The 57,671-nt window shown below is 33.7% G+C and carries 53 protein-coding genes, 3 tRNA genes and 1 pseudogene (2 of these 57 cut by a window edge); 16 read left to right on the top strand and 41 right to left on the bottom strand.

The features are described from left to right. The 6 genes from CLV00_RS07065 to xrtF form a co-directional block, all read right to left on the bottom strand. A protein-coding gene (locus CLV00_RS07065) for a TonB-dependent siderophore receptor (RefSeq protein WP_199074768.1) crosses the window boundary here: on the bottom strand, positions 1–842 show its start. It extends 1,171 nt beyond the left edge of the window; only the first 842 of its 2,013 coding nucleotides appear in the window; the start codon lies at positions 840–842; its stop codon lies beyond the left edge, outside the window. A gap of 71 nt (positions 843–913) precedes the next feature. After that, positions 914–1,315, bottom strand: a complete 402-nt coding sequence (locus CLV00_RS07060; protein WP_233206867.1) for a hypothetical protein — start codon at positions 1,313–1,315, stop codon at positions 914–916. 51 nt (positions 1,316–1,366) lie between these two features. After that, positions 1,367–2,722, bottom strand: a complete 1,356-nt coding sequence (locus tag CLV00_RS07055; RefSeq protein WP_099714459.1) for an MBL fold metallo-hydrolase RNA specificity domain-containing protein — start codon at positions 2,720–2,722, stop codon at positions 1,367–1,369. 37 nt (positions 2,723–2,759) lie between these two features. Next, entirely contained in the window at positions 2,760–3,590 is an 831-nt protein-coding gene (locus tag CLV00_RS07050; protein WP_099714458.1) for an ATP cone domain-containing protein, read from the bottom strand. Positions 3,591–3,647: 57 nt separating this feature from the next. After that, complete coding sequence (locus tag CLV00_RS07045; RefSeq protein WP_099714457.1) at positions 3,648–4,091, bottom strand: exosortase F system-associated protein; 444 nt, start codon at positions 4,089–4,091, stop codon at positions 3,648–3,650. Beyond that, positions 4,069–4,617, bottom strand: coding sequence for an exosortase family protein XrtF (gene xrtF, locus CLV00_RS07040; protein ID WP_099714456.1), 549 nt, complete (start codon positions 4,615–4,617; stop codon positions 4,069–4,071). Before xrtF ends, CLV00_RS07045 begins: the two co-directional genes overlap by 23 nt. Positions 4,618–4,692: 75 nt before the next feature. On the opposite strand from xrtF, the gene CLV00_RS07035 reads away from it, so the two are divergent. From CLV00_RS07035 to rpe, 6 genes are all read left to right on the top strand, one after another. Next, on the top strand, positions 4,693–5,148 hold the full coding sequence (locus CLV00_RS07035; RefSeq protein WP_099714455.1) for a GAF domain-containing protein: 456 nt from the start codon (positions 4,693–4,695) through the stop codon (positions 5,146–5,148). 33 nt (positions 5,149–5,181) lie between these two features. Further along, complete coding sequence (locus CLV00_RS07030; RefSeq protein WP_099714454.1) at positions 5,182–6,123, top strand: energy transducer TonB; 942 nt, start codon at positions 5,182–5,184, stop codon at positions 6,121–6,123. A gap of 151 nt (positions 6,124–6,274) precedes the next feature. Beyond that, complete coding sequence (gene rpsO, locus CLV00_RS07025; RefSeq protein ID WP_035670202.1) at positions 6,275–6,541, top strand: 30S ribosomal protein S15; 267 nt, start codon at positions 6,275–6,277, stop codon at positions 6,539–6,541. Between the two features lie 150 nt (positions 6,542–6,691). Continuing rightward, on the top strand, positions 6,692–8,827 hold the full coding sequence (locus tag CLV00_RS07020) for a polyribonucleotide nucleotidyltransferase (protein WP_099714453.1): 2,136 nt from the start codon (positions 6,692–6,694) through the stop codon (positions 8,825–8,827). 166 nt (positions 8,828–8,993) lie between these two features. Further along, on the top strand, positions 8,994–9,857 hold the full coding sequence (locus CLV00_RS07015; RefSeq protein ID WP_007137700.1) for an RNA polymerase sigma factor RpoD/SigA: 864 nt from the start codon (positions 8,994–8,996) through the stop codon (positions 9,855–9,857). Positions 9,858–10,287: 430 nt separating this feature from the next. Further along, positions 10,288–10,950 carry a ribulose-phosphate 3-epimerase gene (rpe, locus tag CLV00_RS07010; RefSeq protein ID WP_099714452.1) on the top strand — a complete coding sequence of 221 codons (663 nt, stop codon included), beginning with the start codon at positions 10,288–10,290 and terminating at the stop codon, positions 10,948–10,950. 32 nt (positions 10,951–10,982) lie between these two features. On the opposite strand, the gene CLV00_RS07005 is transcribed toward rpe, so the two are convergent. From CLV00_RS07005 to mraZ, 16 genes are all read right to left on the bottom strand, one after another. Next, the gene (locus tag CLV00_RS07005) at positions 10,983–11,792 is read right to left on the bottom strand and encodes a zinc-dependent peptidase (RefSeq protein WP_099714451.1); all 810 of its coding nucleotides are present in this window, start codon (positions 11,790–11,792) and stop codon (positions 10,983–10,985) included. Positions 11,793–11,876: 84 nt separating this feature from the next. Next, positions 11,877–11,950: transfer RNA gene (locus CLV00_RS07000), tRNA-Arg, on the bottom strand. A 71-nt stretch (positions 11,951–12,021) separates the two neighbouring features. Then, positions 12,022–12,471 (bottom strand): GatB/YqeY domain-containing protein, encoded by a 450-nt coding sequence (locus tag CLV00_RS06995; protein ID WP_099714450.1) that lies wholly within the window; start codon positions 12,469–12,471, stop codon positions 12,022–12,024. A gap of 351 nt (positions 12,472–12,822) precedes the next feature. Beyond that, positions 12,823–14,757, bottom strand: coding sequence for a cell division protein FtsZ (ftsZ, locus tag CLV00_RS06990; protein ID WP_099714449.1), 1,935 nt, complete (start codon positions 14,755–14,757; stop codon positions 12,823–12,825). A gap of 54 nt (positions 14,758–14,811) precedes the next feature. Further along, positions 14,812–16,197 (bottom strand): cell division protein FtsA, encoded by a 1,386-nt coding sequence (ftsA, locus tag CLV00_RS06985; RefSeq protein ID WP_099714448.1) that lies wholly within the window; start codon positions 16,195–16,197, stop codon positions 14,812–14,814. A 7-nt stretch (positions 16,198–16,204) separates the two neighbouring features. Next, positions 16,205–16,927 carry a cell division protein FtsQ/DivIB gene (locus CLV00_RS06980; protein ID WP_099714447.1) on the bottom strand — a complete coding sequence of 241 codons (723 nt, stop codon included), beginning with the start codon at positions 16,925–16,927 and terminating at the stop codon, positions 16,205–16,207. Next, the gene (gene murC, locus CLV00_RS06975; protein WP_099714446.1) at positions 16,914–18,263 is read right to left on the bottom strand and encodes a UDP-N-acetylmuramate--L-alanine ligase; all 1,350 of its coding nucleotides are present in this window, start codon (positions 18,261–18,263) and stop codon (positions 16,914–16,916) included. The genes CLV00_RS06980 and murC overlap by 14 nt, the downstream gene beginning before the upstream one ends. Positions 18,264–18,300: 37 nt before the next feature. Then, the gene (gene murG / locus CLV00_RS06970) at positions 18,301–19,389 is read right to left on the bottom strand and encodes an undecaprenyldiphospho-muramoylpentapeptide beta-N-acetylglucosaminyltransferase (RefSeq protein ID WP_099714445.1); all 1,089 of its coding nucleotides are present in this window, start codon (positions 19,387–19,389) and stop codon (positions 18,301–18,303) included. 30 nt (positions 19,390–19,419) lie between these two features. Continuing rightward, a complete protein-coding gene (locus CLV00_RS06965; RefSeq protein WP_099714444.1) occupies positions 19,420–20,706 on the bottom strand; it encodes an FtsW/RodA/SpoVE family cell cycle protein in 1,287 nt (428 codons plus the stop codon). 72 nt (positions 20,707–20,778) lie between these two features. Then, the gene (murD, locus tag CLV00_RS06960; RefSeq protein ID WP_099714443.1) at positions 20,779–22,110 is read right to left on the bottom strand and encodes a UDP-N-acetylmuramoyl-L-alanine--D-glutamate ligase; all 1,332 of its coding nucleotides are present in this window, start codon (positions 22,108–22,110) and stop codon (positions 20,779–20,781) included. Position 22,111: 1 nt separating this feature from the next. Continuing rightward, positions 22,112–23,341, bottom strand: a complete 1,230-nt coding sequence (gene mraY, locus CLV00_RS06955; protein WP_099714442.1) for a phospho-N-acetylmuramoyl-pentapeptide-transferase — start codon at positions 23,339–23,341, stop codon at positions 22,112–22,114. A 93-nt stretch (positions 23,342–23,434) separates the two neighbouring features. Then, on the bottom strand, positions 23,435–24,898 hold the full coding sequence (locus CLV00_RS06950; RefSeq protein ID WP_099714441.1) for a UDP-N-acetylmuramoyl-L-alanyl-D-glutamate--2,6-diaminopimelate ligase: 1,464 nt from the start codon (positions 24,896–24,898) through the stop codon (positions 23,435–23,437). Continuing rightward, on the bottom strand, positions 24,895–26,901 hold the full coding sequence (locus CLV00_RS06945; protein WP_099714440.1) for a penicillin-binding protein: 2,007 nt from the start codon (positions 26,899–26,901) through the stop codon (positions 24,895–24,897). Before CLV00_RS06945 ends, CLV00_RS06950 begins: the two co-directional genes overlap by 4 nt. Beyond that, positions 26,892–27,239 (bottom strand): FtsL-like putative cell division protein, encoded by a 348-nt coding sequence (locus tag CLV00_RS06940; RefSeq protein WP_099714439.1) that lies wholly within the window; start codon positions 27,237–27,239, stop codon positions 26,892–26,894. The genes CLV00_RS06945 and CLV00_RS06940 overlap by 10 nt, the downstream gene beginning before the upstream one ends. Before the next feature lie 12 nt (positions 27,240–27,251). Beyond that, positions 27,252–28,160 (bottom strand): 16S rRNA (cytosine(1402)-N(4))-methyltransferase RsmH, encoded by a 909-nt coding sequence (gene rsmH, locus CLV00_RS06935; RefSeq protein ID WP_199074766.1) that lies wholly within the window; start codon positions 28,158–28,160, stop codon positions 27,252–27,254. After that, positions 28,135–28,608, bottom strand: coding sequence for a division/cell wall cluster transcriptional repressor MraZ (gene mraZ, locus CLV00_RS06930; protein ID WP_099714438.1), 474 nt, complete (start codon positions 28,606–28,608; stop codon positions 28,135–28,137). Before mraZ ends, rsmH begins: the two co-directional genes overlap by 26 nt. Positions 28,609–28,989: 381 nt before the next feature. Between mraZ and CLV00_RS06925 the strand changes: the two genes are divergently transcribed. Both CLV00_RS06925 and yihA read left to right on the top strand, forming a co-directional pair. Then, positions 28,990–29,763 carry an alpha/beta fold hydrolase gene (locus CLV00_RS06925; RefSeq protein ID WP_099714437.1) on the top strand — a complete coding sequence of 258 codons (774 nt, stop codon included), beginning with the start codon at positions 28,990–28,992 and terminating at the stop codon, positions 29,761–29,763. Positions 29,764–29,796: 33 nt separating this feature from the next. Beyond that, complete coding sequence (yihA, locus tag CLV00_RS06920; protein WP_099714436.1) at positions 29,797–30,417, top strand: ribosome biogenesis GTP-binding protein YihA/YsxC; 621 nt, start codon at positions 29,797–29,799, stop codon at positions 30,415–30,417. Positions 30,418–30,495: 78 nt separating this feature from the next. Here yihA and gldC read toward each other — a convergent pair whose 3' ends face one another. Next, a complete protein-coding gene (gene gldC, locus CLV00_RS06915; protein ID WP_091165314.1) occupies positions 30,496–30,831 on the bottom strand; it encodes a gliding motility protein GldC in 336 nt (111 codons plus the stop codon). Beyond that, entirely contained in the window at positions 30,831–31,787 is a 957-nt protein-coding gene (gene gldB, locus CLV00_RS06910; RefSeq protein WP_099714435.1) for a gliding motility lipoprotein GldB, read from the bottom strand. Before gldB ends, gldC begins: the two co-directional genes overlap by 1 nt. 100 nt (positions 31,788–31,887) lie before the next feature. On the opposite strand from gldB, the gene nadE reads away from it, so the two are divergent. Then, complete coding sequence (gene nadE, locus CLV00_RS06905) at positions 31,888–32,688, top strand: NAD(+) synthase (protein WP_099714434.1); 801 nt, start codon at positions 31,888–31,890, stop codon at positions 32,686–32,688. 94 nt (positions 32,689–32,782) lie between these two features. Further along, the gene (locus CLV00_RS06900) at positions 32,783–33,412 is read left to right on the top strand and encodes a response regulator transcription factor (RefSeq protein ID WP_099714433.1); all 630 of its coding nucleotides are present in this window, start codon (positions 32,783–32,785) and stop codon (positions 33,410–33,412) included. A 118-nt stretch (positions 33,413–33,530) separates the two neighbouring features. Here the strand turns inward: CLV00_RS06900 and dnaG are convergent, their stop codons facing one another. The 6 genes from dnaG to rlmN all read right to left on the bottom strand — a co-directional run bounded on the left by dnaG (position 33,531) and on the right by rlmN (position 40,823). Further along, positions 33,531–35,507, bottom strand: coding sequence for a DNA primase (dnaG, locus tag CLV00_RS06895; protein WP_099714432.1), 1,977 nt, complete (start codon positions 35,505–35,507; stop codon positions 33,531–33,533). A 132-nt stretch (positions 35,508–35,639) separates the two neighbouring features. Then, positions 35,640–37,232: a hypothetical protein gene (locus CLV00_RS06890; protein ID WP_099714431.1), complete on the bottom strand. Its 1,593-nt coding sequence runs from the start codon at positions 37,230–37,232 to the stop codon at positions 35,640–35,642. Positions 37,233–37,279: 47 nt separating this feature from the next. Next, positions 37,280–38,026: a hypothetical protein gene (locus CLV00_RS06885; RefSeq protein WP_099714430.1), complete on the bottom strand. Its 747-nt coding sequence runs from the start codon at positions 38,024–38,026 to the stop codon at positions 37,280–37,282. Next, entirely contained in the window at positions 38,013–38,573 is a 561-nt protein-coding gene (locus CLV00_RS06880; RefSeq protein WP_099714429.1) for an RNA polymerase sigma factor, read from the bottom strand. Before CLV00_RS06880 ends, CLV00_RS06885 begins: the two co-directional genes overlap by 14 nt. Before the next feature lie 149 nt (positions 38,574–38,722). Further along, positions 38,723–39,700 carry a polyprenyl synthetase family protein gene (locus tag CLV00_RS06875; protein ID WP_099714428.1) on the bottom strand — a complete coding sequence of 326 codons (978 nt, stop codon included), beginning with the start codon at positions 39,698–39,700 and terminating at the stop codon, positions 38,723–38,725. A 79-nt stretch (positions 39,701–39,779) separates the two neighbouring features. After that, positions 39,780–40,823: a 23S rRNA (adenine(2503)-C(2))-methyltransferase RlmN gene (rlmN, locus tag CLV00_RS06870; protein ID WP_099714427.1), complete on the bottom strand. Its 1,044-nt coding sequence runs from the start codon at positions 40,821–40,823 to the stop codon at positions 39,780–39,782. Between the two features lie 81 nt (positions 40,824–40,904). On the opposite strand from rlmN, the gene CLV00_RS06865 reads away from it, so the two are divergent. Next, a complete protein-coding gene (locus CLV00_RS06865; protein WP_099716267.1) occupies positions 40,905–41,546 on the top strand; it encodes an O-methyltransferase in 642 nt (213 codons plus the stop codon). Between the two features lie 146 nt (positions 41,547–41,692). Here CLV00_RS06865 and CLV00_RS06860 read toward each other — a convergent pair whose 3' ends face one another. The 8 genes from CLV00_RS06860 to CLV00_RS06825 all read right to left on the bottom strand — a co-directional run bounded on the left by CLV00_RS06860 (position 41,693) and on the right by CLV00_RS06825 (position 48,117). Next, on the bottom strand, positions 41,693–42,256 hold the full coding sequence (locus CLV00_RS06860) for a phosphatase PAP2 family protein (RefSeq protein ID WP_099714426.1): 564 nt from the start codon (positions 42,254–42,256) through the stop codon (positions 41,693–41,695). After that, on the bottom strand, positions 42,256–42,657 hold the full coding sequence (locus CLV00_RS06855; RefSeq protein WP_099714425.1) for a twin-arginine translocase TatA/TatE family subunit: 402 nt from the start codon (positions 42,655–42,657) through the stop codon (positions 42,256–42,258). The genes CLV00_RS06860 and CLV00_RS06855 overlap by 1 nt, the downstream gene beginning before the upstream one ends. A gap of 110 nt (positions 42,658–42,767) precedes the next feature. Then, positions 42,768–45,011, bottom strand: a complete 2,244-nt coding sequence (locus tag CLV00_RS06850) for a M1 family metallopeptidase (RefSeq protein ID WP_099714424.1) — start codon at positions 45,009–45,011, stop codon at positions 42,768–42,770. 59 nt (positions 45,012–45,070) lie between these two features. Further along, on the bottom strand, positions 45,071–45,577 hold the full coding sequence (locus CLV00_RS06845; protein ID WP_099714423.1) for a DUF6702 family protein: 507 nt from the start codon (positions 45,575–45,577) through the stop codon (positions 45,071–45,073). A 79-nt stretch (positions 45,578–45,656) separates the two neighbouring features. After that, a complete protein-coding gene (locus CLV00_RS06840) occupies positions 45,657–46,412 on the bottom strand; it encodes a hypothetical protein (protein WP_099714422.1) in 756 nt (251 codons plus the stop codon). Positions 46,413–46,447: 35 nt separating this feature from the next. Continuing rightward, on the bottom strand, positions 46,448–46,672 hold the full coding sequence (locus CLV00_RS16390) for a hypothetical protein (protein WP_099714421.1): 225 nt from the start codon (positions 46,670–46,672) through the stop codon (positions 46,448–46,450). After that, positions 46,644–47,372, bottom strand: coding sequence for a hypothetical protein (locus CLV00_RS06830; protein WP_233206866.1), 729 nt, complete (start codon positions 47,370–47,372; stop codon positions 46,644–46,646). Before CLV00_RS06830 ends, CLV00_RS16390 begins: the two co-directional genes overlap by 29 nt. Next, positions 47,362–48,117 carry a hypothetical protein gene (locus tag CLV00_RS06825; protein WP_099714420.1) on the bottom strand — a complete coding sequence of 252 codons (756 nt, stop codon included), beginning with the start codon at positions 48,115–48,117 and terminating at the stop codon, positions 47,362–47,364. The genes CLV00_RS06830 and CLV00_RS06825 overlap by 11 nt, the downstream gene beginning before the upstream one ends. Before the next feature lie 148 nt (positions 48,118–48,265). Between CLV00_RS06825 and pepE the strand changes: the two genes are divergently transcribed. Further along, positions 48,266–48,973 carry a dipeptidase PepE gene (gene pepE / locus CLV00_RS06820; protein WP_099714419.1) on the top strand — a complete coding sequence of 236 codons (708 nt, stop codon included), beginning with the start codon at positions 48,266–48,268 and terminating at the stop codon, positions 48,971–48,973. 52 nt (positions 48,974–49,025) lie between these two features. On the opposite strand, the gene CLV00_RS06815 is transcribed toward pepE, so the two are convergent. Continuing rightward, positions 49,026–49,098 (bottom strand) — tRNA-Gly (locus CLV00_RS06815). A 47-nt stretch (positions 49,099–49,145) separates the two neighbouring features. Then, positions 49,146–49,218 (bottom strand) — tRNA-Gly (locus CLV00_RS06810). A gap of 430 nt (positions 49,219–49,648) precedes the next feature. Here CLV00_RS06810 and CLV00_RS06805 point away from each other — a divergent pair. Then, entirely contained in the window at positions 49,649–51,235 is a 1,587-nt protein-coding gene (locus CLV00_RS06805; RefSeq protein ID WP_099714418.1) for a murein L,D-transpeptidase, read from the top strand. Here CLV00_RS06805 and CLV00_RS06800 read toward each other — a convergent pair. Further along, the gene (locus tag CLV00_RS06800) at positions 51,224–51,946 is read right to left on the bottom strand and encodes a murein L,D-transpeptidase catalytic domain family protein (protein ID WP_099714417.1); all 723 of its coding nucleotides are present in this window, start codon (positions 51,944–51,946) and stop codon (positions 51,224–51,226) included. The genes CLV00_RS06805 and CLV00_RS06800 overlap by 12 nt on opposite strands. Before the next feature lie 188 nt (positions 51,947–52,134). On the opposite strand from CLV00_RS06800, the gene CLV00_RS06795 reads away from it, so the two are divergent. From CLV00_RS06795 to gpmI, 3 genes and pseudogenes are all read left to right on the top strand, one after another. Beyond that, positions 52,135–54,528 (top strand): DUF5916 domain-containing protein, encoded by a 2,394-nt coding sequence (locus CLV00_RS06795; protein WP_099714416.1) that lies wholly within the window; start codon positions 52,135–52,137, stop codon positions 54,526–54,528. Positions 54,529–54,666: 138 nt separating this feature from the next. Beyond that, positions 54,667–57,084 (top strand): DUF5916 domain-containing protein, encoded by a 2,418-nt coding sequence (locus CLV00_RS06790; RefSeq protein ID WP_099714415.1) that lies wholly within the window; start codon positions 54,667–54,669, stop codon positions 57,082–57,084. Positions 57,085–57,225: 141 nt separating this feature from the next. Further along, positions 57,226–57,671 (top strand): annotated as a pseudogene (gene gpmI, locus CLV00_RS06785) (2,3-bisphosphoglycerate-independent phosphoglycerate mutase); it runs 1,071 nt beyond the window's last position.

Genomic DNA, 57,671 nt, shown 5'->3' with positions numbered 1-57,671 from the left:
ACATACCCTAATTTAGTGGAAACATCAAACCGTTCTGTATTGATTTCGGAGCCCCAATAATTCGTTGTCCCCTTATCTCTATCAGGGTCAAAATTTAATTCTCCTGTTTGTTTTTGATCATTCATATAACGGAAGTTGATGAAACTTACCCATCCTTTTTCGGCATTGGTATATTGCCAACGGTTCAAAACATTGATTTGTTTTGCTAATGGATTGTCCAGAAAACCATCGTCATTCATATCGTTTTTTGAAACCCTCGTGTTTCCGTGAACAAACAAGCTACTACTCCATTTCTCGGAAATTTTCTTGTTGAAATGCGTGTTTAATTCGAATCGAGAATCTGTTGAACCATACGCATTAAGAAAAAATGGAATATCGCTAATGGGCTTTATCAATTCGGTATTAATTTGTCCCGAAATACTTTCGAAGCCGTTAACTACACTTCCAGCTCCTTTAGTGATTTGAATACTTTCGACCCAAGTTCCCGGAGTGAATGATAATCCGTAGGCTTGAGAAGCACCACGCACCGAAGGAATATTTTCCTCAGTAATCATCAAATAAGGACTCGTTAATCCCAGCATTTTTATTTGTTTCGTTCCCGTCAAAGCATCCGAAAAATTAACGTCGATTGAAGGATTGGTTTCAAAACTTTCTGCTAAATTACAACAAGCAGCTTTGAGTAGCTCTTTGCTTGTCAGTACTGTAGTATTAGCCGTTAAGCTATATGATTTTTTTAAACTTTTACTGTTGCCTTTTACTTTTATCTCCTGCAAAGTATCTTGAGCAAAAGAATTAAAAGCGCAAAAGAAGAACAATAAAAGTATTGAAATTTGTTTTTGCATGATTGATTTTTAATGTTTGAAAAATGTAAAATCACAAAGGTGTGATTCAAGTTTTTATAGAAACATTAAAACTACGCGTAGAAAATATATTGGTGGTATAATTTAAAAAAAGGAGGCGCATTTGCATCGCAGTAATACGAAAGAAATGGACTGTTTTTAAAATTTGAAACAAATGAAAACACAGAAGGATTCCATTCATTCATTTGAAATATAAAATCGGGATGAAAAGAGACTGTTTTTTGAATTAAATCATCTGTTTTCTTTTGAAATTTAACCTCTTTGTCTTTGCAACAATGTGATTCTTTTTCAACAACCCCACAACAATCTTTTTCTAATTTTTGGTCCTGAACAGGTGTTTTAAGAGTTACCGAAGTAATCTCACTTCCACAATAACGAACATTAAATGCTAATCCCATATTGGAAACCAATACGAAAAAAGCCAGAAGTATACTTATATGTTTGTTAAATTTCACCTTGCAAAATTAGTGATTTTATCACATCAAAAAATTAAATTCCTAAAGAATTTACAACTCAAATTCTTGTCCCATTAAAGGAATTTTACAGTCAAAACCATATTTTTCATGAATTTTTATACGAAGCTCATCCATAGGCTCATTTTCTCCATGCACAAGAAAAACTCGTGTAGGTTTATTTTCCAATTCTGACAACCAGTTAAGCAAATCTTTTTGATCTCCATGTGCAGACAAACCTTGTATTTCCAAAATATTAGCTTTTACAGGATAATAGCGACCATGAATTTTAATTTCTTTTGCTCCTTCCAGTAATTTTCTTCCGCGGGTTCCTTCGGCTTGATATCCCACAATAATTACGGTAGTTTCCGGAAGGCCAATATAATGTTCGAGATACCCCAATACTCTTCCTCCAGTTACCATTCCGCTGGCAGCAATAACCACTTTAGGCTGTTCATCAAAAATAACCTGCATGGTTTCTTGATAATCAGAAACCAATGAAAACATTTTACTCATTTCGGCACATTCTTCCAGCGATAACTTGTGCCATTTTTTATTATTCGAAAAAATATTCAGTGCATTAATCCCCATTGGAGTGTCAATAATATAAGGAATATTAGGGATTTTATCCTCCTCTCTGAGTTGCCACAATAAGTACATGATGGTTTGGGCACGCTCTACGGCAAAACTCGGAATAATGATGGTTCCGCCTTTCTCAACGGTATTATTTATATAAGTTTCCAATTCTAATTTAGTATCTGTTTGAGGATGTAATCGATTGCCATAGGTACTTTCGAGAAAAACATAATCGGCTTTTTTAGGTTTGGTTGGCGGATACATCAATACATCATTATCGCGGCCAATGTCTCCGGAAAAAACCAACGTTTTATTTTCAAGTGTCAACGCAATGCTGCAAGCTCCTAAAATATGGCCTGCATTTGTGTAAACAGCTTCAATTTGGGCATCCAAAGGAACTGGTTCATTGGTTTTAATTACTCTAAAAAACGGAAAAACTTTTTCAGCCTGTTCTACCGTATAAAGTGGTTCGGCAATTTCATGTTTGGAATATTTCCCTTCATTAGCATTTTTAGCTTCTTCTTCCTGAATTTTCGCACTATCCAGCAGGATGAGTTTAGTAATGTCTTTTGTGGGACTCGTGCAATAAATTTTACCTTCAAAACCTTGATTTACCAATCTTGGCAACCAACCGCAATGATCTAAATGGCCGTGAGTGAGCAAAACAAAATCTATCGTGGCTGGTAAAATAGGTAAAGGTTCCCAATTGAGTTCCCGTAAAGGCTTGATGCCCTGAAACAATCCACAGTCTATCAAAATCCGAATCCCATTACTTTCAATTAATGTTTTTGAACCGGTTACTGTACCTGCTCCACCAATAAATTTAACTTTCATATGATTTGAATTTAAAATTAAACAATCCTGTATTATTTTAAATATAACTGCATAATTCCGTTGCTTCTTTTAATACGTTTTTTATCCGGTTTGGACTCAATCCTATTTTTTCTAAACAATCGGAATGGTTTATTATTTCTTTGACTAAAATCACGTCTAATATCAATAACTTATCTTTTTCGGCTATTGATAAAGTAGTTAAGCAAGTTACCGGATAAAGATAATGTGTGTCATTTTTTGTTTTTAGATTATTGTCTTCAGGATAATTCCAACTTAATAAACTCAATCCGGAGCATTTTGCAAAATCGATAGCATCAGTCGTAAACCTATTATTTGTGACAATCCAACAATTTGAAATGACATCTTTTTTTTCAAAAATGGCATGCTGTCTTTCCTTCAAATCATTGAAACGAGATAAAATATACATGGGAACTTTCACATCCGAAGCGGCTTCCCTCCCCAGATGATATTTACATTCAATCATTGAAATTTGCTCATTCTTCTTTACTAAAACATCAATTTCATGCAGCACACATTTACCTTGCAAGCTTATATTTGTTACCGTTTGATACTGTTCCGAAGCAAAAAGACGGGCTATATATTTTTCGAAAAAGAAACCTGCTGGACCTAACAGTCGTATTGCTTCTCTTAAATTATAACGTGCCGCATGGGAATTAGCCGTTTTTTTCAATAATGAAAAAGCCATTTTGTAGATTTGTTTCGTAGAAATACCCTCATACATTTGTTTTTTTATAGCATAAAGTATGTTATCGACCGCAATAGCACTTGCTCCCGATTTTAAAAGTGACTTTTTAAGTTTATCAGAATTAAATTCGACAATATCCCCAGAATGTTTGATAATTTTCATACCCTTATTGATTTGATAAACAAACACTTAAATCAACATAAAGATAAAGAAAAAAGACTACTTATTTTGTTTTTGATAATAAAATCCCGGAACAAATAATAAGACAAAAATAGGCTGAATCAAAAACCTGCGAACGTAAAATAAGACCCAATTACTATTTTCATTCGCAAAGTAGACTATGTAGAAAAAAGCAACAATTAAAATCATGAAGAAAAAATAATACAGGACGAAGGCAAATTTAACCATCGCGACATCCTTGAAAATGACATAAATAATACCCAATGAAATAACGGTATTTAATGTGTAACGGAACAATAGTCCTAAAAATAATTGGGTTGAATCAAAACTTGGTAGCCTTAACTTGGCAAAATCTTTTTTGAAAAAATCCAGAAAAGGATCATAAAACAACTGATTTTCAAAAGTACGAACAAGCACTAATAATACAACCAAAAGAAGGAATTGTACGAATCTCAGTTTGTTATTTAATATCTTTTGAAGCATATCTTGAAAATTTACGAACCCAAATTAACCACAAAATAAAAACTACACCATAAATATACAAAGGAAAAAGGACTCCGTGTAAAAACGGCTCTTGTTTTGGAAAATAAAAAATCAATGCACTTAAAGCAGCTATTCTCAAAATATTCAACACATAAATAAGAAGGCTTCCGCCAAAGATGAAAAGCAGCGTTGCTTGTAGTTTCCCCGAAAAAGCTAATACAAATGAAATAAACAAAATAATTACACTAATTGCATTACAGCCTTCTATAATACGGGCAACATATTTTTGATTATAAAACAGCTTCATATAAGGATGCGCAGCACTTTCTTCAATTGAAGATCCATTATTGAACAATTGCAACACTTCCTCCGTATTTTCACTCACCATTCTGGTAATAGAATCTATTTTATTTTCCTCAAAACCATTAAGATAGCGCTGATACAAAAAAGTCAGTGCTATATAACTCAAAAAAAAGGTTGCCAAAAAAAGCAAAAACGGTTTGTAGAGAATAAAATATTTTTTCAAAATCTATTTTTTAACAAATTTATGTAATTTTTGAAACTGGCTTTAAATACTTTTGCATAAATAAAAATTAAAAACATGACATTTCAAGAATTACAACCAAAAGTAACCGAAATCACTTTAAATACAACGTTATCAAGAGACGAAAAACTATTGTCTATTTGTGAGCTTCTGAGTAACTCCGTTGATTATTATAATTGGGTTGGATTTTATTTTGCTAATCACGAATCCAAAACATTACACTTAGGTCCTTATGTTGGAGCAGAAACAGATCATACTGTAATCCCTTTTGGAAAAGGAATTTGCGGACAAGTAGCAGTTTCTAATAAAAATTTTGTAGTTCCTGACGTTGCAGCGCAAGACAATTATATCGCTTGTAGTTTTACCGTAAAATCAGAAATTGTAGTACCACTTTTTGTAAACGGAGAAAACATAGGACAAATTGATATTGACAGCCATGTCTTGGATCCTTTTACTAAAGACGATGAGTTATTTTTGGAATTTGTAAATACAGAAGTAGCTAAATTGTACTAAAATAATTACATTTGACAGCAAATAAAACATCTTATGTCAACTAATCTATTTGCTGCAATATTATTTTTGGTGTCCACTTTCTCATTTTCACAAACTCCAAAAGACGGAAAAATATTTTTAGATTCAACATGGAATGAGACTACTGAAGCAAATCATAAATATTATAGAATAATCAAAGATTATTATTCTGATAAAGAAAGCTATAAAATTTATGATTATTTTAAATCAGGAGTCTTACAAATGGCCGGAGCCTCAAAATTCAAAGATCGTTTACAAAAAGAAGGTCCGTTTGTTTATTATTATGAAAATGGTAACAAAGAATCCATGGAAAGTTATATAAACGGTTCGCAAACTGGAAAACAATATAATTGGTATCAAAATGGACAAAAAAAATCAGAGACTGAATATTTCATAGATAACAACAGTAGAACTCCTAGTTATAAAATAATTCAATTTTGGGACATCAATGGCAACCAAAAAATAATTGACGGTATTGGTGAATATGAAATAAAAACTGACAATTTCTATGAAACTGGAAAAATTGTTAATGGTTTAAAACATGGAACATGGGAAGGTATTGTTGATTCCGAAAAGTATAGCTATACCGAAAATTATATAGAGGGAAATCTTATATCTGGAACAAGCACAGATTCTAACAATATTAAATATAATTATACTTCAATAACTACTATGCCTGAACCCAAAAAGGGGATAAAGCATTTTTACAATTTCATTAGCAATAATTTCATCAAACCTAGCGAAGCTAAATTATATAAAGTATCGGGTACTGTATATTTAACATTCATTATTGAAAAAGACGGTAGAGCGAGTGATATTAAAGTCGTCAGAAAATTAGGTTTCGGAATTGATGATGAAGCTATTCGAGTAGTAAAAAGTTATAACCAATGGAGCGCTAGTAAAACAAGGGGAATGAACAGAAGTGTATTGTATTCTTTACCAATATCAATAAAATAATTTTCAAAAGAGTTAAATACTATTTTGAAAATTGGATGATGCAAAACACTAATATCATCTAAAACTTGTCGGTTTGAAAATAAAGATTATCTTTGCACCCGTCTTACAATAGATGTACGACATACATAAAAATCATTAAACAAATATTGGAATGTATTTAACTAAAGAGATTAAAGAAGAGATCTTCGCTAAACACGGAGAAAAAACAAACACTGGAAAATCAGAAGCGCAAATTGCTTTGTTCACTTTCAGAATTAGCCACTTAACTGAGCACTTGAAAAAAAATCGTCACGATTATAACACAGAGCGTTCATTAGTATTGCTTGTAGGTAAAAGAAGAGCTTTGTTGGATTACTTGAAGAAAACAGAAATCAACAGATACCGTGAAATTATCAAAGTATTGAATATCAGAAAATAATCAATATAAAAGAGGTGCGAAAGTGCCTCTTTTTGTTTTTATATACAATAATAAAAAAAGTTTGGTTTTTCATTGGGTTTTAGGCATTAACTACGCAAAACAACAACTACAACACAACTAGAACCCATGTTTAACTAATAAATTAAATTTATGATTCCACAATTATTTGTAGAAAGTATCGATTTAGGTGATGGCAGAAACATCACAATCGAGACAGGTCGTTTAGCCAAACAAGCGGATGGATCTGTAGTAGTAAGAATAGGTAAAACTGTTATTTTAGGAACAGTAGTATCTTCAAGAAAAGCAAGTCCAGGTATCGACTTTTTACCACTTACGGTAGATTATCGTGAAAAATTTGCTGCAGCAGGACGTTTCCCTGGTGGTTTCTTCAAAAGAGAAGCTCGTCCAAGTGATAACGAAGTGTTAACAATGCGTTTAGTAGACCGTGTATTGCGTCCGCTTTTCCCAGATGATTATCACGCAGAAGTTCAAGTGATGATTCAATTAATGTCTTATGATGAAGATGTGATGCCTGATGCATTAGCAGGTTTAGCCGCTTCAGCAGCATTAGCTTTATCTGACATTCCTTTCGAAACTTTAATTTCTGAAGCTAGAGTTGGAAGAATTGATGGTAAATTCATCATCAATCCAAGTCGTGCACAATTAGCATTATCTGACATAGATATGATGATTGGAGCTTCTATGGATTCTATCGCAATGGTAGAAGGTGAGATGAAAGAAATTTCAGAAGCAGAAATGCTAGAAGCAATTAAATTTGCACACGAACACATTAAAAATCAAATTGCTGCTCAACTACGTTTGCAAGCTGCTTTTGGAAAAAAAGAAGTTCGTACTTACGAAGGTGAGAAAGAAGATGAGGCTATTTACGCTAAAGTAAAAGCAGCATCTTATGATAAAATTTACGCTATTGCAAGTAAAGGTTCTTCTAAACAAGAACGTACAGCTGCATTTGCAGAAGTAAAAGAAGAAGTAAAAACATTATTTACAGAAGAAGAATTGGCAGAAAATGGCGATTTAGTTTCTAAATATTTTTACAAAACTAACAAAGAAGCGGTTCGTAATGTAACCCTAGATTTAGGAACACGTTTAGATGGAAGAAAAACTACAGAAATCAGACCAATCTGGTGTGAAGTAGATTATTTACCATCTGTACACGGATCTGCATTGTTTACACGTGGAGAAACACAAGCTTTGGCAACTGCAACTTTAGGAACATCTAGAGAAGCAAACCAAATTGACTCTCCGTCTGAACAAGGGGAAGAAAAATTCTACTTACATTATAACTTCCCTCCTTTCTCAACTGGTGAAGCTCGTCCTTTAAGAGGAACTTCAAGAAGAGAAGTAGGTCACGGAAACTTGGCTCAAAGAGCATTAAAAAACATGATTCCTGCTGATTGTCCTTACACAATTCGTGTAGTATCTGAAGTTTTAGAATCTAACGGTTCATCTTCAATGGCAACAGTTTGTGCAGGAACATTATCATTAATGGATGCTGGTATTCAAATGATTCGTCCCGTTTCTGGAATTGCAATGGGATTAATTACTGATGGAGAACGTTTTGCTGTATTGTCTGATATTCTTGGTGATGAAGATCACTTAGGAGATATGGACTTTAAAGTGACCGGAACTTCTGTAGGAATTACAGCTTGTCAAATGGACATCAAAATCGACGGTTTGAAATACGAGATTATGGAAGCTGCATTAGCTCAAGCTCGTGACGGTCGTTTACATATCCTTGGAAAATTAATCGAAACTTTAGCTGAGCCAAAAGCGGATGTTAAAGCATATGCTCCAAAAATCATTACAAGAACAATTCCTGGTAACTTTATTGGTGCTTTGATTGGACCTGGTGGAAAAGTAATTCAAGAATTACAAAAAGCTACTGGAACAACTATCGTAATCAACGAAGTAGATGAGCAAGGAGTTATCGAAATCTTAGGAACTGACCCTGCAGGAATTGAAGCAGTATTGGCTAAAATTAAGTCAATCACTTTCAAACCACAAATGGGAGAAGCTTACGAAGTAAAAGTTATCAAAATGCTAGATTTTGGTGCAGTTGTAGAGTACCTTGACGCTCCAGGAAACGAAGTATTACTTCACGTTTCTGAATTGGCTTGGGAAAGAACAGAGAATGTTGCCGATGTAGTAAACATGGGTGATGTATTCATGATTAAATATTTAGGTTTAGATCCTAAAACTCGTAAAGAGAAAGTATCTAGAAAAGCCTTAATGCCAAGACCTCCACGTGAGGAGAAAAAAGAGTAATCAATTCTTAGTTTACTAAAGGTTTATTTATAAAAAATCCCGTTTCATGAATTTGAAACGGGATTTTTGTTTTTAAATTAAATTATTTTTGAAACTATTGTAACTTTTTTGAAACTCCATACGTATAATCATTTGTACACTTAAAAATTGAGGAGACAAAAAAAACATGAGACAACTAAAAATCACCAAGCAGGTAACCAATCGTGAAACTGCTTCATTAGACAAGTATTTACAAGAAATTGGAAAAGTTGACCTTATTACCGCTGACGAAGAGGTAGAATTAGCACAAAAGATTAAAGCCGGTGACCAGAAAGCATTAGAGAAATTGACAAAAGCCAATTTACGTTTCGTGGTTTCGGTAGCAAAACAATATCAAAATCAAGGGTTAACTCTTCCCGATTTGATTAACGAAGGAAATTTAGGATTGATAAAAGCAGCACAACGTTTTGATGAAACTCGTGGTTTCAAATTCATATCGTATGCCGTTTGGTGGATTCGTCAATCTATTTTACAAGCATTGGCTGAACAATCTCGTATCGTCCGTTTGCCTTTGAACAAAATTGGTTCTATCAATAAAATCAACAAAATGTACGCTTTATTAGAGCAATCTAACGAGCGTCCACCATCTGCTGAGGAAATTGCAAAAGAGCTTGACATGACCGTAAATGACGTAAAAGAGAGCATGAAAAACTCTGGTCGTCACTTATCAATGGATGCACCTCTTGTAGAAGGAGAAGACTCTAACCTTTATGACGTTTTACGTTCAGGTGAATCTCCAAATCCAGACAGAGAATTAATCCACGAATCATTGCGTACCGAAATAGAGCGTTCCTTAGAAACATTGACTCCAAGAGAGGCCGATGTAGTTCGTTTATACTTTGGTCTTGGTGACCAACACCCAATGACATTAGAGGAAATAGGAGAAACTTTCGACCTAACTCGTGAGCGTGTACGTCAAATCAAGGAAAAAGCAATCCGTAGATTAAAACACACTTCAAGAAGTAAAATACTAAAAACCTATTTAGGATAAAACAGTCAAAAGTCATAAAGTCAAAAATCATAAAGTTCAACAACAGTATGATTTTTGACTTTCGGCTTTAGACTAATAAGTAACGACGGTCTGATTAACTGTTCGTTTTTTGATTGATGATTGAAACTCCGGCTGATTACCGGAGTTTTATTTTTTACAATTGCGAGGTACAAAGCAAACCAATTACATCATTATTTTTTTGGGCGTAACCCTCCGTAAAACTTCGGGTCAGGCTTTCGGCTTTATCTCTCCGTTACACTTCGAGGATACTGCCTCAAATGAAATTCACTGAACACATATAAAAAATAAATCCCTAGTGAAGTAATCCCTTACGCGGTTTACGGACAACTCGCGAGTTCTCCCTTCATTAAAAAAATTTTCTGCAATTGCTCTAAAAAAACTACTTTTGCACAAACAATACAACTACACAATGAAGAATACACTTATTGCACCATCAGTGCTTGCTGCCGATTTTGGAAACCTGCAACGCGACATCGAAATGATTAATAACAGTGAAGCTGATTGGTTTCATATTGATATTATGGATGGCGTTTTTGTTCCCAACATTTCTTATGGAATGCCAGTTCTGGAAGCCATTAACCGACATGCAAAAAAAACAATTGACGTTCACTTGATGATTATTGATCCTGACCGTTACATTAAAACTTTTGCTGAGTTAGGAGCAAATGTTCTAAGTGTACACTATGAAGCTTGTACGCACCTTCACAGAACACTGCAAGCCATCAAAGCTGAAGGGATGAAAGCCGGAGTTGCCATCAATCCACACACAAATATTGATTTACTGGAAGACGTAATCAATGATATTGATTTAGTTTGTATCATGAGTGTGAATCCAGGTTTTGGAGGACAATCTTTTATAGAAAACACGTATGCTAAAATTGAAAAGCTAAAAGCTTTAATCACCAAAAAAGGAGCAACTACAATCATTGAAGTTGACGGTGGTGTAACCAATAAAAATGCAAAACAATTAGTAGAGGCCGGAGCTGATGTTTTGGTAGCCGGAAGTTTTGTTTTCAAAGCAGAAAATCCAACGCAAACGATACACGATTTAAAGAAGCTAACAAACTTCTAGAAAATAAAAAATGGCGCTTAAAGCGCCATTTTTTATTTTAAATATTCTTCTTTAAAATTAATCATTCTTGAAATATGAGCATATAATTCCGGATGTTCCTTTTTGAAAATATGGGGAGTTTCATAAAAATGTTCTAAGATAACCGATAAAAATTCGAATTGATTTTCATAAGCATACAGCCTAAAATAATCTGTTCGAGTTAACTCGTTATTTAAAACTGGATTACTGTAATATTTTACGACTTCATTGAATTCATCAAAAAAGATAATCGCACTTGGATCATTACTTCTTAGGCAATGAAAATGCAACACATGAGAGAACTCGTGCAAACCCAGATTAATATTATCATTTGAGGTTAAATGGCCCAATAAAAAATCTTCCCACGAAAAAACGACCGCTTTCATTCTAGGATTAAATTCTCCTTTATGATACGTTTCGTTCACGGTAGAAAAATAACTGGAAGGATAGATTATAATTTTATTGAATAAACTGACAAGATAATTCCTCATTCCAAAAGTTAACATCACATACGTCCCCGCAATCAGCATTTGCATTTGTTCCGTAATAACAATTTCCTTTCCTATAAATTCATATTTAGCAACAAACTCGTTTATTCGGTGCTCAAAATACATTTTCCTTTTAGAAGAAAGCCTATTATAGAATGGAAAATCATTTACTAAAATCTGGCGTTGGCTTGGTTTTAATTTTTTGGAGAAAGGATACCAATGAATATAAAGCGGCTTATTAAACAGTAAAATATAAGCTGGTTCCACTACTCTAAAAATTAAAAGCAGGAGAAATAATGTTCCAAAAAGTACCGAAATGAAAATTTGTAATGACATATTTTATAACCGCTTTAAAATAAAAAATGCTTCAAAATAATTTCAAGGAAACTTGATTTTTTGAAGCATTTCTATTTGTATTTGTGGCCGCGACAGGGTTCGAACCTGCAACCCTCAGAGTCGAAATCTGATATTCTATCCAGTTGAACTACGCAGCCATTTGATTTTAGATTGGTGATTAACGATTTTAGATTTATGATGTAAAATCGTTAATTAACAAACATAAAATTTATGTCAATAGTTTTTTAACTATTGTAGAAATTGTCTTTCCTTCGGCTGTTCCACCTAATTGTGCTGCTGCTAATCCCATCACTTTTCCCATTGAAGCAATTCCTGACGCACCAGTTTCTGCAATAATTTTAGCTATTACAGCTTCTACTTCAGCTTCGCTTAATTGTGCCGGCAGGAATTTTTCGATTACTGCAATTTGAGCCAATTCTGGTTCAGCTAAATCCAAACGGTTTTGCTCCGTAAAAATTCTAGCGCTTTCTTTACGTGTTTTTACTAATCTTTGAAGCAATTTAACTTCATCATCTTCCGTTATTTCTTCCTTAGATCCCGTCGCTGTTTGCGCTAACAGGATTTCAGATTTAATTGCTCTTAAAGCTTCTAATGCAACTGTATCTTTGGCTCTCATGGCGGTTTTCATTTCGTCCATGATTTGTACTGATAAACTCATATTCTTTATTGTTAATTTAGTTAATCGATTGTTTGTTCAATCGATTGTTGAAATGCTAATTATGAAAACGACTGCTTAATGCCCCAGTCCCGACGCTTCGGGAGTAGTGGAAAGCCTTTTAGGAGAAAATGTATTTTTTCATGGACTTAAAAAGCGACTTTAGAAGCTCTTTTAAGGGCGTAGAAAAAAACATTTTTGACAAAAAGCTTGAAACGACAGCTGGATTAAGGCCCGACAAAATTAAAGAAATTTACTGTAATTAGCAATAGATTGCTTTGTTGCTCGAAACGACAAAAAAATAACCCGAAAATTAAATGAATTTTCGGGCTACCTCATTTTGGTTTGAGTTAGTTAATCTACGTTGTCATGTAAATACGAGTTGTTAGAACGCAACTGTAGATCGTTGTTGCTGTCTGTTCCCACAGAAATTCTCGAATTTGTATTATTGGCTTGATTGTTTGAAATATCTATTCCCAATCTTTTGTAAGCCGGTTCTTTTTCGTATTCATCAATTTTGGAAACATTGTTATGAAACTTATAATTGAATTCTTTTAATTTTTTTCTTCTTTCATCGGCTCTCATTCTCAATGATTCCTCGATTGTCATTTCCATTGGAGAAACAGCATCAAAGTCAACAGGTGTATTTACTGATGTATCTACTTGTTTCATTGTGATGTTTAATTCAGCAGGAACAACAACTTCCGGAGTTTTAGCAACTGGTTTCGCCATGAAATCGTGCTCTGGCTCCATATACTCTTCAAGAGAATATTTGATAATTCCATTATCAGTCAATTCTGTTACGGGAACAAATTGAACCGCTTCGTTTACTTTGATATCACGAGTTTCATTTGTCAATTCAAACATTACTTTGCTTTCTTCAACTTGCGCTACCGGTTCTGCTTTGAAAAGTGGTAAATCAAATGAGAAAGTAGTTTGTTCTTGTCTTTCGATAACTTTTGGCTGTACTGCTTTTACTTCTGCTACTGGAGATGAAATTGTAAAATCAATATCAGTAATAGGAGAAACAATTTCGAAAGTCACGTCTAAATTTTTAATAAATTCAGACATTACCATCAATTCTTCTTTATTGATAGCTGGCGCCGCTACAACTGGCTCAGGAGCAACAACAGTATCTTCCAACAAATCAAAAACTATTCTTTCGTTTGAGTTAGAAGCTGGAGATTCTGTATTTAAATCAAAAGCTGCAACCGTTTTATTACTTAGATTATGAACACTTCTTTGTTCATCCTCTAATGTGTGTATAATTTTTTTTGGCTCCGTATTTACAATTTCGTTTTGTTGTTCAATATCAAAACCTGTAGCAATAATGGTAACAGCAATAGCATCACCTAGTGATTCGTCTTCACCAACCCCCATGATAATATTTGCATTGTGACCCGCTTCAGCTTGAATATGATCATTGATTTCTCCAATTTCGTCAATTGTAATTTCATTAGTTCCAGAAACGATAAGCAACAATACGTTTTTGGCACCTGTAATTTTATTATCATTTAACAACGGAGAATCTAAAGCAGCAATAATAGCTTCCTTAGCTCTATTCTCACCAGAAGAAACAGAAGATCCCATAATAGCAGTTCCGCTATTATACAATACTGTTTTAGCATCTCTTAAATCGATATTTTGAGTATAGTGATGCGTAATTACTTCAGCAATACCTCTTGAGGCTGTTGCCAAAACTTCATCCGCTTTTGAAAATCCAGCTTTGAAACCAAGATTCCCATATACTTCTCTTAATTTGTTATTATTGATAACAATTAAAGAGTCGACTTGCTTGCGTAATTTTTCTATACCAATTAAGGCTTGTTCCTGACGCACTTTTCCTTCAAATAAGAACGGTAATGTCACAATTCCTACAGTAAGAATATCTCTTTCTTTAGCCAATTGTGCAATAACCGGTGCAGCTCCAGTTCCTGTACCACCACCCATTCCGGCAGTGATGAATACCATTTTAGTATTTCTATCCAACATTTTTTCAATCTCGGAAATACTTTCAATAGCAGATTGCTGTCCTACATCTGGGTTTGCTCCAGCTCCAAGTCCTTCCGTTAAATGTACTCCTAACTGAATTTTATTAGGCACAGAACTACTTTGTAAGGCTTGAGAGTCCGTATTACATACGATGAAATCTACGCCTTTAATTCCTTGTTTAAACATGTGGTTTATGGCGTTACTTCCGCCTCCACCTACACCAATAACTTTTATTACATTTGATTGGTTCTTTGGTAAATCAAATGAAATACTTCCAAATTCTGAGTTGCTCATCATTTTATTTGGTTTTTGATATTTATTATTAATTATTGTGTTTTTCTGGGCACTGCCCTATTCTGCATTATCTAAGAAATCCTTAATCTTATCAACATAACGGTCAAAGAAATTTCTTTGAATCCTGTTTACGGTAGAATTATGTTTCTCATTTGAGTTTTGATCCTCTTCTTCTTCCTCTTTCTCAAGAACTTCATTCACTACCGGATTTTGAACAACTGCTTGTCGGTATACCGGAGCTTTAGGTTGTTCAATGGCGTCCATTCTTATTGCACTTTGTGTTTTATTCTCAATGCTTTTCATTACTAATCCGACTGCTGTTGCATACAAAGGACTTGAAATCTCCTCATCTGAATTTCCAGCCAAATGTTCGTTTGGATATCCAATTCTAGTATCCATTCCAGTAATGTATTCCACTAACTGTTTGATGTGTTTCAATTGCGCACCACCACCAGTAAGCACAATTCCTGCAATTAATTTTTTGCGAGGATCTTCGTGTCCGTAAGCTTTCACTTCAGTGAATACCTGATCTACAATTTCCACAACACGAGCATGGATTATTTTAGATAGATTTTTCAACGAAATCTCTTTTGGTTCTCTACCTCTTAATCCTGGAATAGAAACAATCTCGTTGTCTTTATTTTCTCCTGGCCAAGCTGATCCAAATTTCACTTTCAATAATTCAGCCTGCTTTTCAATGATCGAACATCCTTCTTTGATATCATCTGTAATCACATTTCCTCCAAAAGGAATTACCGCTGTGTGACGAATAATACCATCTTTGAAAATAGCCAAGTCTGTTGTTCCACCACCAATATCAATCAACGCAACTCCAGCTTCTTTTTCTTCCTGACTCAAAACGGCATCAGCTGAAGCCAATGGTTCCAAGGTCAATCCTGACAATTCGATTCCAGAACTTTGAATACATCTGCCTACATTACGAATCGATGATGCTTGTCCTACTACAACATGAAAACTAGACTCTAATCTTCCACCATACATCCCGATAGGCTCTTTGATTTCGGATTGTCCGTCAATTTTAAATTCCTGTGGCAAAACATGTATAATTTCTTCGCCAGGTAACATTGCCAATTTATTTACTTGGTCAATCAAAAGCTGAATGTCATTCCCGCCAATTACTTCTTCGGGATTGCTTCTGCTGATGTAATCAGTATGCTGAATACTGCGGATGTGTTGTCCCGCTATTCCTACCACTACATCTTTTATTTTATAGCCTGAATTATTTTCGGCTTCTTGAATCGCTTGTTGTATTGATTGTATGGTTTGAGTGATGTTATTTACCACACCTCTGGCCACACCTAAACTTTTAGATTTTCCAACACCTAAAATTTCTAATTTCCCATACTCATTCTTCTTGCCTATCATGGCAACTATTTTAGTTGTCCCAATATCTAGACCTACTGCAATATTCTCTTTTTCCATTATCTATTTATTTAGTGCAAACTACTTGTTCCGTAAATCGGAGGTCAATTTTTTTATATTTATACAACGAACTATCTAAAACCGCTTTTTGAAAAAAAGCTTTATAATTCTTGAATTTACGCTCGACATTGATCATTCTACCAAAATCAATTTGATAATCAAAATTTCTATTGAGCATTTTTAAGCTTCCATTAGGCATAATTTGAATTCCGATGATGTTTTTTTTCAAAAACGCATCGTCATAGATTAAGCGAAATAAATCGGATAAATCTTCGTTATTTTTTTTATTTATTCCCCCTGAAACAAGTGGAACTCTAGCTGTAAAATTAGTTGACAATGGCATTCTATTACCTTCGTAATCAATATAAAAAGAACCGCTATTATCAAAAACTCTAGCAATAGGAGTTTTTTGTTTCACCACTGCTTTTAACACCCCATCAATACTCACAAATACATCTGATCTTTCAATCATTTCTTGTGCGTTGAGAGTTGTTTCCAGTTTATTCAAATCTAAATTAACTTTTTGAATGCTTGATGCATCTTTTTTATTTTCTATTAACAATTTATTAACCGTTTCTTGCTTTACAAAAGGAGCGTTATCTCCTACAAAAATAACGGCAGATTTCGTCAATTTTCTATTTGCATTACGATTTGACGTAAACGAAAACAGAAAAATTACCAACACAAACATCAGTAATAATCGAATATTTGTCCAATTAAAGAGTCTCATTTATCGCTTTTTTAATTGATGGTACTAATTCTCCAATATCTCCAGCTCCAATCGTTACAATTATGGGAGCATCACTTGCTAAAATTGTTGCAATCAAATCGTCTTTAACTACTATTTTTTTATGACTATTAATCATTTTATCCATCAGCCATTGTGAGTTTATTCCTTCCATTGGCAATTCACGGGCCGGATAAATATCCAATAAAATTATGTCATCAAAAGCAGATAAACTTTTAGCAAAATCATCAGCAAAATCTCTCGTTCTACTAAACAAATGGGGTTGAAAAACTGCCAAAACTTTTTGGTTTGGATACAATTCTCGAACCGCCTGATGCACTGCATTTATCTCCGTTGGATGATGTGCATAATCATCAATATAAACCTTCGCTTCTGTTTTAATCTGATACGAAAATCTTCTTTTTATTCCCTTAAATGACATAATGGCTTTTGCAATGGCATCGGTTGGGGTGCCGAATAATTTTGCCATTGCGATAGCCATTAATGCATTCATTAAATTATGTCTTCCCGGTAAACCAAAATGTAAATCTTTAATTACTTCTGTAGGCGTTTGTACATCAAAAACATAGCTGCCATTTCCTATTCTAACATTAAAAGCTTTAAAAACAGCATCTTCGTTTACAGCACAGGTTACACCTTCTATTGGTAATTCTTTTGTTATAAAAAGATTGCTTTTATCTTCTATTTTGGAAGCAAATTCAAGGAAAGATTCCTCAATTGCTTCACTGGTACCGTAAATATCCAAATGATCCGCATCCATAGAAGTTATACAGGCAATATTGGGATGTAAATGCAGGAATGAACGATCAAATTCATCGGCTTCAACAACAGTTACTGTTTTTCCACTTCCTATCAAATTCGAATTATAATTCTCAACAATTCCTCCAATAAAAGCAGTAACATCGGCACCACTTTCGTTCAAAATATGCCCTAAAATTCCTGATGTTGTTGTTTTTCCGTGTGTTCCGGCAACTGCAAAACAAAAAGTGTCTTTTGTAATTATTCCTAAAACCTCTGCTCTTTTCTTAACTTGAAAATCTCTTTCCAAGAAATAATTCCACTCTGAATGCGTCTTAGGAACAGCCGGCGTAATAATCACCAAAGTATTTTCTATGTAAAAATCTTTTGGAATCGCATCAATGCTGTCTTCAAAATGAATTGAAATTCCACTTTCTATTAATTCATTAGTAAGAGCCGATGGTGTTTTATCATAACCTGAGACATTCTTGCCCAGATTCTTGAAATAACGAGCCAAATTACTCATCCCAATGCCTCCGATTCCGATAAAATAGACGTTATGTATTTGATTTAAGTTCATTTTATTTTGAGTCTTTGGTGTATTATCTTTTTTATTTCTATCTAATTAGCTTTACAATTTCGTCAACAATTTGTTTTGTTGCTTCTGGCATAGCCAATAATTTTATATTTTCACTCAGCTGATTTTGCTTTCCCTGATCTTTCAACAAGACTTCAAAAACAAGACTGAACTGTGATTCAAGTTCTGATTCTTTCAGCATCAAAGCTCCTTTTTTATCGACTATGGCTTGTGCATTTTTAGTTTGATGGTCTTCGGCAACATTTGGGGACGGAATAAAAATTACCGGTTTACCCACAATACACAACTCCGAAACGGATGAGGCACCTGCACGAGAAATAACAATATCTGCCGCTGCATAAACTAAATCCATTCTTTCAATAAAAGCGACTACCTGAACATTTGCTGAATTGTATTTTTTATAATCTTCTAAATACAACTTTCCGCATTGCCAGATGACCTGAACATTTTGAGAAAGCATATTGGCTAACTCTTTTTCGATTAATTGGTTTACTCTTCTCGCTCCAAGGCTTCCTCCAAGAACCAACAATGTTTTTTTATTTGAATCTAAATTAAAATATTGAATTGCTTCTTCTCTTTTACTTACGATATCAATTAAATCCTGACGAACTGGATTTCCAGTCAAAATCATTTTCTCTTTTGGAAAAAATCGTTCCAGATTTTCATAAGCAACACAAATTTTGTTTGCCTTTTTACTCAACAGTTTATTGGTAATTCCCGGAAAGGAATTTTGTTCTTGAATCACTGTTGGAATTCCTGCAATTGCGGCTGCTTGTAATAACGGACCACTTGCAAAACCACCTGTTCCAATAACCACATCTGGCTTGAACTGTTTGATTATTGTTCGGGATTTTAATAAACTTGAAAGCAACTTAATTGGAAAAAGAGCATTGTCAAATGTCAATCTACGTTGTAAACCTGATATCCAAAGCCCTTTTATATTGTAACCTGCCTGAGGCACTTTTTGCATTTCCATTTTGTCTTTGGCACCTACAAAAAGAAAATCTGCATCAGGAAAACGAGCTTTTAATTCATTTGCAATAGCAATTGCAGGATAGATATGTCCACCCGTTCCGCCACCACTTAATATGAATTTATACTGTTTCATTTTTATTAATTTCTAATTTTATAAAACCACTTATTTATTTAAAACCGCGTGCATCGGATTATTAGCTTTATCTTCTATCGAATAATTCTCCGCTACAACCTCTTCCTCTTCTAATTCCCGGTCAATTAATTTTTGAAGCGCTTCTTCTCTCTTGGCAGCATCTTTCAATTCCTGCGCAATTTCTTCTTCTTTTTTCGTAACACTAATGATGATTCCAAGTGCAAAACAAGTCATCCAGATTGAACTTCCTCCACTACTGATTAAGGGCAATGTTTGTCCCGTAACCGGCAATAATTCAACCGCTACAGCCATATTTACCATCGCCTGAAATATCATGGGAAAACCCAATCCCACAACTACTAATTTTCCAAACAGTGAATTGGCTTTATGCGATGCTATTACAAATCGAAACAACAACAATAAATACAACATCAGTACTCCTAAGCCGCCTAAAAGCCCATATTCCTCCACGATTATGGCAAAAATAAAATCGGAAGAAGATTGCGGCAAAAAGTTCTTTTGAACACTTTTTCCAGGACCTAATCCATATATTTTTCCCGAAGCTATAGCAATTTTAGCTTTCTCTATTTGATAATCATCTTCATCGGGTTTATCACTGGTAAAATTATCAATACGACTAATCCAAGTATCGACACGATTAGGAAAAGCATCCGGAAAAGCTTTAGCCACAAGAATAAAAAATGCAAGAAATACTATTCCTGACCCTACAACTATGCCAATATAACGCAACGGATATTTTCCAATGAAAACCAACATCAACACCATGGAGAAAATTAATGCCGTAGTAGAAAAATTGGCCGGAAGAATGAATGCCAACGTAATGAATACCGGCAACCAAAGCTCCCAAATTGAGGATTTAAAAGAAATAGGAACTTCTCGAGTTTTAGACAAATAACGCGCTACAAAAATAAACAACACCATTGCTGCCAATGTTGAAGTTTGAAACGTAACCCCTATGAACGGAACCTGAATCCATCGACTGGCATTGGCACCAGCAATTACTGTTCCCTTTATTAATGTGTAGGCCAATAATACCCAAACAATATACAACGCTCCTTTGGAAACAGCCTTGAAATAGTGGTAAGGTACTTTATGCACCATGAAAATAATGGTAAAACCAATACAGATATGCACAATATGTTTAACCAAATAACCCAATGTATTTCCGTTTCCTTGACCGATATAAGCCAAATTACTACTAGCACTAAAAACAGGCATAAATGAAAACAAAGCCAATAAGGCCACGAATGACCAAATACCTTTATCTCCTTTTAAATTGTTGACTAGTTGTTTCATTTCTTATTAGTTTAAAGTTTTGTGTTTAACGTTTAAAGTTTCTCAACCTTAAACGTTAAACCTTAAACATTCCTATAAATTCTTAACTGCTTGTTTGAATTGTTTTCCTCTGTCTTCGTAGTTTTCGAATAAATCGAAACTGGCACATGCAGGAGACAATAAAACCGTATCGCCTTTTTCTGATAATCTTTGAGCCATTTTCACGGCATCATTCATAGTAGAGACTTCAATCATTATATCGACTACGTTACCAAAAACATCAATGATTTTTTTATTATCCACACCAAGACAGATAATCGCTTTTACTTTTTCACGAACTAATGACATCAATTCATTGTAATCATTTCCTTTATCAACACCTCCCACAATCCAAACTGTAGGTGTATTCATGCTGTCTAATGCAAAAAAAGTGGCGTTTACATTAGTTGCTTTTGAATCATTGATATATTGTACATTCTGAATTTTCAATACTTTTTCAAGACGGTGTTCCACTCCCTGAAAATTAGATAAACTTTCACGTATTGTAGATTTTCTAATCTGCATCAATTTTGCCACAGAGGTTGCTGCCATTGCGTTTTTCATGTTATGTTTTCCTTCTAATGCAATATGTCCTGTGTCCATTGTAAACTCTTCGTGATTGATTGAAATTTCCATTTTGTTGTTTTTTATATAAGCTCCTTCGCTGAAAGTTTTAGTCAATGAAAAAGGAATTAATTTGGCTTTTGTTGTATGTGTCTTAAACCATTCTGTAATGGCTTCATCATCGGCATCATAAATGAGGTAATCTTCCTCGGTTTGATTCATCGTAATTCTAAACTTTGCATCAATGTAATTCTCATATTTGTAATCGTATCGATCTAAATGATCTGGACTAATATTCGTAATAATGGCAATATGTGGCTTAAAATTCAAGATTCCGTCCAATTGAAAACTGCTCAACTCCAGCACATAAGAATCATATTTATTATCTGCTACTTGCCAGGCAAAACTCTTTCCAATATTCCCTCCCAATCCTACATTTAATCCTGCAGATTTCAGCAAATGATGGGTAAGCATTGTGGTAGTTGTCTTTCCATTACTACCGGTAATCCCTATTATGGTTGCATCTGTAAAAGGTGCAGCGAATTCAATTTCAGATAATACTGGAATTCCTTTTTCAATAAGCTTTTTTACTATTGGAGATTTATCCGGAATTCCTGGACTTTTCATGACCACATCAGCATTCAAAATCAAATCTTCGGTATGCTTTTCCTCTTCCCAAGCTATTCCATTAATGATAAGAACCTCTTTGTAATTCCCTTTTATCTTTCCGAAATCAGATACAAAAACTTCATATCCTTTTTTCTTGCCCAGAATAGCAGTACCTACACCACTTTCTCCTCCACCTAAGATTACTAACCTCATGTTATCTTAATTTTAAGGTAACAATTGACAGTATGGCGAGCATTATGGCAACAATCCAAAAACGCGTTACTATTTTACTTTCATGATACCCTTTCTTCTGATAATGATGATGTAAAGGAGACATTAAAAATATTCTTCGGCCTTCGCCAAAGCGTTTCTTGGTATACTTAAAATAACTTACTTGTAAAACCACCGATAGATTTTCGACAAGGAAAATTCCGCACAATAAAGGAATCAACATTTCTTTTCGAACGGCAATTGCCAGAACTGCAATAATTCCACCAATAGTCAAACTTCCTGTATCGCCCATAAATACCGATGCCGGGTACGAGTTGTACCAAAGAAATCCAATCAATGATCCCACAAATGCGGCTATAAAAACCGTCATTTCCCCTGAATTAGGGATATACATTATATTCAAGTAATTGGAGAAAATTATATTTCCTGAAACGAACGTAAATATTCCTAACGCCAGAACTGAAACAGCAGAAGTTCCTGCGGCAAGTCCATCAATTCCATCCGTTAAATTAGCACCATTAGAAACTGCCGTTATAATAAAAATAACAACTGGAATAAAAATTAACCAAGCCCATTTTTCATATCCTTCGCCAGTCCATGCTAATAATTCAGCATAATCAAATTCATTATTTTTAAAGAACGGGATTGTAGTAGCCGTAGATTTTTCTTCAACTGGCGCAGGCAAAATCACCGTTTGTGCTGGCACTTTAAAAATATCCGATGTAGAAGTATCTGTACGAACCGTAACACCAGGACTAAAATAAAGAACCGTACCTACTATTAAACCAAGACCTACTTGTCCTACAACTTTGAATATTCCTTTTAATCCTTCTTTATCTTTCTTGAAAATTTTGATATAATCATCTATAAAACCAATTGTTCCCATCCAAAGTGTGGTTACAATCAACAAAACAATGTAGATGTTATGCAGTTTTGCAAAAAGCACAACTGGAACCAGAGTAGCAAATATGATAATTAACCCACCCATTGTTGGTGTTCCCGCTTTTTCATTTTGACCAGCCAGACCAAGTTCACGAACGGTTTCTCCCACTTGCTGCCTTTGCAGAAAACGGATGATTCTTTTACCATAAATTGTAGACAATAGCAAAGAAAGCATCAATGCTAACGCTGATCTAAAAGTGATGTACTGAAAAACACCTGTTCCAGGAACATCTAATATTTTGTCTAAATATTCAAATAAATAGTATAGCATATATCTTTGTTTATTTGGTTAATCGTTGATTTGTTTATTTGCTGATTTGATTACTATTAGATTAAACAGTTAACCAAATCAACGATTAAACTTTTATTTTCCTAGTTGATCTAATATTTCTTTAACTATTTTCATATCGTCAAAATCATGACGGATACCATTTATTTCCTGATACGTTTCATGTCCTTTCCCGGCAATTAAAATAATATCATTGGGCTGAGCCAATTGGCAAGCCGTTTTTATAGCTTGTTTCCTATCGGTTATGGTCAACATTTTTTTATAATTCTGAGGAGCAACGCCTAATTCCATTTCTGCAATAATTGCTTCTGGGTCTTCATTTCTTGGATTATCCGAAGTAAAAATTGCTTTATCACTTAAATCCGACGCAATGCCAGCCATAATTGGTCGCTTGGTTTTATCTCTATTTCCGCCACAACCTACAACCGTAATTAGTTGTTCGTTTTTTGTACGAATGTCATTAATCGTTTTTAGCACATTTTCTAATGCATCCGGTGTATGCGCATAATCTACAATCGCTGTAATATTTGAAGCAGAAACAATAAATTGAAAACGTCCCGAAACACTTTCTAAATCAGATAATAATCGAAGTACTTCTAAACTTTCCATTCCCAGTTCTATCGCAGTTCCATAAATAGCCAATAAATTATAGGCATTAAATGTTCCTATCAGTTTTACCCAAACTTCATTTCCATTTATTTTCAATAACAAACCTGACAATTGATTTTCCAGAATTTGTGCTTTATAATCGGCATATGATTTTAAGGCATAGGTCAGTTTTTTTGCCACAGTATTCTGCAACATCACTTGTCCATTTTTATCATCAATATTGGACAATGCAAATGCTGTTTTTGGCAAATTATCGAAAAACGATTTTTTCACATCTCTGTATTCTGCAAACGTTGGATGGTAATCCAAATGATCGTGAGACAAATTGGTAAAAATACCGCCAACAAAATGCAACGCTTCGGTTCTTTTTTGATGAATTCCATGAGAACTCACTTCCATAAAACAGTATTCGACACCGTTTTCAACCATCTCCTTTAGGTAATGATTTATCGTAATTGAATCTGGAGTCGTGTGAGTCGCTTTATATTCAACATCATCAACCAAAATTTTTACTGTCGAAAGTAATCCAACTTTAAAACCTGCTTTTTTAAACAATTGGTACAACAAAGAAGCAATGGTCGTTTTACCGTTTGTTCCCGTAATTCCAACCAATTTCAAGTTTTGAGAAGGATCTCCAAAATAATTTGCAGCCATAAATGCCAAGGCCGAATTCGTATCTTTTACCTGAACATAAGTAATTCCTTTAGCAATATTCTCCGGAAATGTATCGCATATAACCGCTACAGCACCCTGCTCAATTGCTTTTTCTATAAAATCGTGACCATCAGAAATGGAGCCACGAATAGCCACAAAAATATCATTAGACCCGATTTTTCTAGAATCGAAATCCATTTTATTAATAGTAATATCCGTCGAACCTTTTACAGCTTCGATAGCTACTTTATACAATATATCTTTTAATATACTCATGATAATTCCAATAGTATAGTTGTATTTTTAACAATATTCTGACCCGCAGCAAGTGATTGTTTTTTCACTTTACCAACTCCAACAGCCTTTACTTTTATACCTAAATTCTCTAATAAAGCAACCGCATCCATTCCAGACATTCCTTTCACATTTGGAATTAATTGCAATTTCTTTTCTGATTTAACAAAGTAAGAATCATAATTATTCTCCTGCTTTTGTATTTTCCTATTTAGATTTTTAATCTCATTTGTTGAAGGCGCATCGGTGAAAATCTTTTGAGCAATTCTCTTGAAAACTGGTCCGGCAACATCAGCTCCATAATAATTATTCATTGATGTATTTGGCGCATGAACTACAACAATGCAAGAATATTTAGGATGTTCAGCAGGAAAAAATCCTACGAAAGATGAAATATAATGTTTGTCATTTCCGCCATTTTTCCCATAATTGGCTTGCGCAGTTCCTGTTTTTCCTGCCATAGAAAAATCTTTAGAATATAGCTTTGCACCTGTTCCTCTTTTTACCACATTTGATAAAAGCGCTTTTAATTTTTTGATAGTTGCATCTGAACAAATCTTCGGATTGATAATTTGTTTATCGTATTTCTTGATGGTTTTATTCCATTCTTTAATTTCTGAAACGAATTGTGGTTTTACCATTTCTCCGTTATTTGCAACAGCATTATATAAAGTCAAAGTTTGCAAAGGTGTCATTGCAACACTATATCCAAAAGCCATCCATGGTAAAATATTAGGATTCCAATTTTTATCTGATGTTTGGTGAACAATCGGTTTTCCTTCGCCTTGAAATGGTAATCCAAGAGGTTTGTTCAAACCCATTTTATTTATTCTATCGATAAATTGCTGTGGATTATTTTTATAATTTTCTACAACAGCCTGAACTAAAATAGTATTGGAAGAAACTTCAAAGCCTTTTCCAAGCGATATTTTTCCATATCCGCCTTCATGCGAATCACGAACTTTATCACCTCTGTAAGTTATAACACCACCACGACTATCGTAAACCTTAGATGTATCGACTTTATTATCATCCAAAAGCGCAATCATATCAACCAATTTGAAGGTAGAACCTGGTTCATGAGATTCTGCAACAGCATAATTTATGGTTTCATAATAATTACCTGATTTCTCGTCTCTTCCCAAATTAGAAATCGCTTTAACCTGACCGGTTTTGGTTTCCATAACCACCACACAACCATGTTCAGCGCCATATTCTTCCAATTGTTTCAACAAGGCATGATGCGCAATATCTTGAATGTAAACATCAATAGTAGAAATTACATCGTATCCATCTTGCGGATCAACTTCGTTTACGTCACGAATGGGTTTCCATTGCCCTTTTGCAATTTTTTGTTTTAGAATTTTACCGTCTTTTCCATTTAGATATTTTCCAAAAGCACCTTCTATTCCTACTCGTTTTAATTGGCCACTTTCATCAATTCTATCGTAACCAATAGTTCTTTCAGCGATTTTACCAATTGGGTGTTCTCTTACAGTTTCTTGTTCAATTATAATTCCGCCCTTGTAAGCACCCAAATTGAACAACGGAAAGCTTTTTATTTTAGAATACTGTGTATAACTTAATTTACGGGCAACTAAATAATATCTGTTTTTATTAGCCCTGGCTTTTCTTAATTCGTTTTCAAAAAAATTAGATGGTTTTCCTAAAACCGATGCCAATGAATCTGACAATGACTTAACATTTTTTTCAAATGCTTCAGCTTTTGGAGCCACGGCATCAAAACGTATTTCATAATTCGGAATAGAAGTAGCTAAAAGGCTTCCGTCTGCAGAATATATATTTCCTTTATTTGCTGGAATCACAAAATTCTTAACGGTTCTTTCCTTGGCTAATTTTCTATAATAATCACCTTCGACCCATTGAATATTTGTCAATTTTACAGCAATAGCAATAGCCATCAATAAGATAGCGAATGCAACCAGATAAATTCTGTACGATATGTATTTATCTTCTACTGCCATATTTTTTTGAAAAAGCTTTTTTCTTCTTCTTTTTTAACCTTTATTTTTATTGGAGGAACTGTTGAGGGAAAAATTTCTTTTGCTATCATTTTTTCAGAAACAGTCGATTCCATTTTTAATTTCATTAATTCTGAGCGTCTGTCCACAAATTCTGAACGCAACTCTTTTACCTGATTTGTCAACTCTGCAATCCTAAATACTTTCTGCTCAAATCGCTGTGTATTAGCAATCATAACAATCGCCAATAGAATTACAAAAACAATAAACCGCCAGTTTTTTACCGCATCATCATTTATAAGAAACCGCGCTTTCAATAGGCTGTAAACTCCGTTTTTCATTTTTATGACTAATTATATCTTCTCAGCAATTCTTAATTTGGCACTTCTTGCTCTATTGTTCTCTTTTATTTCAGCATTATCCGGAACAATTAATTTTCCTACCGTTTTAAATGGCACTGAAAAATTACCAAAAAAGTCACGTTCAGGTTCTCCTTCAAACATTCCGTTTTTCATAAATCTTTTCACCAATCGATCTTCTAATGAATGATATGAAATCACGCTCAATCTTCCGCCTGGATTCAATATTTCTAAAGATTGTTCCAAAAATTCTTTCAAAACATCCATTTCCTGATTCACTTCAATTCGAATCGCCTGGTAAATTTGAGCCAATATTTTATTCCTAACTCTTTCCGGTAAATATCTCGCCAAGACCTCTTTTAATTCATCAGTTGTCTTGATTGGCTGTTCCTCTCTGGCTTCTATAATTGTTCTGGACAAAGCAGGTGCATTTTTCAATTCTCCATAATCCAAGAACACCCTTCTCAAATTCGCATCATCATATTCATTGACAACCCGATAGGCATTCAAATCATTTTTTTGACTCATTCTCATATCCAACCCCGCATCAAAACGAGTAGAAAAACCTCTTTCAGGAACGTCAAACTGATGGGAGGAAACCCCTAAATCTGCCAAGATTCCATCAACACTTTTCACCCCATAAAAACGCAAAAACCGTTTTATAAAACGGAAATTCTCATTAATCAGCGTAAATCTTTCATCAGGCAAAGCATTCGCCAAAGCATCTTCATCCTGATCGAAAGCAAACAGCTTTCCGTTTGGCCCGAGTCTTTTCAATATTTCTTTCGAATGTCCTCCACCACCAAAAGTGACATCAACATAAATGCCGTCTGGCTTAATATTTAAACCATCTACTGATGCATGAAGCAAAACCGGATTATGATATTCCATTGTCGTCGTCATTTATATTTCCCATTACTTCTTCTGCCAAATCTGCAAAATCAACATCCTCACCATTTATTGATTTTTCGTATAAATCTTTATCCCAAATCTCAACAATATTCACTGCTGATGAGAACACAACCTCTTTAGTAATACTCGCAAACATCACCAAATCCTTTGGTACTAATAGCCTACCTAAAGCATCTATCTCAACCACTTTAACTCCAGCAGTAAACCTGCGGATAAAGTCATTGTTTTTCTTCACGAATCGATTCAGTTTATTGATTTTTTGCATCATCAAATCCCATTCGCTCATAGGATACAACTCCAAACAGGGTTGAAACACGGAACGCTTCAAAACAAAGCCGTTTTGAAGTGAAGCAGCCAATTGCTTTTTCAAAGGCGCTGGCAACAGCAACCTTCCTTTAGCATCGACTTTACATTCATATGTTCCAATAATTGTATCCAATCAAAAAGTTTTAAATGATGTTGAGCAAAAATATAAAAAATATTACCACAATTTACCACTATATCCCACTTTGTTAATAAGTTTAACCACTTTGAAACAAAAACCCTTAATTTTTGGACAGTCAGAACGTTAGCTCTCTTTTGTTTTATTTGTAAGAAAGGTAATGTTATTAAAAAAAGGAGGTGAAATACAATGAAATTTCAATTTAAAATGGTAATAACAAGTTCAAAATAATTAAAATTTGAAGCTCAAATACACAAAAAAGAGAAGCCTATTTTTATAACAACACGCATAATTTTACAATTAAAAATTGTTGTAAAAATTCTTTTTTATTTATTAAATCCTATATTTGTCAAAATTGAAAATCCGCATTCAAAAAAAATGGAAAAACACTATAAAAAAGAAGGTAGGTATAGCTATTACGAAGCTGGCGAAGGAACTCCAATTGTCATCTTACACGGGCTTATGGGTGGACTTAGCAACTTTGATGCTGTTGCAAGTTACTTTTCTACAAAAGGATATAAAATAATCATTCCAGATTTACCTATATACACTCAAAACATTTTAAAAACGAATGTAAAAAGTTTTGCGAAATATGTTAAAGATTTTATCACATTCAAGGGGCTGGACAGAGTAATTCTGTTAGGAAATTCATTAGGCGGCCATATTGCTTTATACCACACTAAAATGTATCCCGAAAAAGTAGCCGGACTTGTAATTACCGGAAGTTCTGGCCTTTATGAAAGCGCTATGGGTGATAGTTATCCTAAAAGAGGCGATTATGAATACATCAAGAAAAAAGCTGAAGATGTATTTTATGATCCAAAAGTAGCCACTAAAGAACTTATTGATGAAGTTTACGAATCCGTAAATGACAGAATAAAATTGATAAAAACATTGACAATTGCCAAAAGCGCCATTCGTCATAACATGGCAAAAGATTTGCCGAAAATGCATGTTCAAACCTGTATAATTTGGGGAAAAAACGACAAGGTTACGCCTCCGGATGTTGCAGAAGAATTCAATAAATTATTACCTAATTCTACCTTATACTGGATTGATAAATGTGGTCACGCCGCTATGATGGAGCATCCTGATGAATTTAATCGTTTATTAGAAGACTGGTTAACACACACACATTTATCAGTACACTAATCCTAAAAAAGGAGAATTTTACACCTAGAAAAAATGAAAATTAATACTGCCGAATTTGTTATCAGCAACTCCGATGTATCCAAATGTCCAAAAGACTTTTTGCCGGAATACGCTTTTATTGGCCGATCAAATGTTGGGAAGTCCTCTTTGATAAACATGCTAACGAATCATAAAAAGCTAGCTAAAACATCAGGAAGGCCAGGAAAAACACAATTAATTAATCATTTCTTGATTAACAGCAATTGGTTTCTTGTAGATTTACCGGGTTACGGTTATGCTAAAGTTTCTAAAAAAACGAAATCAATTTTTCAGGAATTTATTACTGATTATTTTGAAACCAGAGAACAATTAGTTTGTGCATTTGTTCTGATTGACATTCGTCATGAAGCGCAAACCATAGATATTGAATTCATGTCCTACATGGGCGAAAGTGAAATTCCTTTTTGTATTGTTTTCACCAAAGCTGACAAAATCAGTAAAGTAAAAATTGACTCTCATATTGCGGCTTACAAAAAGAAAATGTTCGCTAACAATTGGGCCGAAATGCCACATTACTTTGTTACTTCCGCAACAGAATCTACTGGAAAAGAAGAATTATTAAGTTATATTGACGAGGTAAACCAAGAGGTTTTCAAAAACAATAGTCAGTTTTAAAAACTATATTTAGAATATAAAAAATCCCAAAACTAAAGTTTAGTTTTGGGATTTTATTTTTTTAGCAAGCTAGTTATTCTATTTTGTCAACTCCAATTTCTCTGCAAAATAATCACAGAAATCTTTCATGGTATCTGCCATTTTCTCGTCATCAGTAGCACGTTTAAATGTTTCAGACATTGCCACTAAAGTCTGGTGGAAGAAAATTTTCATTTCATCAACCGGCATATCTTTAGTCCATAAATCAATTCGCATACTTTCTTTTGCCTTACTGTCCCAAATAGACAACATAATTGCTTTTGCCTCTTCTTGTTCAACTCCACCGTCTTTGGCAGACCACATTAATTTTTCCGGAACACGGTTTTCATCTAATTCAATTAGAAACTTAATTTCTGATGTATTTTTATTCGACATTACTTTTTAGGTTTGTATTTTGATTTCACAAATATTTCTTTTGCATTGGTTTTTAATAAATCTACCAAAGGCACGTCATTATTTATCATATAAGAGCGTACCATTTGCCATCCTATCCAGGCACCAACCTGCCCTGGTGATTCATTATCAATTTCTAAATAAAATTTAGAAAATGGCGCCGGATTTATAAACCGGGAAATTAATTTTTGATCATTACTGTAAAGCATTTCTTTTTCAATAAAATAACGCCACATGTAACTTTCATTTTCTTGACACCATGTTATCTGTTCTGGAGTATATCCCATTTTTTCAGCATCGGTATAATCCGGCAAAAGTAAGTCTTTTAAATACAATTGCTTCCCATAATAAATCATTTGGCTTAACAAATCTTTATCTAAAACCGGTGGAATTTTACCTGCTGAAAAACTCGAAACTACATCTGGAGCGATTTGTCTTTCCTCAAAATTTTGTTTTAAATAATTTGGAAACTGATAAAACTTATGATTCTTTCCTAAATACAATTCAAGTGAAATCACCACCAAACTATCCGCATAAATAGCCTTATTTTTATAATCCATTTCAGAGATTATAGTGATCACTTTTGGCGTTTTTGTCTTAGGGAAATAGTATTTGATATGTTTAAAAAGTGTTTCTAACTCTAATTTTACGGGCTCAAAATCACCATATTTTTTTTGAACTTCTGCATACAATTCTCTCCATAAGGGATCTTGCATTTTACTCAACCAAACACTATTATCATTTCCTGGAGGAAAAAAAAACGGAAACTGTTTTTTTACTTTTTCTAAATCCTGTGGTGGAGTTTCAAAAAATATTTTATCAAAGCGCTCCACTTTTACTTCCAAAGGAATTGCTGTAACAGCACTTTCTACTTTGTTTTTCTTGTCACAGGATAAAATAAAGAGACAAAAGACTACAAGAAACAGATATTTTTTCATATATATTAATTAAATTTGTTTCCAAAGAATCTAAGGAAACGAACGCGCAACAAATTGATTTTGCAAATATACATTCCTGATTTTTAAAACGTAAACTATTATGACTAAAAAAAGCACATTACAAGTTGAAAAAGTGAATACCCACATTGTAAATTGGTTAAAAACATATGCTGAAAATGCAAAAGTAAATGGTTTTGTAATTGGAGTTTCCGGAGGAGTAGATTCGGCAGTTACCTCAACATTATGTGCACAAACAGGATTAAAAGTTTTATGTGTTGAAATGCCCATCCATCAAGCACAAAGTCATGTAACTCGTGGACGGGAGCATATTGAACAATTAAAAAAAAGATTCCCTAATGTATCCAGTATTGAAGCTGATTTGACCTCAGTTTTTGAAACTTTCAAGACAGCAGTTCCAGATGTTTCAGATACAGCTAGACTTCATTTATCTCTTGCCAATACTCGAGCACGATTAAGAATGACAACGCTGTATTACTTTGCGGGGATTCATTGTTTATTAGTCGCAGGAACTGGAAATAAAGTAGAAGATTTTGGAGTGGGTTTCTATACAAAATATGGTGATGGCGGAGTTGATTTGAGTCCTATTGCTGATTTAATGAAGTCTGAAGTCTTTCTTTTAGGAAGTTATTTGAAAGTTCCGGACTCTATTTTAAATGCATCCCCTACTGATGGATTATTTGGCGATGAAAGAACTGATGAAGATCAATTAGGTGCCAGTTATGACGAATTGGAATGGGCAATGACCCAAGATGAAGCTGGACAATCTTCAGATGCTTTTTCAGGAAGAGAAAAGGTTGTTTTCGAAATTTATAAGCGATTAAATACGATCAATCAACATAAAATGACAGCAATTCCTGTTTGTTTTATCCCAAAAGAATAAAGAAGTCACATTTTATATTGATTTACAATTAATTACAGAATTTATTTATTAATTTTACATTTCCAATAACAAATAATTCTAAAAATTTAAAATCATGATTAAAGTATGTATAGCCGATAATTATCCTGTTGTGCATTTTGGAGTAAAATCTTACTTTAAAGATAATGCAGACATATCAATAGTTGCCAATGTTGGTAATTTCTTGATGGTACGGGATATACTTTTAACTAAAGAGATTGATGTCTTAGTTTTAGATTTGGAGCTGGAAGGTCTTTCCAGTATTTTTGAGGTTAAAGCAGTCTTGAAAAATTTTCCAAAAACTAAAATTATCATCTTCAGTGGTCTTTCAGAACAAATTTATGCTCCAAATGCTATTAAAGCAGGAGTTTCAGGATTCATCCACAAAAAAGAAAAACTAGAAACTTTAGGAATTTCAATTATCAAAGTCCACCAAGGAAAGATAATTATAAATGAAACCGTAAAGAAAAATCTAGCCCTAATTGCAAAACAAAGTAAGAGCGAACGCTTATATCGTAAGCTTTCTAATCGTGAAGTAGAAGTTTTACGCTATCTAAGTGACGGTAAGAAGAATCATGAGATAGCTGATATTCTGAAACTAAACGAAAAAACAATTAGTACGTACAAATTACGATTACTTACTAAACTAAATGTTACTAATTTAGTAGACTTGGTAAACAAAGCAAAAACTTTAGAGATCGTTTAGTACCGCGACATAACTCTCCCTAATTTTTTTGAAAAAGAATGGACTAATATATTATAATCCATAACCATAGACAAAGGCTCTGTATTATCTGAACCAGTTTCGGATGATAGAGAGCTTTTTAATGATATCTCACTACTACTCTACCAGTTTTATAAGAGAACTTTGTTTTAAGTTTAATATAATCCATTATTTCAGCTATTACCTCACTATTATCTATTTCAGATTCTTTTGAAACTGAGTTCTTAGCATTTTCTATAAATTGACTAATCAAATACCATCTTAACGTAAATAAATTATCTGTTACATTTTGATTCAATTGCTCTAATTTAGTCTTCGGAAAAATATTTTGTCCTTCCCAATTATGCAATACATATTTCTCATTATTCATCACAATATCAGTAATTATTTGAGCAAATTCTGGTTTCAAATGCATTAGATATCTCTCTAAATTAAAATTATCATTTTGCAAATAAACACTTATTACATCATTATAAATCTCTTTAAACAAACCAGTTGCAAATTCTATTTCATCCTCCTGTAGACTTAAATATATTTCTTCATAAACCTTTCTTTCTTTCTTTACAACTACTTCACCAACTTCCCCTTCAGGATTAGTTCCAATCAATACCCCTTCAAATTTTTCAGAAATATTTCCGTATGATAAAAGTATGTTTATAATTTCACATTCTACAATACCCAAAGTATCTACCTTCTCCGCATCAACAGGATTTTCATTTTTTACAACTTCAAAAGCTTTTTGTTCTTGTTTTTGCTTTTTGCCAACTTCAACAACATCTTTTTGAACTAATTGTGCTAAGGTACTCACAAGCACTTGCTCCGAAATATCCATAATTCGGGAACATTCCTGAATATAAATTTCACGTTGAATTCTATCCGGAATCTTAGAAATACTGACAACCATATCCCGAATCAAGTCTGCTTTTTTTATAGGATCATTCTTGGCTTCATTCATCAAAAGCGAAGCTTTGAACTGAATGAAATCTTTAGCATTATTTTCAAGGTATAATACTAAATCATCATAAGACGTTTTCTTAGCAAAACTATCTGGATCTTCTCCATCAGGAAAAGTGCATACTTTTACATTCATTCCTTCTTCAAGAATCAAATCGATTCCACGAATGGAAGCACGCAAACCGGCCGCATCTCCATCAAAAAGAACGGTAATATTCTTTGTCAATCTATTAACCAAACGAATTTGATCTGGCGTCAAAGCTGTCCCTGAGGAAGCAACAACATTTTCAATTCCAGATTGATTGAACTGAATTACATCCGTATATCCTTCAACTAAATAACAATTATTCAATTTCGCAATGGATTGTTTGGCTTGAAAAATACCATACAACACTTTACTTTTATGGTAAATTTCACTCTCTGGTGAATTCAGGTATTTTGCCGCTTTTTTATCATTGGTAAGAATCCTTCCTCCAAAACCAAGAACTCTTCCTGACATACTTTGTATTGGGAACATCACACGCCCTTTGAACCTATCGAAAGGCCTGTCATCTCTAGGAATTGTGAGTCCTGTACTTTCCAGGAATTCTAATTTATATCCTTTGCCTAATGCTTCTTTAGTAAAAGCATCCCAAGCTTCTGGAGAATATCCTAATCCAAATTTCTTTATGGTTTCATTTGTAAAACCGCGTTCTTTAAAATAAGAATAGCCAATTGCTTTCCCTTCTTCAGAGTTTAAAAGTGTATTATGAAAATAGGTTTTTGCAAATTCCGAAACCAAATACATACTTTCTCTAACATCAGTATTGGCTTTCTCTTCATCCGTTTGCTCGGTTTCTTCAATTTCAATATTGTATTTTTTGGCTAAATAGCGAATGGCTTCCGGATACGTAAACTTTTCGTGCTCCATCAAGAAAGCCACAGAGTTCCCACCTTTTCCAGAACTAAAATCTTTCCAAATTCCTTTGGCAGGAGAAACCATGAACGATGGTGAACGCTCTTCAGAAAACGGACTTAAGCCTTTGAAGTTACTTCCTGCACGTTTCAAGTGTACAAAATCACCAATCACCTCCTCAACACGAGCAGTTTCGAAAACAGTATCTATGGTAGCTTTTGAAATCAAGTTAGATATAAAATTTAATAATTGAAAAGTGTGTAAAAATACACAAATCAAAGTTTAAAATTCAATATCTAAAACAAAAAAAGCACTTCTTTCAAAGTGCTTTTCAAAGTATAAAACTAACTAAAACAATTTCTAATTAAAATCAAAACGCACTCCTAAGGAAACGTTATTCTGTTTCACTGTATTGTCTTTGAATAAAGGATTCAAGTCATATTTCAAGTACAAACTGGTAGATTTATATCCTACATAAGTGCTTAATCCATATATAAAACTATCAACATTAAAATCACCTTTAGTTATTTCTATTGATTTATACCCATCAATATCATAATTTATATGTTGCTTCGATTTTAGATTTGTACCCACGTACCCTCCTAAACCAATACGAAAACTATCGTGTGTTTTAAAATAAGTCTTCCCATCTCTTTCTTTGGATTTTGTGAAGTCAAATTCTAAGTGCATTGGAAATACTAAATTTACATTCTTGAAACGAGAATCATCCTGATGAATAGGATTTACCTGAAGGTTTGTTTGGTTTCCATCTACTACAAAATACCTATTGTCTGTAGCTCGCAAATTATTGTACATTACAGAAAACCCGTATTTTGCATGCAATAGATTGTTGTTTTTTAAAATTCTAGTATTATAACTCAATCCCCACTCGTAAAAATGCGATCCTAAATACCTAAAATCTGATTTTTGTACAGAGCCATCAGTCACTACATTATTCAATCCAGCAGCGAATACAAATTGTGAAGTAGTTCTTTTGGACTGGCGCTCTTCTTTATCTTCCTGACCATTATAAACCTTCATTGAAGTGATATTAATTTCGGTTTGAGAACCAATTGAATTTGGATTGTTACCTAGAATAATTGTTCGACCTCCTCTTCTATGATCCTTTTCATCCGCTACTTTTCCATCAACTTTATCTTGTACCAATTGATTTAACTTTACTTGTTCAACACTCACTTTTGCTTCAATGGCTGCAGCATGAATTTTTGCTTTTTGCATTTTAAGGTCACTTGCTTGCTCCTTAGTAACAACACCTTTTTCTAAGTCATTATCAATTAATTCCACAGCCACTTTTAGTGCATTTTTTTCATTATCTGTAATGGCTTTAATTTCGTTACTAATAGCTTTAGCTTTGGTTTCAAAGGAAATTACTTTATGGTCTCTTCCTTTATTTTGTCCGGTTTCTTCAAAGGAGTCGTCAACTATTTCTATTGTTACATCCTTAAACCAAATTTGCCCTGTTTCATTTAATAAAATACCATACGAAATAGCTGTTGCCTCAGTTGGAACATATAAAACCACCTCATATTTAGTCCAATCCTTAGTTCCTTTGATAGGTCTTCTTTGCATATTATCAAAAGCTAAAACTGCTGCAGTATAATAATCTACTCGCATCCACAACCCTGCCCATGACTTTACATTTTCACTTTTCACATACGCAGTCATTTTGACTGTTTTTCCCAAAAATGCATCCGGTTGTATGGTTTTCATTATAGTACCAAAACCATTCGTTTTACTTTGAATCGATTTAATTTTGTAAACCGTTTGATTGTTTTTTTCAGCCCCTGCATCTGATCCCATTTCATAACTATCCGGCTTTGAACCTCTATAGTGCCAGTCTGAACTATTTTTTATGGCATCTACTCCTTGAGCGTTTACCTTACATAGAAAGGAAAGCACCACAATTGCTGTGAATAAAATAATTTTTTGCATGATTTTCGTTTTTTGATTGATGATTGATTTTTATTGATGATTGATTTTTATTCTTCGTAATTTCTATTAACTAAAACTGTTTTTATAGCATTAAAGTTTTTATTGAATTTGTTCAATGCAGACTCTCTAAATGATTGATTTAATTCTGTTTCAGCATTTGACAACAAACTGTTTGGATTTACCACAATAGCTTTTCTAGTTTTTTCAATTGTTTTATCAGTAGCTTTAGGTTCAAATTTAGTATTCGTAACTTCCGCTAATAATTTTTCTGCTGAAATATATTTATTTACACTTGTTGATTGGTAATTCTTGTTTTCAGAAGAATTAACTACAGCATCATTTTCTTTTGATTGATTGATAATTAAAGCTTCCTCCTCTTTGTTATTAAGTTGCTTTGGCTGCTTTTTCAGATTATTATTATCAGCGACAACTTTATGTGTCTCTACTATTGTTTTTTGAACTTGGCTAGGTAAAACAGTTTCATTAATTATTCCTGGCTCTTCTAAATCATTCCTATCTATTTTTTGTTCTATAACTACTGGATTTCCCTTATCTATTTTTACAGTTTCAAAACCTTTAAAATAAACCGTACCTATTAATAGAAATCCAACAAAACTTGCCGCCATGAACATCCAAGGGAATTTTGTTTTTTGTTTTTGCTTCGCCTGTTCGCTATTGCTCGAGTCAGCTACCGAAAGCATTGCATCCAGTTTGCTCCAAGCCATTTCTGATGGTTTGATCTCCCGAGAATTCAATTGCTCTTTGAACTGGGTTTCTAATTTATTCGGTTCCATAACTGTAATTTTTTAACGTATTAATCTGCCCTTGCAGCATTTTTCTGGCATGTGACAACTGCGACTTTGATGTTCCTTCATTAATCCCTAACATACTTGCAATTTCCTGATGCTTATACCCTTCAATAGCATATAAATTGAAAACCATTTTATAACCATCCGGCAAACTGTCTATTAAAAACTGAATATCGTCTATTGAAAATTGGCTTTCAATGTTGTTGAAACTTTCTTCAAAATAGGTTTCGTCTTCACTATACTTTAGCTTTTTTTCAACTCGGATAAAAGAAATACATTCATTGACCATGATTCTTCTAATCCAACCTTCGAAACTTCCTTTGTGCTGAAAATTCTTCAGATTCGTAAACACTTTCATAAAAGCAGTAATCATGATATCTTCGGCCTGATGAATGTCTTTTATGTATTGACGGCAAACACTTAACATTTTTGGAGAAAACTGGGTATAAATTTTCTGTTGTGCATGCCGATTATTCTCGACAGCTAACTCGATTAATTCATTTTCCTCCTGATGTAAGTTGATTACTTTCAAAATCTTTATAAAGTGTTTCTATAAGTATAGACGATTGACAATGCAAAAAGGTTGCATCTTAAATAGAAAATTTTTTGATTCTAAAAAAATTAAAACCAAAAAAGTCAATAAAATCAATAGTTAACGAGAGAAAATTATTTTTAAAAAAATTATTTTTTTCTTTCAATCACATAATTCACCATCAAAATCAGCGCGTCTTTAAACTCAGAATCCGAATAATTATCTAAAAGCAAAAGGGCTTCTTGCTGGAATTCGACCATTTTTTGTTCTGCATAAAGCAATCCATTATTGTTTTTTACAAAAGCAATAACTTCTTTGACGCGTTTTTTATCTTTATTATGGTTTTTAATGGAATTGATAAGCCATGTTTTCTCTTTGGAAGTACACGTATTCAGGACGTGAATAAGTGGCAGAGTCATTTTTTGTTCTTTGATGTCAATTCCGGTTGGTTTACCAATGGCATCTTCTGTGTAATCAAATAAATCATCTTTTATCTGAAAAGCCATCCCGATAAGTTCTCCAAATTTACGCATGTTTTCTACCTGAACTTCATCTTCAATAACGGATCTTGCACCAAGAGCGCAACAGGCAGCAATAAGTGTCGCTGTCTTTTTTCGGATGATTTCATAGTAAATATCTTCTGTGATATCGAGTCTTCGGGCTTTTTCAATTTGAAGTAATTCGCCTTCACTCATTTCGCGAACAGCGACAGAAATAATTCGAAGCAAATCGAAATCGCCATTATCAATAGAAAGCAACAATCCTTTGGACAATAAATAATCACCCACAAGTACCGCAATTTTATTTTTCCAAAGCGCATTAAGCGAGAAAAAACCTCTTCTGCGATTACTGTCATCCACTACATCATCATGAACTAATGTCGCAGTATGAATCAGTTCGATAACACAAGCGCCACGATACGTTCGTTCGTTTACAATTCCGGCTGAAACCATTTTAGCAGTCAGAAAAACAAACATAGGACGCATTTGTTTTCCTTTTCTGTTGACGATGTAATACGTGATTCTATTTAACAAAGCCACTTTTGAGGTCATCGATTCATAGAACTTTTTTTCAAAAAGTTCCATTTCATTGAAAATGGGCTGTTTTATTTGTGAAGTAATATTCATTAGAATTCAAAGATACAATTTTAGCCTAGAATCTTACAAATGCTTGCATTCTTTTGAATATTTTTCGAAAAGAAAACTCTTAAGCTTCTTTATTTGCCAATTGTCCACAAGCTGCATCAATATCTTTTCCACGACTTCTTCGCACTTTTACTACAATTCCGCTAGCTTCAAGCGCTTTTATGTACGCATTAATTGATTCTTCAGAAGCTTGTTGAAATTCCCCATCATCGATAGGATTGTATTCAATAAGATTTACTTTGCAAGGAACGTATTTACAAAACTTCACCAAGGCATCTATGGAAGCTTTATTGTCATTGATATCTTTCCAAACGACATATTCGTAGGAGATTTTGCTTTTAGTTTTTCGGTACCAATATTCTAATGATTCACGTAAATCCGCTAAAGGAAAATTAGCACTAAACGGCATAATTCTGGAACGAATTTCGTCGATTGCCGAGTGTAGCGAAACTGCTAATTTGAATTTCACATCATCATCAGCTAATTTCTTAATCATTTTAGGAACTCCCGAAGTCGAAACCATAATACGTTTAGGTGACATTCCTAAACCTTCCGGCGACGTAATCATTTCGATTGCTTTCAAAACATTGTTGTAATTCATAAGCGGTTCTCCCATTCCCATGAAAACAATATTCGACAACGGATGATTGTAATACAAACGGCTTTCTTTATCAATGGCAATTACCTGATCATAGATTTCGGCCGGTTCCAGATTTCGCATTCTTTTTAATCGCGCTGTAGCGCAAAAGTTGCAATCTAAACTACAACCTACTTGACTGGAAACACACGCTGTAGTTCTTGTATTTGTAGGTATCAAAACCGATTCTACCACCAAACCATCATGCAAACGAACGGCATTTTTCACGGTTCCGTCTTCACTGCGCTGCATCGTATCCACTTTGATGTGGTTAATAACAAAATGCGTCTCCAACATCGTACGTGTTCCCTTAGAAACATTGGTCATATCCTCAAAACTATGTGCGCCTTTGCTCCACAACCATTCGTAAACTTGATTGCCACGAAAGGCTTTGTCTCCATTTGCTACGAAAAAATCTCGCAATTGTTCTTTTGATAAGGATCGTATGTCTTTTTTCTCGATTTCCATGATGCAAATTTAATGACAATTTGTTGATTTGTTGATTTGATAATTTGATAACTTTGCTTCCAATTGAAAAAAATTCAAAAAATGCATTTCATTTCCCAAGATTTAGAAGATTATATCGAGCAACATTCTCAAAAAGAGCCTGCTTTACTGGCGGCGTTGAATAAAGAAACGTACCAAAAAATTCTGTTGCCACGAATGTTGAGCGGTCATTTTCAAGGTCGGGTTTTGAGTATGTTGTCTAAATTGATTCGGCCGGTGAATATTCTGGAAATTGGTACTTACACAGGTTATTCGGCGTTGTGTTTGTGCGAAGGCATGCAGGTAACCGGACAATTGCACACGATAGACATCAAAGAAGAATTAGTTGATTTTCAAAGAAAACATTTTGATAAATCGCCTTGGGGGAAACAAATTGTACAACATTTAGGCGAAGCAGTTGACATTATTCCAGCGCTTGACTTGAAATTTGATTTGGTTTTTATCGATGCTGATAAAGAAAATTACCTCAACTATTTTGAATTGATTCTTCCAAAAATGAATACAGGCGGAATTATCTTATCAGACAATGTATTATGGAGTGGGAAAGTTCTGGAACCGTTACACCCAAATGATTTGAGTACAAAAGTATTACTGGAATACAATCAGTTATTAGCAACTGATCCCAGAGTAGAAACGGTTTTGTTGCCTATTCGTGATGGATTGACAGTAAGCAGAGTTCTATAGTTTCGATATTTCTATTGAAAACAAATGCCCTAGCCCTGATAGAAGCGGCATCCTTTTTCTTGTTATTCTGACCTAAGGAAAAATAACAAAAAAAGATACAGCGTAGAGCAGGAAATAGCTCCAGCTTATTTCGTTTCTCGTAATAACTATTGTGGAAAATACTTTTGTTGTGCCATTTTGTATCCTTTGAACATCAAAAATCCAAAAGTAAAACCGAATAAATAACCCGTAAGAATATCTAACGGATAATGCAATCCCAAGTAAATTCTACTGTATGCAAAGATGAGTGGCCACAAGAACAGGAAGCCGAAAAACTTGATTTTGTCTTTAAAATTAAAGAACAAAAATGTAGCAACTGCCATTGAATTTGCAGCGTGACCTGAGAAAAAACTAAATGAGTTTCTGACTTGAACGATGCGTATAAAGGAATTTATTTCAGGATTATTACATGGTCGCAATCGTTGAAATCCGTTCTTGAATACGTTTGTTGCTTGATCTGTAAATGTGACTAAAGCCGCTACAAAAAGCAATAAATATAAGGTTTGCTTAGCGCCAAGTTTTTTATAAAGAACATACAAAAGGAGTAAAAAAAGAGGAATCCAGTTGCTTTGTTTCGTAATAAATAACCAAAGTCCATCATAGGTTTCTGACCCTAATCCATTCAAAAAAACAAACAATTTTGTATCTAAAGACAGTAATTTATCCAACATTACATCTGACGTTTTATAGGTCCTGCAACATCTTCTATAGCTTCTTTAGTTGTTTCGATTTGAGTGGTAGTTTCGCCCAGTAAATTGTCTTTGGCTTTATTAATTTCTGAGGTGATATTTCCGGTTATATCGCTAATTTGAGACGTATCTCCCAATAAATCATCCTTAGCTTTATTGATATGAGATGTAATATTTCCTCTTAAATCGGTTAATGTTTGTGTATCAAATCCATTAGCCTCAGCTCCTTTTTGAATTTCACTTTTTATGTCATTTGTAGCATGTTTTAATTGTGCCATTGCTTTACCCATGGTGCGGGCTATTTCCGGTACTTTATCTGACCCAAAAAGCATCAGTACTATAAACATGATAAAAATTAATTCGCCTCCTCCTATGCCAAACATATTTTTTGTTTTTTATTGCTACAAATATACCTAATTTTGAATCTTTGACTTTTAATTTTTTCATAAAAAAAAGACTCTTTTCAGAGTCTTTTTTAATTTTATGTCTTTATTTAATCAAATTTAGACTTCACTTCTTCTTTAGGCCAAGCGTTATTGGTTACATCAATATCAGCTGTTTCTAATTTTGGATCTATCTGAATCTTTTTAATTGCTTTTTCAGTTGCATACACTTTCTTAGCGGTATCGTTGTTTTTTCTCCAAATTTGAGCTGGATATTTGAATGTTTCTTTCGTATCATCTTCGTAAGTCAATTCAACAATAATTGGCATTAACATTCCTCCTGGCTTGTTAAACTCTACTTCGTAGAAATACTTAGGAGATTTTAATTTTAACTTTTCATCTGCAGAGAAGTTTTGGTTTACATACTCAGATAGTAAATTTACATCTGCAATTGCCAATGCTTTCTTGTCTTTAGCTGATAATTCTTCACTTGTTCCAGGAACTAAATAAACGAAAGGTCCTTTTTCTTGACCAAAACGCCCTCTTCTTACTACAGCGTCTTTCAATTCTTTTGTTGCTGTCTCAGACACGAAATATTGTTTTACTTCTTTCACTCCGATATCTACAAAATCAGTAGAGTAAAACCATCCTCTGAAAAACCAATCTAAATCTACTGCTGATGCATCTTCCATGGTTCTAAAAAAGTCTTCTGGTGTAGGATGCTTGAATTTCCATCTGTTTGCATATACTTTGAAAGCATGGTCAAACAATTCTCTTCCCATAATCGTTTCTCTAAGGATGTTTAAACCTGTTGCCGGCTTACCATAAGCATTAGCACCAAATTGAACTATCGTTTCAGAGTTTGACATAATTGGCTCCAAGAATTTTTGATCTCCACTCATGTAAGGAACAATTTTACTTGCCGGTCCACGACTTGAAGGGAAATTTGTACCCATTTCTTGTTCAGCCATGTATTGCATAAAAGTATTAAGACCTTCATCCATCCAAGACCATTGACGCTCATCAGAATTTACAATCATAGGAAAGAAATTGTGTCCTACTTCATGTATTACTACACCAATCATTCCGTTTTTAATACGTTCACTAGTCACTCCTTTTTCGTCAGGACGACCATAATTCCAACAAATCATTGGGTATTCCATACCTTGATCTTCTGCTGAAACAGAAACTGCTTTTGGATAAGGATAGTCAAATGTATGAGATGAATAACTTTTTAAAGTATGAGCAACAGTTCTAGTTGAAGTTTCTCCCCAAAGTGGATTACTTTCTTTAGGATAAACTGAAATTGCCATAACTGTTTTGTTAGTCAATTGAACTGCCATTGCATCAAGAATAAACTTTCTTGACGTAGCAATACCAAAATCCCTTACGTTTTTAGCACTAAATTTCCATGTTTTTTTCTTTTCTGAAAAACCTTTTTCGCTTGCTTCAGCTTCCGCTTGAGTAACAATTACAACTGGTTTGTCAAATGATTTTTGAGCCAGTTCGTATCTTTTTACTTGCTCTGCAGTAAAGACTTCGCTTCTGTTCATCAATTCCCCTGTAGCTTCCATAACGTGATCTGCAGGAACGGTGATATTTACATCAAAATTTCCAAAAGGCAACGTAAATTCTCCCGTTCCCCAAAATTGCATATTCTGCCATCCTTCAACATCATTATAAACCGCCATTCTAGGATAGAACTGAGCAATTACATATAATTTATTTCCTTCTTTTTCGAATAATTCATATCCAGAACGACCACCGTCTTGTCTGTAATTATTGATATTATACCACCAATTGATAGAAAAAGTAAATTTTTCACCAGGTTTCATTGGCGTTGCTAAATTAATACGCATCATCGTTTGATTGATCGAATAGGACAAAGCATTTCCTTTTATATCTTTCACGAACTCAATGTTAAAACCACGCTCTTGCTCTTGTTTCAAGAACTTATTTGCGAAGTTTCCAGCAGGAAAAACCTGTTCCATTCTTTGGCTTTCCGCCAATGGAGTCTGCGAAGTTTTCGCAGCTTGATTTTGGTCTAACTGAACCCATAAATACTCTAAAGTATCTGGAGAATTGTTATAATAAGTAACCGTTTCAGAACCAGTTAATTTAGATTTTTTGTCATCAAGCTCTACATTTATCTTGTAGTCAGCCTGTTGCTGATAGTAAGCCGGACCCGGAGCTCCAGAAGCCGTACGAAACATGTTAGGTGTTGCTAACAGGTCATACATTTGACTAAACTTATTGGTATCATATTTTCCTGTTTGTTTTGGCGCAACAGGTGCCGTTTTTTCTTGGGCAAATAAAATTGCGGGAAGAAGTAATAATAATGTAAATTTTTTCATAGGTGGAAATCTGGTTATCAGTGCGTGAAAATAATAATTTAAAACAAATTTCTCTAAATTTATTCATATTTTAACATTCCCTTGGATGTGGACTCTGTAAATAGTAGTGTATTTTTTACACCAGCCACATTAAAATGCATAATATTCTGTTGCTCTGAATTTCCTTCTATGATAACTGTGTTATAAATTTCGAGTGAATTAATTTTAGCGACTTCTTTAATACTTAAATAACAAATAAGTACATCTCCTTCCATTTCTTTACTTAAAAGATTCATGGCCTTCGGTTGTCCATTTATTTTTACGGAGAATTTTTCGCTTAAATACTTTTTCAACAAAATCAAATCTTCATCTGTTTCTTTTTCGGAGCCCAAATTGATTTTTTTACTATACTTTTTCCCAACGGCGCTATTCAAATCATCAACAAAAATACGAGCGGTAATTTGAAGCATTTTCTTTTGGGGAGCGTAATTTACTTGGTATAATGCTACATAAAATTTATGTACACTAAAAGAAGTCAACGTTAAAAATAATAGGCCAAAAAAAGTAATTAAGATTGTTTTTTTCATACGAAGATTCTATTTGTTTTTATCGGAATATGGTATCGCAATTCTTGAATCTTATTTGTATTTTGGAATCATGGCGATTTCATTTTTCAAAAGTAGTAATTCTTTTAAACTCTTCGTTCTTGGTGATTAAAAAATCAATTAGTAAAAATTCGTCTTCTTGTTTCAAAAGGCTTTTTGATTTTGGATCATTCTCGCAATAATCCAGAAAAAGTCCAATTTCCTCTTTTTTCAACTTCAATGTATTTGTAAAGAAATAATTGTCAATTCCTTTAGAAACCACATCCGAGAAATCCACATTAGAATTCAAATCGGCTTTTTTTGCCGAATCATTCTTGAATACTTTAGAAACCATTTTAAATATTCTAACAAAATCCATTCCGTTTTCTATACTTCCATCCGATGGCATGGTTCTATTCACTGGCGAAGATTTCACATCGTCAAAAAATTGCAGGTCTACAATTCCCTGAGAATTTCCGGTTATTGGTTTTATCTCCGCTTTACGCTTCACAATAACTTCCTTCAAAAGCGTAGTTTGTGCTTCTAAATTAACTACAAACAACGGTTTTGAAAAATCGTCGTCCCGAATCACAATTTTTTTAGACTTGAAAGATGCGCTTGAAACTAACAAGGTGTCTTTGGCTTTCGCCAAAATATCAAAAAAGCCTTGGTCGCTTATAAAGGTTCTTGTTTTTGAATTCAAATTAAAAACATACCCGTTGTCTACCAAAGCAGATTCATTTACAAATTGACCGTGCAAAGACTTTCTGTTTCCATTTTGACCAAAAGAAAGTTGGCAAAAGAAAATCAAACAAAGGATTCTTATTTTAGTTTTCATCTTGCATTATTTTATAAGCATTATTTTTTTTCAATCTAGCAATTGGCTTTAGCCATAATAAAAAATTCTCCATCACTATTTGAGATGGATGTTTTTTCATTTACTAAATTTAAGATATTTATTCCACTTATATAAGCCGAATCGACTCTAATTTTACCATGAAGCAGCTTTTCAGCAGAAGTTTGTCCAAAAGAAATTTGGCACATTAAAAATAAAACTACCAGTAGAATTTTATTTATTTTCACCTGTAATAATTTCATTGTAATTTTCGGCAAGCCTTACAATTAAAAACATAACCATTGTCTTGTTTTTAGATCGCAATGCATTTGCAAAAGCAGTATCATCAATACAGTAATATTGAAAACCTCTAATATAATCTGTGGGAATTTTTAAATTTTCGATATAATATTTATCTTCAAAAAGAACTTCGATTCTAGCTAATAATTGTTCTTTTTTCTCAATTACAATTTCCTTTTTCAGCATGGCTTTTCGTCCTGAAATGGTATTCAGCAATCCATCGATACCATTACCGGAAGTTGCCGTGTATAATTTCCTTTCGGCTGGTGTATATTTTTTTTGCCCGTAAGGTATAATTCCTAAGCTCTCTGCTGTAATGGAAGATTCATTCACGATAACTTCTTTCAAAATAATACTTTTAGGAATCATCTTTACTGTAATAACTTCCTGCAGCATATCCTGCTTGTCCATTTTCATTCGGAGACCTTCTAAATTAACCGCAGTAAACACCAAAACATCGCCTTCTTTTACAGCAATAGTAAAGAAACCGTTCACATCCGAAAAAGCAGTTTTATCCGTTGTTACATTCTCAATCGTAATGCGATCAACCGCAACAGAATCGGAGATAATTTTTCCTCGAAGTTCCTTTATGTTGTCAGCTTGAGCAAAAATGACTTGCGCGAACAAAAAAACAATAAACTGTAGTGTAATTTTAATTTTCACCGGCGATTATTTCTTTATATTTAGTTGCTAACTCTCCAATTAAGAAAGTAGTCATCGTTACATTTTTAGATTTTAAAATAGTCACAAATCTTTCGTTGTCAACAATATAATATTCAAATCCTTTGATATATTCAGAAGGTATTTTTAATGTATTTACAAAATAATCAATAGTAAACATATTCTCTAATTGCCTCATATACGATTCTTTCTTTTCGACTTCAACTTCTTTTTTAAGCATTTTAGTCCTTCCTGAAAACCAATTCAATAATGGATCCGCTGAGATTGAACCACCCATCATCGAGCCTGCATTAGCTGTGGCATTAAGATTACTGGCAGTATATAACTTTCGTTCTGCCGGAGTATATATTTTTTGTCCCTTTGGAATTATTCCCATTGATACCGCATTGATACCGCTTCTTACAATAACTTCGCGCAATTGATTTACTATCGGCATCATTTTCACAGAAAGCATTTCTTGTTCAAAATCCTTTTGGGTTAAGCTAATTCTAATCTCTTTGAACTGCCCTTCAGTAAATAGTAATGTATCTCCAACTTTAGCCAAAATAGAAAAATTTCCCTCTTTATCTGTGACTAAAGCTTGCTCGCTTTTTAAGTTTATCACATAAATTCCTTCTAAAACAGAAACGTCAGAAGTCACTTTCCCTTTCAATCTTATTCTAGAAGTTTCCTGTGCTACAACATTCGTTGTTACAAAAGCCAAATACAAGTACACAATTCTAATCATCCCTTTTTAAATCCGTTATTCACACCTCGTAAAAGTATCTTAATGCGTTCCAAATTAATTACTAATGGGTTGGTAAAAAAATGTTAATTAAAAATGTGAAATCAAAAAGACTGATTTAATACCTTTAGCACAAATTATTCACTAAAAAATGAAAAATATACTAATCGCAAGCACTTCTACTCTTGCTAACCAGAATTACCTGGACTATTTATTACCTGAATTGCAATTGCATTTTAAAGACTGTAATACTATTCTTTTCATTCCTTACGCAAGACCCGGAGGTATTTCTCATGAGGAATACACTGCAATGGTTAGCTTGGCTTTTGCCAAAATAAATAAAAAAGTAATCGGAATCCATGAATTTGAAGACGCCACTCAAGCTTTGAAAAATGCCGAAGGAATTTTTACTGGAGGTGGAAGCACCTTTGTTTTGGTTTCCCAATTATACAAAAATAACAGTATAGAAATCCTCTCTGAAGTTGTAAAAAATGGAACTCCGTATTTAGGAACAAGCGCCGGAAGTAACATTTGTGGATTAACGATACAAACGACAAATGACATGCCAATTGTTTATCCTCCAAGTTTTAAAACTCTGGGATTAATTCCTTTCAATTTGAACCCACATTATTTAGACCCTGACACCAATTCAAAACACATGGGAGAAACTCGTGAAACCAGAATAAAAGAGTTTCATGCTTATAATTCAGTACCCGTTTTAGGATTAAGAGAAGGAAGTTGGCTGGATGTAAAAGGAGACAAAATCACTTTGAAAGGCGATTTGACAGCACGCCTGTTTAGACAAAATCAAGCACCTGAAGAACTGGAAAGTGGAACTGATTTAAGTTTTTTAAAGTAATCCTAAAATAAATTACAAAAAAAGCCGAAACAATTAAGTTTCGGCTTTGAAGAGCGAAAGACGAGGCTCGAACTCGCGACAACCAGCTTGGAAGGCTGGAGCTCTACCAACTGAGCTACTTTCGCATTAAAACAGTAAAATAAAAAACCTCAAACCTAAATTTGAGGCTTAGAGCGAAAGACGAGGCTCGAACTCGCGACAACCAGCTTGGAAGGCTGGAGCTCTACCAACTGAGCTACTTTCGCATTAACAACGGTGCAAATATAATTAATAAGTTTGCTTCAATGCAAGTTTTTTTCTTAAAAAATCACAAACTTACCCACACGATCTTTTTTAATAAAGCATATAAAAATCATAAAGAATTTAATATGAAATTATTATACCTTTATTACGCTTAAAAAAACAATCTAAAACATCAAAAAAATTATCGTTTTTTGAAGCATTTTCAGTAAGACATCCCGTACTTCGGGCAGAAAACAGTTCCGAATTCAGGAAATAGCAGTCTTAAAACAGCATCAAAAAAGGGTTTTGGAGAAAAACTCATTCAAAATTCTGAGAAATTCGCACGAAAAGAAGCATTGGATTCCATGAAAAAATGGAATATCAATTCAAAATATTACCTTTTAAAATAATAAGGAGTTGAAGAACACATTATCATGTTTAAAAAAACGAATAATGAAGACGTTGGTTCTAATATTGTTAATCTATGTAACTATTAGTTGCAAAAAGGAAGAACTAAAAAGTGAGGTAATCTTGAAAAATGACATTTCAAATCCTCCTGTTTTACCTGAAGATGAATCCGTTAGAATTGACTCCATACTACTAACTTCTTTTAACAACAAAACACTTTTCAATTTTTATAAAGCGACTAACTACAGAACAATTTGGCAATCTGAGGATAGTAGAAAAATAATTTTAACAGAACTCCTTAAATCTGATGAGGAGGGATTAAATCCGGAGGACTACAAAGTAAAAACATTAAGTGATTTTGAAAAAAAATCAGCAACACTAAACGATTCTGATTTAGCCAAATACGACATTTTACTGACCGAAAGTTTTCAAAAATACATTTCACATTTGACAAACGGAACATTAAACCCCAGAAAACTATATAAAAACTGGGATTTAAAAGAAAACTACATTGACCTTAACGAGACTTTGACTAATTTACTGGACAGCGATTCCTTAGCAGACAAAATAAAACAATTGAAACCCAATCATATTGTTTACAAAAGATTAAAAAAAGCATTAAAACTGATTAATACCTTTCCTAAAGATGATTTCAAAGCGTTAAAAATCGCAGAAATAATTGCTCCAAACGATACCAATCCTTCCATAATTGATATTAAAAAAAGATTGACTTACTGGAAAGAATTGCAACCGCAAGACAGCTTAACGCCTATCTATGATCCAGAAACCATACTTGCAATAAAGAAATTTCAAAGTCGTCATGGCTTAGCTATCGATGGAATAATTGGACCTGCAACAATTTCCTCACTCAATTTTTCCAAAAAACAACGAATGCAACAAATCATAGTAAATCTTGAGCGCTGGAAATGGTATCCTAAAGAAATGGGAAAAGAATATATAATCATTAATATTCCCGACTACAGATTGACATTAATTAAAGATAAAGATACGTTGAGAACGCACAGAGTAATAGTGGGAAGAGCGAAAAGAAAAACACCTATCTTATCGTCTAAATTAACTCAGGTTGTCTTTAACCCAACTTGGACTGTCCCTCCCACAATTTTGCGGGAAGATGTTATTCCTGCCATTTTAAAAAACCGCAGTTATTTATCGGAATCAAATATTAAGATCTATGATCGCAATGGGAAAATCGTAAGTCCTTACGAATGGCAATTATCGCAAGCCAAAAGTTATCGTTATGTACAAAGTCCAGGAACTTTTAATTCGCTGGGAATGGTTAAAATTATTTTTCCAAACCGCTTCTCTGTTTATTTACACGATACCAATCACAGGGATTATTTCGACAAAATAGATCGTTCGTTGAGTTCGGGTTGTGTTAGAGTTGACAATCCATTAGAATTAACAGAATATTTATTGAACGATGCCGTAAATTGGAATCTGGAAAAAATTACAACAATCTTGCAAAATGAAAAAACAAAATTTGTAAAAATCAAAAAAGAAGTTTCCTTTCACCTACTATATTGGACCGCTTGGAGCGAAAACAACGAACTGATTTTTAGAGATGATATTTACAATCTAGATAATGATTTATACACTAAATTAAGAAATTGATTCTGTTCCAAATTTAGAAGCCCTTGACGGATGGTAAATAAAAAAACATGATTTGTTTTTTATGGCACTGATGATATCTTTAGACAATTCTACCGGCACAGCAGGACAACCTTGACTTCTGCCTAATCTGTGATTATTTTTGATAAATGAATTAGAAACATAATCAGCCGCATGCATCACCACGCCTCTTGCTCTTGCATTGTCATTAACTCCTTTTTCCAGACCATCTAATTTAAGTGACATCCCATGTTTACCATTATAAATCTCACCCGTTGCATAAAAACCTAAACTGCTTTTATACGACTCAGCTGAATTTGAAAAATTAGAAGCAAATTCATCTCCTGTATTTCTACCATGTGCCACGAGAGAATGAAATAATATATCTCCGGTAACTAGATCAATAACCCAAAGTCTTTTGGTATTCGAGGACAAACTAAAATCAATTAAGGTGAGAATATCTTTCTTAATTAATCCTTTTTCTTTCAACGAATAATACCCTTTTAAAGCTTCAGCAAAACTTTCTAATTTAGGCAAAGCAAATTTATCAGAATGCAAATTATTGTAAGCCAATTCAATTTTAGCCTCAACACTAGATTCTACCGTTTTGGCATAAACTACTGGTTTAACATCACTTGGCTCTGAAAGGTTTGTTTTGCTTGTAGAGAAAGAAAACAGCATAAACAAAATAGTAGGAAATAGATTATAAATCATTGATTATCTTTAAGTTATAAATAAATTCGGGATTGCAAACCTACGTTAAAAAATCAAAATCGAAACATTTTTAACAAAATTTTAGTCCATTTATAACGTATTACTTGGTGAAATATTGAGTGAAAAATCATAAAAAACACAATTTCTATGTTAATTTTGTTATTTTTGTTTAGAATCAATCCCAATTTATGTCAAAGTTACATTCGATAGCTATATTTTATTTAATATTCTTTAGTTATACTGCTTACAGCCAAAAAAAAACGCTTCAAGCAAAATCCATCACTGAAAATATAACAATTGATGGAAAAATAAATGAAGAAATTTGGGAAACTGCCTCAGTTGCTACCAATTTTGTAATGTTTGAGCCTGACAACGGAAAACCAATAAGCAACGATAAAAGGACAGAAGTAAAAGTACTCTACGATAACAATGCCATCTACATATCGGCATTACTTTATGACAATGAACCTGAAAAAATTCAACGTGAAATAACAAAACGAGATGTTTTTGGGGTTTCAGATCACTTTTCAGTTTACATCAACGGATTCAATGATGGCCAACAAGATTTTAGGTTTTTTGTAAGTGCTGCAGGAGTCCAAATGGATTGTTTAGCAATTGAAGATTCTGAAGATTTTACTTGGGATGCCATTTGGGACAGTGAAGTAACAGTAACGGAATTTGGTTGGGTTGTTGAAATGAAAATTCCTTATGCTGCCTTACGATTTTCAAAAGCTGACAAACAAACTTGGGGCTTGAACTTCATGCGTGAAATCAAACGCGATGTACAAAAATATACTTGGAACAGGATTGACACTAAAATTGGCGCTGTTATTCCTCAAGCAGGAATTCTTCAAGGAATTGAAAGTATACAAACTCCTACCCGACTTTTCTTGATTCCATATTCATCCGCATACTATCAACAAAGTGATATTGGTTCTGACACGACTTTAAAAGCTGGGTTGGATATAAAATACGGCATAAACGACTCCTTTACATTAGATGCTATTTTAGTACCTGATTTTGGACAGACAAAATTTGACAATGCCATTTTAAATTTAGAGCCTTTCGAACAACAGTTAGAAGAAAATAGACCTTTTTTTACCGAAGGAACTGATTTATTCAACAAAGGAGGTTTATTTTATTCCCGAAGAATTGGTGGGGCTCCAAGCACTGAACCCGCTACGGCAGCAAATGAAGAAATAACCAATTATCCAAGCACGGTAGATTTGTTGAATGCCGTAAAAATATCTGGCCGTACTGAAAAAGGATTAGGAATTGGATTCTTGAATGCCGTTACTGAGAGAACTAAAGCTACTATTTTAAATAATGACACAGGCGAAGTTAGAAAAGAAGTTATCGAACCATTAACTAATTACAATATGTTGGTTTTAGATCAACGTTTTAACCAAAACTCATCTGTTTCTTTTGTAAATGCGAACACCACCAGAAATGGCGATTTCAGAGATGCGAATGCTTCGGCATTATTGTTTGATTTAAATACAAAAGAAAATACGTATAATTTATATGGAGATTTCAAATACAGTTCCATCAATACAGTTGAAGATTACGATGGATTTAAGACCGAAATAGGATTTGCAAAAACAAGCGGAAAATATCGTTATGGATTTTCCGGAAAATATGTATCCGAAAACTATGATGTAAATGATTTAGGGATTAATTTTTATTCCAATTATCATAATGCTTATGCAAATGGAAGCTACAGAATTGTAAATCCGACTAAAGTTTTTAATACTTTCAAAATAAATCAATATATAAATTTTGAGGTTGACAACACCTCAAAAAAACTACAAACCGGTGCATTTGGAACAGAAATAAAAGCAACAACATTACAAAACGATTACTTAGAATTTGTAGTTGAATTTTCACCATTTAAAACTTTTGATTTTTATGAACCTCGTGAATATGGCAAATATGTGTTCCTTCCTGAAAAAGTTTTTACTGCAATAAATTTTGCCACTAACGACAATAACCCTTTTACATTAGTTGTGCAACCTTCATTGTCCAAATTCAATGAGAATGACCGAAATGTTTATGGTTTTTATATAAGTCCAAAATACCGATTTAACGACAGGCTTTCTATTGCATACGTATTGGATTATTTTAACGAAACTAATGATCGTGGTTGGGTTGATACTGACAATACAGGGATAATTTTTGCTGAACGCAATAGAGAAACAGCTCAAAATGATTTTACGGGAAAATATGCCTTGAATAATAGAATGACAATAAACCTGACTGCACGTTATTACTGGTCCTATTCTAAAAATCATCAATTTTTCACCTTACAAAACAACGGTTATTTAACTCCGAACAATACTTACGCACAAAACAAAGACAGGAATTTTAATTCTTGGAACTTCGATTTGTCTTATTCTTGGTGGTTTGCTCCTGGAAGCGAAATATCCATTTTATACCGTAACTATGGATTAGAAAGAGCGAGTATAGTCGAAAAAGATTTATCTAAAAATCTAAAAAGTATTTTTAATAGCGACTTAACCAATGTGCTTTCCATAAGCATTCGCTATTTCATTGATTACAATGCCGTGAAAAATAAATTTTAATTTTTCGATCAAACTGTAACATTCAATTGAAAAGGGAGTCTATTAATTCAAACTATTCAGTGGATTGGTGATTGTTGCCTTTGAAACTTTTTTGGTTTTTCTAAATTTTGCATCAATCACCAATCAATCAATCGTTTCATGAAAAATCAGTTATTATTTTGTTTTCTATTCCTATCTGCTTTTGGCTATAGCCAAAAGAAAGTCTTACAAACTAAATTCATTTCGGAAAAAATTGAAATCGATGGAAAATTAGACGAGAATACATGGCAGACAGCTGCAATAGCCAATGATTTCATCATGTTTGACCCAGACAACGGCAAAGCGATTCCAGAAAATAAGAGAACTGAAGTAAAAGTTTTATACGACAATGACGCCATATATATTGGAGCCATTATGTATGATGAAAATCCGGGAAAAATTTTAAGAGAAATTACCCAGCGGGATAATTTTGGTACTTCTGACCTTTTTGGTGTTTTTATAAATGGGTTTAATGATGGACAACAAGATTTTCAGTTTTTTGTCAATGCCGCAGATGGACAAGCCGATTGCATTACCACAGATACTAATGGAGAGGATTATTCTTGGGACGCCGTTTGGAAAAGCAAAGCCGTAATTATGGATAAAGGCTGGGTTGTAGAAATGAGAATTCCATACGCCGCATTGCGTTTTTCTGGCGAGAATAAACAAACCTGGGGACTTAATTTTTTCAGGGAAATTAGACGGGATCGTCATAAATATACTTGGAATTTCATTGATTCAAAACTGGGAACTTTCACCCAACAAACAGGGATTTTAGAGGGAATTGAAAATATAAAACCTCCCACCCGACTCTTCCTTTTGCCGTATTCTTCCTTTTATGTAAATGCTAATGCACAACAAAAAACATACGGAACTCTCAAAGGCGGATTAGATTTGAAGTATGGAATAAACGATGCTTTTACGCTGGATATGATTCTTATTCCTGATTTTGGACAAACAAAATACGATGATCAAATTCTGAATTTAGGACCATTTGAACAACAATTTAACGAGAACAGACCTTTTTTTACAGAGGGAACCGATTTGTTTAGTAAAGGAAATTTGGTTTATTCGAGACGAATTGGGGGAAACCCAATCAATTATCCGACCGCGGAAGCCAATGAAGAAATTATTGACAACCCAGCAAGTGTTAATCTTATCAATGCATTAAAAGTTTCCGGAAGAACCAAAAATGGATTGGGAATAGGAATATTGAATGCCGTTACCGAAAAAACTTCAGCATCTATTCGAAATAATGACACGCAAGAAGTAAGAAAAGAAGTAGTCGAACCTCTTGCAAACTACAATGTTTTGGTACTGGATCAACGCTTTCGCAAAAATTCCTCCGTTGCGTTTGTGAATACAAATGTGACCCGAAACGGAAGTTTTCGTGATGGAAATGTAACGGCATTAGTTTGGGATTTGAATACCAAGAAAAACACCTACAACCTTGCCGGTGATTTCAAGTACAGTTACATCAATGGTGTTGAGGATAAAAAAGGTATTAATTCCCAATTGAATTTCTCTGAAACCAGTGGTAAATTTCGTTATGGAGTTGGGGCTGATATCACCACAAAAGATTTTGATAATAATGATTTAGGAATCAATTTTGAGACTAATTATTACAGTCTATATGGTAACACCAGTTATAGAATCCTTAATCCTACGAAGTATTTTAACACTTTCAATGCCAGAATAAACGCTTATTCACAATTTCAAAAAGAAACAGGCAAATTACAAACGGGCAATATTAACTTTCAGATTAATTCGAATACCAAAAAAAATCATTACTTCGGAATAGGTTTCGATGCAAATCCGGTAGAAACCTATGATTATTATGAACCAAGAGTTGCTGATAGATACGTTATAAGACCTAGTAAACTTGGAGGATTTATTTATATTTCAACCAATTACAATAATAGTTTCGCCATTGATTTTAATCCATCTTACGCCGTTTTTGACGAGGCAGGAAGAAATTCATATGGTTTTTCTCTTGGTCCGAGATACCGTTTTAGCGATAAATTATCGTTGAATTATAATTTCAATTTTTTCAGGCAAAATAATAACAAAGGCTACATTGACAGTATTAATGAAGACCTAAATTTGGCTACGCCAAATACAATACTTTTCGCGAATAGAAATGTTATTACCTATTCGAATACGCTTTCGGGAAAATATTCGCTGAACAGCCAAATGACTTTTAATATTTCGTTACGCCATTATTGGTCTTATGCGGAGAATAAAAATACTTTATCATTAGAACAAAACGGCAGACTTATGGATTTTGCAGGATATACTGACAACAAAAACTCTAGTTTTTATTCCTGGAATGCTGATTTGTCTTATACTTGGTGGTTTGCACCAGGAAGTCAGGTTTCTGTTTTGTATCGAAACAATGCTGGTGCTTTTGAAAGAAACATCAATAAAGAATTTAGAGAGAACTTCACCAATTTATTGAATAATGACGCATTGAGTCATGTTTTCTCGATCAGTGTGCGCTATTTTATAGATTATAATGAAGTGAAGAATAAATTCTAAATGCATAAACCTTAAAAAAGGTAACTTTCCACAACAAAATAATCATTATTTGTTATGCTTAGCCTCTGAATCTATAATAGTGATTTTGATTCACTTGAAGATTTTTAGAAATACTTTATCTTTGCTTAAAATAAATTTGCAATGAATAAAAAAGTAATTCTTATGATTTTGGACGGTTGGGGAAAATCTCCTGACCCAAAAGTTTCTGCTATCGATAATGCCAATGTTCCATTTATTAATAGTCTTTATAGAAATTATCCAAGTGCTCAACTTAGAACTGACGGATTAAATGTTGGTCTTCCTGAAGGGCAAATGGGAAACAGTGAAGTAGGTCACATGAATCTTGGCGCAGGCCGAATTGTATATCAGGATTTAGCCAAAATTAACCTTGCCGTAGCACACGACACTTTGGCGAAGGAGCAAGTTTTAGTTGATGCCTTCACGTATGCTAAAATACACAATAAAAAGTACACTTTTTAGGTCTGGTTTCAGATGGAGGCGTACACTCTCATACATCTCATTTGCGTGGATTGATTGACGCAACACAACAACATGGTTTACAAAAAGTTTTTGTTCATGCCTTTACT

The organism is Flavobacterium sp. 11 (genome assembly GCF_002754315.1).
Classification (GTDB): Bacteria; Bacteroidota; Bacteroidia; order Flavobacteriales; family Flavobacteriaceae; genus Flavobacterium; species Flavobacterium algoritolerans.
Note: the sequence above shows the minus strand (reverse complement) of the source record. Positions and strands in the feature narration are given on the sequence as shown.

Coding starts and splice junctions, on each gene's coding strand:
- CLV00_RS06875 (WP_099714428.1), bottom strand. CDS start 39,700: ATGAATATTACTTCACAAATAAAACAGCCCATTTTCAATGAAATGGAA.
- CLV00_RS16390 (WP_099714421.1), bottom strand. CDS start 46,672: ATGAAATTATTACAGGTGAAAATAAATAAAATTCTACTGGTAGTTTTA.
- CLV00_RS06885 (WP_099714430.1), bottom strand. CDS start 38,026: ATGGAACCGAATAAATTAGAAACCCAGTTCAAAGAGCAATTGAATTCT.
- CLV00_RS07005 (WP_099714451.1), bottom strand. CDS start 11,792: ATGTCATTACAAATTTTCATTTCGGTACTTTTTGGAACATTATTTCTC.
- pepE (WP_099714419.1), top strand. CDS start 48,266: ATGAAAAATATACTAATCGCAAGCACTTCTACTCTTGCTAACCAGAAT.
- CLV00_RS06805 (WP_099714418.1), top strand. CDS start 49,649: ATGAAGACGTTGGTTCTAATATTGTTAATCTATGTAACTATTAGTTGC.
- CLV00_RS07035 (WP_099714455.1), top strand. CDS start 4,693: ATGACATTTCAAGAATTACAACCAAAAGTAACCGAAATCACTTTAAAT.
- CLV00_RS06790 (WP_099714415.1), top strand. CDS start 54,667: ATGAAAAATCAGTTATTATTTTGTTTTCTATTCCTATCTGCTTTTGGC.
- CLV00_RS06995 (WP_099714450.1), bottom strand. CDS start 12,471: ATGAGTTTATCAGTACAAATCATGGACGAAATGAAAACCGCCATGAGA.
- murC (WP_099714446.1), bottom strand. CDS start 18,263: ATGAACTTAAATCAAATACATAACGTCTATTTTATCGGAATCGGAGGC.
- ftsA (WP_099714448.1), bottom strand. CDS start 16,197: ATGGAAAAAGAGAATATTGCAGTAGGTCTAGATATTGGGACAACTAAA.
- CLV00_RS07055 (WP_099714459.1), bottom strand. CDS start 2,722: ATGAAAGTTAAATTTATTGGTGGAGCAGGTACAGTAACCGGTTCAAAA.
- CLV00_RS06980 (WP_099714447.1), bottom strand. CDS start 16,927: ATGAGACTCTTTAATTGGACAAATATTCGATTATTACTGATGTTTGTG.
- rlmN (WP_099714427.1), bottom strand. CDS start 40,823: ATGGAAATCGAGAAAAAAGACATACGATCCTTATCAAAAGAACAATTG.
- gldB (WP_099714435.1), bottom strand. CDS start 31,787: ATGAAAAAATATCTGTTTCTTGTAGTCTTTTGTCTCTTTATTTTATCC.
- CLV00_RS06950 (WP_099714441.1), bottom strand. CDS start 24,898: ATGAGTATATTAAAAGATATATTGTATAAAGTAGCTATCGAAGCTGTA.
- yihA (WP_099714436.1), top strand. CDS start 29,797: ATGAAAATTAATACTGCCGAATTTGTTATCAGCAACTCCGATGTATCC.
- rpe (WP_099714452.1), top strand. CDS start 10,288: ATGAAGAATACACTTATTGCACCATCAGTGCTTGCTGCCGATTTTGGA.
- CLV00_RS06965 (WP_099714444.1), bottom strand. CDS start 20,706: ATGAAACAACTAGTCAACAATTTAAAAGGAGATAAAGGTATTTGGTCA.
- CLV00_RS06890 (WP_099714431.1), bottom strand. CDS start 37,232: ATGCAAAAAATTATTTTATTCACAGCAATTGTGGTGCTTTCCTTTCTA.
- CLV00_RS06800 (WP_099714417.1), bottom strand. CDS start 51,946: ATGATTTATAATCTATTTCCTACTATTTTGTTTATGCTGTTTTCTTTC.
- mraY (WP_099714442.1), bottom strand. CDS start 23,341: ATGCTATACTATTTATTTGAATATTTAGACAAAATATTAGATGTTCCT.
- CLV00_RS07030 (WP_099714454.1), top strand. CDS start 5,182: ATGTCAACTAATCTATTTGCTGCAATATTATTTTTGGTGTCCACTTTC.
- CLV00_RS06795 (WP_099714416.1), top strand. CDS start 52,135: ATGTCAAAGTTACATTCGATAGCTATATTTTATTTAATATTCTTTAGT.
- CLV00_RS06850 (WP_099714424.1), bottom strand. CDS start 45,011: ATGAAAAAATTTACATTATTATTACTTCTTCCCGCAATTTTATTTGCC.
- murD (WP_099714443.1), bottom strand. CDS start 22,110: ATGAGGTTAGTAATCTTAGGTGGAGGAGAAAGTGGTGTAGGTACTGCT.
- CLV00_RS06840 (WP_099714422.1), bottom strand. CDS start 46,412: ATGAAAACTAAAATAAGAATCCTTTGTTTGATTTTCTTTTGCCAACTT.
- CLV00_RS06945 (WP_099714440.1), bottom strand. CDS start 26,901: ATGGCAGTAGAAGATAAATACATATCGTACAGAATTTATCTGGTTGCA.
- CLV00_RS06860 (WP_099714426.1), bottom strand. CDS start 42,256: ATGTTGGATAAATTACTGTCTTTAGATACAAAATTGTTTGTTTTTTTG.
- CLV00_RS06845 (WP_099714423.1), bottom strand. CDS start 45,577: ATGAAAAAAACAATCTTAATTACTTTTTTTGGCCTATTATTTTTAACG.
- CLV00_RS07015 (WP_007137700.1), top strand. CDS start 8,994: ATGAGACAACTAAAAATCACCAAGCAGGTAACCAATCGTGAAACTGCT.
- CLV00_RS07045 (WP_099714457.1), bottom strand. CDS start 4,091: ATGCTTCAAAAGATATTAAATAACAAACTGAGATTCGTACAATTCCTT.
- CLV00_RS06855 (WP_099714425.1), bottom strand. CDS start 42,657: ATGTTTGGCATAGGAGGAGGCGAATTAATTTTTATCATGTTTATAGTA.
- CLV00_RS06940 (WP_099714439.1), bottom strand. CDS start 27,239: ATGAAAAACGGAGTTTACAGCCTATTGAAAGCGCGGTTTCTTATAAAT.
- murG (WP_099714445.1), bottom strand. CDS start 19,389: ATGAAACAGTATAAATTCATATTAAGTGGTGGCGGAACGGGTGGACAT.
- CLV00_RS06900 (WP_099714433.1), top strand. CDS start 32,783: ATGATTAAAGTATGTATAGCCGATAATTATCCTGTTGTGCATTTTGGA.
- CLV00_RS06925 (WP_099714437.1), top strand. CDS start 28,990: ATGGAAAAACACTATAAAAAAGAAGGTAGGTATAGCTATTACGAAGCT.
- gldC (WP_091165314.1), bottom strand. CDS start 30,831: ATGTCGAATAAAAATACATCAGAAATTAAGTTTCTAATTGAATTAGAT.
- CLV00_RS07020 (WP_099714453.1), top strand. CDS start 6,692: ATGATTCCACAATTATTTGTAGAAAGTATCGATTTAGGTGATGGCAGA.
- CLV00_RS06865 (WP_099716267.1), top strand. CDS start 40,905: ATGCATTTCATTTCCCAAGATTTAGAAGATTATATCGAGCAACATTCT.
- rsmH (WP_199074766.1), bottom strand. CDS start 28,160: ATGACGACGACAATGGAATATCATAATCCGGTTTTGCTTCATGCATCA.
- CLV00_RS06825 (WP_099714420.1), bottom strand. CDS start 48,117: ATGATTAGAATTGTGTACTTGTATTTGGCTTTTGTAACAACGAATGTT.
- ftsZ (WP_099714449.1), bottom strand. CDS start 14,757: ATGATGAGCAACTCAGAATTTGGAAGTATTTCATTTGATTTACCAAAG.
- CLV00_RS07050 (WP_099714458.1), bottom strand. CDS start 3,590: ATGAAAATTATCAAACATTCTGGGGATATTGTCGAATTTAATTCTGAT.
- rpsO (WP_035670202.1), top strand. CDS start 6,275: ATGTATTTAACTAAAGAGATTAAAGAAGAGATCTTCGCTAAACACGGA.
- nadE (WP_099714434.1), top strand. CDS start 31,888: ATGACTAAAAAAAGCACATTACAAGTTGAAAAAGTGAATACCCACATT.